This is a genomic window from Celeribacter ethanolicus (genome assembly GCF_001550095.1).
GTDB classification, from domain to species: Bacteria; Pseudomonadota; Alphaproteobacteria; order Rhodobacterales; family Rhodobacteraceae; genus Celeribacter; species Celeribacter ethanolicus.
Genome location: NZ_LRUC01000049.1, coordinates 56,887 through 107,762, shown reverse-complemented (window position 1 = coordinate 107,762; position 50,876 = coordinate 56,887). Strand labels below are relative to the sequence as shown.

Below are 50,876 nucleotides of genomic sequence, written 5' to 3'. Positions count from 1 at the left end.
TGCGCCAAATGCAGCCTCATCAAGGGTGTCGAGATACTCGCGTACGGCACGAGGCGCATCAGCGGGCTCGATGGTTGAAGCATCCCAGTCTTCCTTTGACGTCGAGTTCTGTTTGTTCGCATCTGCCTCAATCAGGCTGGCATCCACCGCCATGCGCTGGCCACTCGCCAGGCCTTCTTCGATGCAGCGCGCCACCGTTGTCTCAAATAGATGGCGCAGCAGCTCGCTCTCGCGGAAACGACCGTGCCGGTTCTTCGAAAACGTCGAATGATCAGGCACCCGGTCGTTCAGATCGAGGCGGCAGAACCAGCGATAGGCGAGGTTCAGATGCACCTCTTCGCAGAGCCGCCGCTCCGACCGGATGCCGAAACAATAGCCGACCAGAAGCATCCGGATCAGCAGCTCGGGGTCAACGGAAGGCCGGCCCGTGCGGCTGTAGAACTCAGCAAGATGAGCACGGATGCTGCCCAAGTCGACGAACCGATCAATCGACCGCAGCAAATGATCCTGAGGGACGTGATCCTCAAGCGAGAACTCGTAAAACAGCGATGCCTGCGCTTCCTGCCTCGGACCCATCATCGGTCAATCCTCCCGTCCGTTGGAAGAATTGAAACAGCAGATCACACACCGATCAAGCACGAGTTTTTCAACAAAATACGCCGATTCTTCCTAACTTTCCACCTGATCCAACACGGCCCGCCAGTTCTGCTTTGCACCCAGCACCCGGATCACCGACAGCTTCGCGTCGTCCGCCACGTATACCACCAAATGCGGCCCAATCGGGTGGATGCGCACGGGCGGGGTGAACTCGTGATATTCCCGCGCCATGGTCGGCATGGCGCAGAGCATATCGAAGCTCTCGGAAATCGTATCGAGATAGCGTTCGGCTTGGGTCTCACTCCACGTTTCAACCGTATAGGCCCAAATCTCTTCGAGGTCAGTTCTGGCTTTTGGCGTCAGATGCAGCGCGAGCGGCTCATCCGTCATGACGGGCCTTGAGGCTGGCTTTGAAACCGGACATCTCAAACGGTTCCGCCGGGCCGCTCTCCAGCCCTTCGGTGATCGCGCCTTGCAGCATCGCAATCGCCGATTGGCGCTCCTGATCTTTGCGGATCAGGTGGCGGACATAATCGCTGGCGTTGGCAAAACTGCCCGTGGTCGATTGGTCTTCAACCCAAGACTTCATGCCGTCCGGCAGGGAAACATTCATTGTGGCCATGGAGGTCTCCTTCATGGGGTTAGTATAGCGCATATTGGCAATCTTTGTCAAAATGAATGGCAAACCTTGTCATGACTCTATGGCCCGCGACTTAACCCGAAAGGGCGGGGCCGATTGTGGGCATGGGTCTTTTGTTCAATTTCAACCTGAAACCGTGAGGTGCGATTGAGGCTGGCAGCAATATCCCGAGCCAACTGACTGCGGCCCCCGCCCAAAGTTCTTTGACGAACTTTCGAATTTCGGCTTCGGTATGCTGCGTTGTGAACGCCGCCGCGCGATCTTTGGGCGTCCTCGCCATGCTCGCTTTTCTTCGTTGCAGCTCCGCGTGGCTCCGGTCCCGTGGTTCCCACGCCTTTGCTCTTACACACCGTTCCTCGGTGGAAGCCAGACCGCAACCTGTCAGAACAAAAAAAAGGGAAACAGACCATGCCTTGGGCGTGTGATCACACATTCTGCATCGCCCGCAGCAGAAACAGTGTCATCCTCCGCCAGCACGACCGACTTGATATAGGCTGCCAGAGACATCGCCCCGGCCTGCGCTTCAAGCCGGGTGCGTTCCTCTTCGGACAGTCGCAATGAAAACGGGCAGTATGGCTCAGCCGCGGAGGATCTTGCTGAGCATATCGGTCTTCCAGAGGTACTGATGCGCCAGCGCCAGAGAGACGTGGATCGGGATCAAGACCCAGAACAGCGGCTGGATCACACGGGTGTGCAGCGTGAGCGCGAAGGGCAGGTGGCCGTAATGCGCCAAGAGGCCGGTGAGCGGCATGGCGAAGAAGAACAGGTAGAAAATCCATTGCCCGGTGCGGGCAAAGACGCGGAAGAACCAGGGCGCGCCTAGGGGTTCGGGCGGCACGCCGAAGCCCAGACGCAGGAACAGGCGCAGCACGGCGAGAAGCAGCACGGCCAGGCCGATGACGATGTGAACGGAGATTGGCTGTTCGAACCCGGGAATGAACAAGTACCACATTTTCTGGGGAAACAGCAGGTTGAGAAGGATTAACCCCACCATCGTCCAGTGCAGGAGGCGCTGGGGCAGGGAGAAGGTGTCTGGAAGGTCGCGCATGTCTTTGCCGGTTCGAATCTTTGGTCAGAAAAGATATATATTTTAAATATGTTTTTGGATTTGATGTGGCGCAAACCGGGGAGCGAAGCGGGGTTGACCGCGTCAGATGTGAACAGGGCAGGGGCGGGGGCGCGGAGGACGGAATCGCCTTGCACGATGGGCTTTGACCGCCTAGAAGGGCGACTGATTTACACGGTCGCCTTTGTTGCGGCCCGACTGGACGTACAAGACGTAAGAAGGACGCCAAGATGCAGGTCACCGAGACCCTGAACGAAGGTCTGAAGCGCGGCTATCAGATCACCATCACCGCCGCCGAGCTGGACGACAAAGTCAATGCCAAGCTGAAAGAGGCGCAGCCGGAAGTCGAAATGAAAGGCTTCCGCAAAGGCAAGGTGCCGCTGGCGCTGCTGAAAAAGCAATTCGGCCCGCGCGTTCTGGGTGAAGCCATGCAGGAAACCGTCGATGCGGCGATGAATGACCATTTCGAAGCCTCTGGCGACAAACCGGCGATGCAGCCCAATGTCACCATGGACGGCGGCGAAGAGTGGAAAGAGGGCGATGACGTCGTGGTCACCATGACCTACGAAGCTCTGCCGCAGATCCCGGAAGCCGATTTGTCCACCGTGACGCTCGAGAAACTCGTGGTGAAAGCCTCCGCCGAAGAAATCGAAGACGCGCTGAAAAACCTCGCGGCCACCGCGCAGAACTTTGAAGACAAAGACGGCGTGGCCGCCGATGGCGATCAGGTCGTGATCGACTTCAAAGGGTTCGTCGATGGCGAAGCCTTTGAAGGCGGCGAAGCGGAAGACTACCCGCTGGTTCTGGGGTCCGGTTCCTTCATCCCGGGCTTCGAAGAGCAGCTCGTCGGTCTGAAAGCTGGCGACGCGAAAAACGTCGAAGTGAAATTCCCGGAAGAGTACGGCGCCGAGAACCTCGCTGGCAAAGACGCCACCTTCGAGTGCACCGTCAAAGCCGTGAAAACCCCGGTTGCCGCCGAGATCGACGACGAGCTGGCGAAGAAATTCGGTGTCGAGGACCTCGTCACGCTGAAAAACCAGATCACCGAGCGTCTCGAAGCCGAATATGCCGGTGCCGCCCGCGCGATCATGAAACGTGGCCTTCTCGATCAACTGGACGATAAAGTGTCCTTCGAGCTGCCGCCGAGCCTCGTCGAAGCCGAAGCCAACCAGATCGCTCACCAGCTCTGGCACGAGGAAAACCCGGACGTGCACGGTCACGATCACCCGGAAATCGAGACCACCGAAGAGCACACCAAACTGGCCGAACGCCGCGTGCGCCTTGGTCTGCTGCTGGCTGACATCGGTCAGAAGCAAGAGATTCAGGTCACCGACGCCGAGTTCACCCAAGCCGTGCTGACCCAAGCCCGTCAGTACCCGGGGCAGGAGCGTCAGTTCTTTGAATTCGTTCAGCAAAACCCGCAGATGCGTCAGCAGATCCAGGCCCCGCTGTTCGAAGACAAAGTGGTCGACTACATCGCCGAGAACGCCCAGGTGACGGAAAAAGAGGTCTCGAAAGAGGACCTCGAGAAAGCCGTCGAAGCGCTCGACGAAGAGTAAGATAAGCCCGAACAGGGCATCTCGCATTGAGCGAGGGACAGAGGGCCGCTTCCGTGAGGAGGCGGCCTTTTCCTATATGATCAGACATTCTGAGAGGCCCCTGTCTTCGAGGCAGAGCACCCCGGCACGGGCTGATGTCGAGAAAGGGGGCGAGAGGGTTTTGGGCAGAGGATGTGACGTGACGCGTCTTCTGAGCCGTGGGGTATGAGTGTCCAGGAATAGAAATTCCCCTGTTTCGCAATGCGGAGAGTGCTACTCCACCGTCAATCTGAACAGGAGAATTTTAGAATGATTAAGAAACTTCTTGCGGAGGGGCTTGGTACCTTCTGGCTTGTTTTCGGAGGGTGTGGCAGTGCGATTTACGCGGCCGGCGTGCCGGATGTCGGGATCGGTTACGCGGGGGGGGCGCTGGCGTTCGGCCTGACCGTTCTGACCATGGCTTTTGCCGTTGGCCATATCTCCGGCGGACATTTCAATCCGGCGGTGACACTGGGACTCGTCGTCGCGGGGCGTCATCCTGTAAAAGATCTGCCGGCCTATTGGGGCGCGCAGATCGTCGGTGCCATTATCGCCGCCGCCGGACTTTACCTTATCGCTTCCGGTATGACCGGGTTCGAAGGGGCGGGCGGTTTCGCCTCCAATGGCTATGGCGAACTGTCGCCGCAGGGCTATTCCATGACCTCCGCTCTGGTGATCGAAATCATCCTGACGGCAGGTTTCCTTTTCGTCATTTTGGGGTCCACCTCCAAAGGCGCACCGGCGGGTTTTGGTCCGATTGCGATCGGCCTTGCCCTGACGTTGATCCATCTGATCTCCATTCCGGTGACCAACACCTCTGTGAACCCGGCGCGTTCGACGGGGGTGGCCTTGTTTGCGGAGACGGCTGCGCTGGGCCAGCTCTGGCTGTTCTGGGTTGCGCCCCTTGCCGGTGCGGTGATTGGCGGGGTGCTCTGGAAGCTGGTGTCGACGACCGAGGATTGATCCTCAAAGGCGATTTGAGACAATAAGAAAAGGCCGCTTCCGCGAGGAGGCGGCCTTTTCCATGGGCAGAGACGCGTGAAAAAAGGGGGCTCTGCCCCCTCGCTCCGCTCACCCCCGGGATATTTCCGGACAAAAGAAACGCTTTAGCTGCGCAGACCGGTTTCGTAGAGCAGGCCCTGTTTCTTGGCCTCGTAGTAATAGCCGCGGGCGTACCAGCCCATGGCGCCGTCGATGTCACCGCCGGAGACGAGATAGGCGCCACGCAGGTATTTGCCCGCGTATTTCAGGTTCACATCGGCATTGAGCAGCTCTTTCGGCTCGCCCTGAAAGCCCATGGTGCGGGCGGTTTGCGGCAGGATTTGCAGGAGGCCCCAGTAGGGACCGTTGCGGGCGGCAGGATTGTGGGTGCTTTCGCGGATAGCCTGACGGTGCACCAGCTCACGCGGAATGTCGTAATAGTCGGCCCATTTGTTGATCTGCGCGCGCAGTTGCGGCGTCTCATTGGGGTAGAGCGGCGGGTTGAAGCCTTTGGCGCGGGACACTTCGGCCTTGTTGCCACAGGCGGCGAGAGCGAGAGCGGACAAAAGGAAGGTCCGACGGGCGACTGCTGTCATGCTTGAGCTCTTGGAAAATTGAACTGGGTTTATTGACCATGTTTGGCTGAACCTGCCAAGTCCGCAGAGTTGGCATCGGCGGAAGCTCGCCGTTTGTAGCGGACGCAAAGAAAAAGCCCCGCCGGTGAGCGGGGCTTTCCAAATTGTGGAGGGGGAGAAGATTACTCTTCTTCGGCCTCGGCAGCCGGAGCGGCGAAATCGTCGTCGTCGGAGGCGGCGCCACCGATGTCGTCGAACAGCTCGGCGATCTCGAATTCAGCCTGAGCTTCAGCTTCGGCGGCAAGTTCCTGAATGGATTTGCCTGCGGATTGCAGTTCGGCTTCTTCCGGGGAGCGGGCGACGTTCAGGATGATCGTCGCATCGACTTCCGGGTGCAGCAGGACGTGCACTTCGTGCAGGCCGAGCTCTTTGATCGGGGCTTTCAGGACGACCTGTTTGCGGTCGACGGAGAAACCACCGGCGGTTGCAGCTTCGGCGGCGTCACGCGGGGTGACGGAGCCGTAGAGCGAACCAGCGTCGGACGCAGAGCGAATCACGACGAACTTCTGACCGTCGAGTTTCTCGGCAGCCGCTTCGGCCTCTTTTTTGGTTTCGAGGTTGCGGGCTTCGAGCTGAGCTTTCTGAGCTTCGAAAGCTTTGATGTTCGCCTCGGAGGCACGCAGTGCTTTTTCCTGCGGCAGCAGGAAGTTGCGGGCGTAGCCGTCTTTGACGGACACGACATCGCCCATCTGGCCAAGCTTGGCCACGCGTTCGAGAAGGATAACTTGCATGTGCTTACTCCTTACTTCACGGCGTAGGGCAGCAGGGCGAGGAAGCGGGCACGTTTGATGGCGCGAGCCAGTTCACGTTGTTTCTTCGCGGAGACTGCGGTGATGCGGGACGGGACGATCTTGCCGCGCTCGGAGATGTAGCGCTGGAGAAGACGGGTGTCCTTGTAGTCGATGGCAGGCGCGTTCTCGCCGGAGAACGGGCACACTTTGCGACGACGGAAAAACGGTTTAGTGGCCATGGGTTAGGTCCTTTCCAAACAAGATTACTGACGACGCGGACGACGCTCTTCGCGGTCGTCGCGTTTCTGCATCTGGACGGAGGGGCCTTCCTCGTGAGCGTCGACCTTGATGGTCAGGACGCGCATCACGTCGTCATGCAGACGCATCAGGCGTTCCATTTCCTGCACGGCGTCCGACGGGGCGTCGGTGCGCAGGAAGGCGTAGTGGCCCTTGCGGTTCTTGTTGATCTTGTAGGCCATCGTTTTGACGCCCCAGTACTCGGATTCGACGATTTTACCGCCGTTGTCCGCAAGCACGGTGCCAAAATGTTCGATGAGACCTTCGGCCTGCGCGTTGGACAGATCCTGACGCGAGATGAAGACATGCTCGTAAAGCGGCATGGAGACTCCAGTTCATTTCAAGCGCATTTCATAGGGCGGGCATTTGGCCTTTTCGCGGCCCGTCCACGAGAGACTGCGCGGTTCATACGTGTCTTGCGAAAAGGATGCGCCTTTATACGCATCCCGCGCTTTGGCGCAAGGGCGAATTCCGGGTGTTTCGCCGCGATATTTTGCAGCGTGTTACGGGGGGGGGGCGGGCTTGTGAGACTGGCTGCAACGACGGCAGAGCGCAATGGCGCGAAATCTCCGTTTGCGGGCCACAATCCCGCCCAGATTAACCATGATGTTGCAACCTCAGGTGGATGAGACAACAATAAAGGAAAGAAGGCATGATCCTTTCTTCCGATCAGGAAAATCAGGGGCGCTCCATGGCGCCGTCCGGGACGCAGGGTGGGTCGGATGGCGGGACGATCGTGCGTCTGGAGCGTGGCTGGGGCTACAGCCTCGTGCGTGAGGACGGGTTGGGACGGATGCGGATGCGCACGGAAATCGTGGTGCGCGTTGGTTCCGTTCTGTGTTTCCTGGGCATGGCGGGACTCTGGCTCCTGCCGGGATCGACGTTTTCGCTGACGGTGCTGGGCATCAAGGCCGGGCTTTCGATTGCGCTCGGGCTTGCGGGGCTGGGACTCGGTCATTTGGCGGAACGCGGGTTGGCACGGGAGGTGCAGGTCGATCTGCAACGCGAACAGCTTCGGCTGGTCTGGCGTAACCGCAAATCGGACACCCGGTTGCAGACGGTGATCGGCTTTGCCGAGATCGGTTCGGTGTTTCTGCGGCGCCTGCCCGGCGCAGGACGGCTGACCCAGCTCAATCTGCGCTATGGGAGGACGGGCGAGGTCTTGACGCTGTTCGTCGGACCCGAACGTCTGATGCGCGAGGTCTGGTACGATCTGAACGGCGATCTGCATCCTGACGCGTCGGAGCCGGTACAGCCGACGCGGGTGGTCGCCGCGTCCAGGCCGGTTGCGGGGACGCCTGTGGCGGGCGTGCGGAGACTGCCGAGGGCCTTGCGCTGATCCGGAGAGCGCAGGCGCGTTTCCCCTGTTTCCGGTCATGTTCCCTCTGTGTCGGCTTGCCGTTGCGGCGCGGGATCGTTAGACCCGTGTGCGACAGAGACAGACATGTGGAGGGGCGGGCATGACGCGCGCATTCGTGTTTCCGGGGCAAGGTGCCCAGACGATCGGCATGGGCAAGGCTTTGGCCGAGGCCTATCCGGCGGCGAAAGCCATTTTCGACGAGGTGGACGAAGCGTTGGGCGAAAAGCTGTCCGCGCTGATCTGGGACGGCGACATCGAAACCCTGACGCTGACGCAGAACGCCCAGCCGGCACTGATGGCGACCTCTCTTGCGGCGATGCGTGCGCTTGAGGTCGAAGGCTTTGCGGTGACCGATGCGGCCTTCGTGGCAGGGCATTCTTTGGGCGAATATTCCGCACTGGCGGCGGCGGGCGCGATCTCCGTGGCCGATACGGCGCGACTTTTGCGCACACGCGGTCAGGCGATGCAGGCGGCCGTGCCTGTGGGCGTGGGCGCAATGGCGGCGCTTCTGGGGCTCGATTTCGCGACCGTGAAAGAGGTGGCGGAAGAGGCGGCGCAAGGACAGGTCTGTCAGGCGGCGAATGACAACGATCCGGGGCAGGTTGTGGTCTCCGGTCACAAAGAGGCCGTGGAACGTGCGGTGGAGATTGCCAAAGCGAAGGGCGCGAAACGCGCGGTTCTTCTGCCGGTGTCCGCACCGTTCCACTGTGCGCTGATGAGCCCGGCGGCGGATGTGATGGCTGAGGCGCTGGACGATGTCGAGATTTCCGAACCGGTCGTGCCGCTGGTGGCGAATGTGCGGGCGAATGCGGTGACCGACCCGGCGCTGATCCGGGCGCTTCTGGTCGAGCAGGTGACAGGATCGGTGCGCTGGCGCGAATCCGTGGCCTATATGGCCGGTGAGGGTGTGACCGAGATCTGGGAAATCGGTGCGGGGAAGGCGCTGTCGGGGATGGTGCGGCGGATCGAGAAATCCATCGCCTGCACGGCGATCGGTGCGCCGGAGGATATTGCGAAGCTCAAGGAATAAGGGCTCTGCCCTCACCTCGCCCAGGGGCGCGGTTCACCCGGGATATTGATGGACAAAAGAAGCGGTAAGCTTCGGAGGAATTGGAAATGTTTGATCTGACTGGTAAAAATGCGCTGATCACGGGCGCGTCCGGCGGCATCGGCGGTGCAATCGCCAAGGCGCTTTATGATGCCGGTGCCACCGTGGCCCTGTCCGGGACGCGCGTGGAGCCTTTGGAGGCGCTGGCTGCCGAATTGGGTGAGCGGGCGCATGTGCTGCCCTGCAATCTTTCGGACAAGGAAAGTGTCGAGGCGCTGCCGAAGCAGGCGGCCGAGGCGATGGGCTCGGTCGATATTCTGGTGAACAACGCGGGCATCACGCGCGACAACCTGTTCATGCGGATGTCGGATGACGAGTGGGACAGTGTGTTGAACGTGAACCTGACCTCGACCTTCCGGCTCTGCAAAGGTGTGCTGCGGGGCATGATGAAGGCGCGTTGGGGACGGATCGTCAACATTTCCTCCATCGTGGGGGCCACCGGCAATCCGGGACAGGGCAACTATGCTGCGTCGAAAGCGGGCATGGTTGGCATGTCGAAATCGCTGGCCTATGAGGTGGCGACGCGGGGCATCACGGTGAACTGTGTGGCGCCAGGGTTCATTGCGACGGCGATGACCGACAAGCTCACGGACGATCAGAAGAGCAAGATCGACGCGCAGATCCCGGCGGGGCGCATGGGCACGCCGGAGGAAATTGCCGCAGCGGTGGTGTATCTTGCGTCGCAGGAGGCGGGTTACACCACCGGGACGACGCTTCATGTCAATGGCGGCATGGCTATGCTCTGAGCGCATAAGTCCCTTCCCGACGTGGCGTCACAAAACATTTGCCACCGGGGTGGATTGTGCTATGAGCAGCGCAGATTGAGCCACGCGGGCAGGTGTTTGCGTGGTGCATGACCCGAGGACGGGGTTGCAAAGACCCGGTTCCGGAGCCATGTAGAGCGAGTGGCCCGAGGGCCGGATCTAAATTGGGCATCGGGCCCGAAATTGTGAGGAAAGAACATGAGCGACATCGCAGATCGCGTGAAAAAGATCGTTGTCGAGCATCTCGACGTGGAAGAAGACAAAGTGACGGAAACCGCGTCCTTCATCGACGATCTGGGTGCTGACAGCCTCGACACCGTCGAGCTGGTCATGGCCTTCGAAGAAGAGTTCGGCATCGAGATCCCGGACGACGCTGCCGAGACCATCCAGACCTTCGGCGACGCGGTGAAGTTCATCACCGAAGCTTCCTGATCGGTTGACCGGTCGGCCTCGCAAGGGGCGGAAATTCAAGACGGCGTGCTCGGACGAGCGCGCCGTTTTTGTTTGCGGTCCGTGGATGTGAAGGCTTCAGGCTGCGAGGTCGGAAGAGGGCGCGCCCTTGGGAGGCGAAGCGGTGGCGCCGCCTCCTGTCGGGGCGGGGGGCGATGCGGAGTCTGAGGTTTCAGGCGAGGGGTCAGCAGGCCGGACCAAGGGGGTGAAGGCCAGAGCGTCTGCGCGTTCCGTGGCGATCTGGGCCGCATGGGGGCCGAGCAGGTCCTTGAGTTCCGTCTCAGTCAGTTGACGGTCGAATTTCAACCCGAGAAAATGGTTGTTGCGCCAGATCACGCGGGCCTTGCGCTCGACCGGGCCGCAGGTCAGTCGCACCTTTTGGCGTTCGTGCAATTCATGGGTGCTTTCGATCTTGCAGCCGACCTGGCTGATGTCCAGAAGCTCGCCGATCACCGGCAAGAGGCCATCGAAAATCACCACGGGCAACGCGCAGGGATAGCGGATGGCGCGGCGCTGCACGATGCCGTAGCGCATCCATATCCACGCCGAGATGGCGGTGATGAAAGTGAACAGGCCGAGCACGAAGGCGACGTTGCCGGAGGGGCTGAGCGGAATGTTCGGGGGCGCGCTGCGCGGTGCATTGTGCCGTGCCGGACGGAATTCATCGAAATTTTTCGGATCGACGGGACTGGGTTCGGCATCCTTGCGGGTGACGGAGGCAGTGATTTCGACGATTTCCTGCATGCCGTCGGCAAGACGGGACATCAGGCTCCCTTTGGCCTCTTCCGTGGCATTGAGGTGATCGGGCGCGGTCGGGTCGCAGGGGGTGCCGGCGAGATAGCGCGAGAGGCTGGCCGACTGCGCGCCAAAACGGGGATCGCCGCCATATCGTTGCGCCATTTCGCTCCAGTTGTCCTGTTGCAGGTCGAGAAGATGGCGACGCGAGGATATGAAATCCATCAGCGGTTTTTCATTGGCGCCGAGATCGGCCGCGCGGATCTGTTTCAAAAGACGATCGCGGTCGTAGCGCTCCATTTCGGTGCGGAACTGGCGTGCGCGCTCATGTTCGTTGGGGGTGCCGAGGGCAGAGACATAGGAATTGGCGCTGTCGTTGAGCGCGGTGAGCCAGTCTTCCAGGCCGCAGGACGGATCGGCCACGGCACCGCGCAGGAACGGACCGCTCAGCAGGAACGCCAGGCAAAGCGGAAGCACAAGCCGGAGCCTGCGCAGGGAAAGGAGGGGGCGAACCTGCCGCATATCGGGGCCATAATTGCGCATCTGCCTATTGATATGCCCGAAACCCTCAATATCTGGTTACCATTCCTCCGCCGATTTGCGGTGCGGGGTCTGTCTCGGTCTTCCATCGGGGGGCGGAGCCGTGTAAGAAAACGCAGACGAAAATTGAGGGGGCACGGATGCGCCGAGTAGTTGTCACTGGACTTGGGATGGTTTCGCCGCTGGCTTGCGGTGTGGAGGAGACCTGGACGCGAATTCTGGCAGGCGAGTCCGCCGCCGGGACGATCCAGCGGTTCGATGCGAGCCATTTGGCGACGGATTACGCCTGCGAGGTGAAATTCGGCGACGGGACGAACGGCACGTTCAACCCGGACGACTGGATGGCCCCGAAAGACCGCAAGAAGGTCGACGATTTCATTCTTTTCGGCATGGCCGCCGCCGAACAGGCGCTGACGGATGCCGGGTGGAAACCCGAGAACGAGGAAGATCGTCTGCGCACCGGCGTGCTGATCGGCTCCGGCATTGGCGGGCTCTCGTCGATTGCGGATGCTGCGATCATCCTCAAGGAAAAGGGCCCGCGGCGGATTTCTCCGTTCTTCATTCCGGGCTCTCTGATCAACCTGATCTCCGGTCAGGTGTCGATCCGCTACGGTTTCAAAGGTCCGAACCACGCTGTGGTGACGGCCTGCTCGACGGGGGCGCATGCCATTGGCGATGCGTCGCGTCTCATCGGCTTCGGCGATGCGGATGTCATGGTTGCGGGCGGCGCGGAAGCGGCGATCTGCGAACTGGGCATCGCGGGCTTCAATGCCTGCAAGGCGCTGTCCACCAAGCGTAAGGACGACCCAAGCCACGCCTCGCGGCCCTATGATGCGGATCGCGATGGTTTCGTGATGGGCGAGGGCGCGGGCATCGTGGTTCTGGAAGAATACGAACACGCCAAGGCGCGCGGTGCGAAGATTTACGCCGAGGTTGTGGGCTATGGCCTGTCGGGCGATGCCTATCACATCACGGCGCCGTCTGCGGATGGCGATGGTGGTTACCGCGCGATGCAGGCGGCTCTGGCCCGTGCCGGTCTTGAGCCGAAGGATGTGGATTACATCAACGCCCACGGCACCTCGACCATGGCGGACACGGTTGAACTGGCGGCCGTTGAGCGGCTTTTGGGCGATGCGGCGGAACATGCCACCATGTCCTCGACGAAATCCTGTATCGGACACCTTTTGGGGGCAGCCGGGGCGGTTGAGGCGATCTTCTGCGTGCTGGCGATCCGCGATCAGGTGGCGCCGCCGACGATCAACCTCGACAATCCGGCGGTCGAAGCACGGCTCGATCTGGCGCCCAACGCCAAGCGGGAACGCAAGATTGACGTGGCGCTGTCGAACTCCTTCGGCTTTGGCGGCACCAACGCCTCTCTGGTTCTGAAGAAGGTGGACGGCTGATATGTGGCGATCCATCGCCTCGAATGCGCTGACTCTGTTCATCGTCGCCCTCGTCGCTCTGGCGGGGGTGATTGCCTGGGGCAAGCGGGAATATGTGGCCGAAGGGCCGCTTGATCAGGCGATCTGTCTGCGGGTGCCTTCGGGCTCCACGATGCGTGGCGTCTCTGAGGATCTGGCCGGGCAGGGGGCGATTTCCAACCCGTCGGTTTTCCGGATCGGGGCGGATTATTCCGAGAAATCGCAACAACTTAAAGCCGGGGCTTTTCTTGTCGATGAAGGGTCTTCGATGCAGGAGATCGTCGACATCATCACCCGTGGCGGGGCGTCGACCTGTGGCACGGAAGTGGTCTATCGGATCGGTGTGAACCGGGCCCTGATGCAGGTGCGCGAGTTGGACCCGACGACCCAGAGCTATGTCGAAACGGCGGAGTTTCAGCCCGGTCCCGAGGGCGAGGAAGGCGAGGCTGTGCCCGAGGTTTACACCAAGATGCGGGCCGATGCGAATACGCGCTACCGGATTTTGGTGGCCGAAGGGACGACGGTCTGGCGCGTGGTCGAAAGCCTGAAAGGCGCGGATTTCCTGACCGGGTCGGTCGAAGCGGATGAGATGCCGTCGGAAGGCATGATTGCGCCCGACAGCTACGAGGTGCGCGAGGGCGCCGATGTGGACGATCTGATCGCCCGCATGGTGGCGCTGCAACAGCAACGCATTGACACGGTCTGGGCGACGCGGGTGGACGGGTTGCCGTTCGACACCCCCGAGGAGATGCTCACCATGGCCTCGATCATCGAGAAGGAAACCGGTGTCGCCGAAGAGCGGCGTCAGGTGGCCTCGGTGTTCGAGAACCGGTTGAAACGCGGCATGAAACTGCAAACAGACCCGACGGTGATCTATGGTGTGACCAATGGGGTCGGTGTCCTGGGGCGTGGCCTGCGGCAGTCTGAACTGCAATCGAACAGCCCGTACAACACCTATGTGATCGAGGGCATGCCGCCGGGACCGATCGCGAACCCGGGGCTTGAGGCGCTGCAGGCGGCGGTCGATCCGGACGAGACGCCGTATCTGTTCTTTGTCGCCGATGGCACAGGCGGGCATGCGTTTGCCGAAACGCTGGCCGAACATAATGCCAATGTCGCCAAGTGGCGGGAGATCGAAGCGCAGCGCGCCAGCCAATAATGACTTGAAACGGTTTGAAAAAGGCGCGGCTCGGGTCGCGCCTTTTGCTTTGGGAGAGCGGTGATGGAAACCATTGCGATTGTCGGTGCGACGGTCTTGATGGCCGGGCTTTTGAGCTGGCCGAAGCTGGCGCGGGCGGAGCTTTGGAAGGCAACCATCACGCCTCTGGCGTCGATCATCGGTTCGGGATTCCTCGTGCTGGGCCCCATTCTGGCGCAGGCGTATGGGGCGTGGACACCGCTGGCCATGGCGCTGTTGTGTGCGCTGGCCTATGCGATCGGGGCGGCGGTGCGGTTCAACATCGCGGCCCTGGCGCATGCTGAGCACGGCCCGCGCACGGCGGGGATGGAACGGATTGCCTCCTGGGCGCTGGCCTTTGCTTATGTGATTTCGGTCGCCTACTACCTCAATCTTCTGGGCGCTTTTGCCGTGAGCCTCACGCCATGGGACACGCAATTTGCCGGACGGATCGTGACCTCTGCGGTGTTCGGGGTGATCCTGATCGTGGGCTGGACGCGCGGGTTCAAAGCGCTGGAGCGGATGGAGCAGGTCTCCGTCGGACTCAAACTCGCGATCATCGCCGGGCTTCTGGTCGGGCTTGGGTGGTTCTTCGCGGGCAAAGCGCAGGGCGACGGCCTGATCGTGACGCCCCCGAGCCTGACGGGGTGGGCGGGGATGAGCCTGTTGTTCGGACTGATCGTGACGGTGCAGGGGTTTGAGACCTCGCGCTATCTCGGCGAGGAATACGATGCGGCCACGCGGGTGCGCTCGATGCGGTTGGCGCAATGGGTCTCGACCGGGATTTACATGATTTACGTGGTGCTTATGGCCTATGTGTTTCGCCCGGATCAGATCGAGACCTCGGAAACCGCGATCATCGACATGATGCGGATTGTGGCCCCGATCCTGCCCGCGATGCTGGTAATCGCGGCTTTGGCGGCGCAGTTCTCGGCGGCGGTGGCGGATACCTCCGGCTCCGGTGGGTTGGTCGAGGAGCTGACCAAGGGCCGGGTGCCGGTGAAGGCGGGCTATGCCGTTTTGGTGGCGCTGGGGCTGGTGCTGACCTGGGCGCTCGATGTGTTTCAGATCATCTCATGGGCGTCCAAGGCCTTTGCGGCGTATTATACAGTGCAGGGGGCGATTGCCGTGGAACTTGCGCGGCGGGACGGCAAAACTCTGTGGCAACAGGTGTTTTTCGCGGCGGTCACGGCGCTTGCGGCCGTGGTCACGCTGTTCGGGACCGCCGTGGAATAGGTCTCCTTTGCTGCGGAAAATACTCCTACCGGAGGCTCACAAAAGCCCTTCGGTCTGGATATGCACCACCGCGCCGCAATGTTTGCAATGGGTCGCATCGGCGTCATGCAGCATCAATCCGCAGCTTTGGCATTCGTAGCGCACCTTGGTGGGGCGAAACAGCACCTGTGCGAGGCGCAGGAAGAGGGTCACACCGAAGAACATCACCGCGATGGAGACCATCCGCCCCGAGGTGCCCGGAAGGGTGATGTCGCCGAAGCCTGTGGTGGTGAGTGTCGTGACGGTGAAATAGAGCGCGTCCGCATAGTTGCGGATCATCGGGTTGTGGCCGTGTTCGAGCGCGTAGATCAGGCCGGTGGTCACGAAGATGAACACCAGAAGGTTGATCGCGGCGACGATGACCTCTTCGTGTTTGCGGAAGAATTTGACGTCCTGCCGGAGCCGGTTCATCAGCTGATAGGTGTGCAAAAGCCGGAGCGTGCGCAGGATGCGCAGGAAGCCGAGACCTTCGCCTGCCAGAGGCGCGAGAAAGGACACCATTGCGGCGATGTCGGCCAGTGTCGAGGGGCGGGAGAGATAGCGCAGCTTGTGTTCGGTGACATAGACCCGCGCGGTGAAGTCCGTGAGGATCAGCACACCGAACACCAGATCGGTGATTTCGACCCAGAGCGGATGGACGAAAAACGAGGTGACGATGACGAAGAGGATCGTCACCAGATCGAAGGCCAAAAGGACATAGCGGAACAGATGCGCGCGGTCGGTATCGCCTTCGTAAAGCTCGCTCAATCTGTCGTGCAGGGCGCTGGCCATGGTGCTGTCTCCTCGTCGGTTCTGAGAAATGCGGGAAAAACCGGGTTCTGACAAGCCCTTGGGTGACGCAGGCAGACGGTGGAAAGTGTTAACGCGCGTGAAGACCCCGCCGCGCGCCGGTTTCAACCAATTTTACGCTCTTTGCGACAATCTCGAAGGTGCTGGAAGACGTGGGCGATGGCCGTTTCGGGACCTGAGGGGGTGTCGGGAACCATCGAAGGGGACTGTTGTGGGGTCCTCGGGAAAGCGCCTGCGTCTCTCGTGTGGAGGTTTGACCAAGCATGAGAGGCGAAGACCATGAAAGTGACTTCATCTGTGGGGGATGAGTTCGAAACGGTGGATCAGATCGAGGCGTCGGTGAAACAGAGCCTGCTTTGGGCGATTTTGGCGCTGGACGATGTGATCGACAGGCTTTTGACGGGCGAAAAGGCGGGTGGGAAAGAGGTGAAACCTCTGATCGCCGACCTGATGCGTGCGAAACTGGCCGCGGTGACGGAAAGGCAGAAACTCGATGACGAAAAACGCAAACGTGGGGAACTCGGCGGCGGAGAGATCGACTTTGACGCCGCGCGATCTGAGATCCTTGATCGGCTGGCTCGCCTCAAGGCCGCAAGCCGAGCAGAGTGAGTTTTTGGAGAGCTTGGGGGAGGGGGCGCTGATGGCGCTCCCTTACCTGTTCGAGGCTTGGGCTTTGGACCATCAATTGCCGCCCGAGGGCGCGTGGCGCACATGGGTGATCATGGGCGGGCGCGGCGCGGGCAAGACGCGGGCGGGGTCCGAATGGGTGCGCGCCATGGTCGAGGGGCCGCGGGCGCGTCAATCGGGGCGCGCGAAACGTGTGGCGCTGATCGGCGAGACCTATGATCAGGCGCGCGAGGTGATGGTGTTCGGTGACAGCGGCATTCTGGCCTGCTCGCCGCCGGATCGGCGCCCGAAATGGTCGGCGACGCGGCGGACGTTGGTTTGGCCCAATGGCGCCGAAGCGACAGTGTTTTCCGGCAATGAGCCGGAGGCTTTGCGGGGGCCGCAATTCGATGTCGCCTGGGTTGATGAGCTGGCGAAATGGCGCAAGCCGCAGGAGGCCTGGGACATGCTGCAATTCGGTCTGCGATTGGGGGATGACCCGCGCGCGGTGGTGACGACGACGCCGCGCAATGTGGGGATTTTAAAATCGCTTCTGGAACGCAGTTCGACCGTCACGACGCACGCGCCCACCGAGGCGAATGCGGCCAATCTGGCGGCGTCTTTCTTGGAAGAGGTCAAGGCGCGTTACGCAGGCACGCGACTGGGTCGGCAGGAATTGGACGGGGTTTTGCTCGATGAGGAAGAGGGGGCTTTGTGGTCTCTGGCACGGATCGAGGCGACACGGGTCAAGGACGTGCCGGAGCTGGACCGGATCGTCGTGGCGGTGGACCCGCCGGTGACGGGACACAAAGGTTCGGACGAATGCGGTATCGTCGTGGTCGGCGCGGTGACCAAGGGACCGCCGCAGGACTGGCGAGCCTATGTGTTGGAGGATGCCTCTGTGTCGGTCTCCTCCCCGACGGTCTGGGCCGAGGCAGCGATCAACGCGCTGGAGCGTTGGGAGGGGTATAAGATCGTGGCGGAGGTGAACCAGGGCGGTGATTTGGTGGAAACGGTGATCCGGCAGATTGACCCGTTGGTGCCCTATAAATCGGTGCGTGCGACACGCGGCAAGGCGGCGCGGGCGGAACCGGTGGCCGCACTTTACGATCAGGGGCGGGTGATCCACACGCGCGGGCTTGGCGATCTGGAGGACCAGATGATCAGGATGACGGCGCAGGGTTATCAGGCGCCGGGGTCGCCGGACCGGCTGGATGCGCTCGTGTGGGCGGTGCATGAGCTGATGATTCTGCCCGCGGCCGGGGCGGGGCGGCCACGGATCAGGACATTGGGATGATGTCAGACCTCGCCTTCGGGCGGGGTTTTTTGTTGTTGTGCGACAGTCCTTAAAGTGCGGTGAAGATAGGCGCGCGCAAGTGCGTATTGCAGGGAAAGGCTCAGGAAACCGCCAATACCGAGGGCGAGCGAAAGAGCTGAGCTGAGTTTGAGCCAGCCGATTTCGGGTTTCATCAGGCTGAAGGGGATGAGTATCACGCCGGCGCTGAGCAGGATCAAGGTAAGACGGATTTGAAAGACGCCCCAAGATGTCCAGCGCAAGCGAAGCCGCGCCTGCGGAGTGATGTGCCCGTCAAGAACGAAAGACATCCAGTTTGCTGCCCTTAAGGAACCGAAAGAGAGTTTTTCGTAGCTGAGGCGCCCTGCCTCGGTTGACGACAGACGCGAGAGCGCAGGATGCCGTCGTTCGAGTGGCGCGTCGATCTCCGTCAGGCGAAGGATCAGAGGCAAAGGCCGTATTGAACCGAAACGCATCGCTGCAAAATTCTTTCTCTGAAGCATTTCAAATCAGTGAAGGCGATTGAGACCCGAGAGGCAAGCGAGAAGGAGAGTTTCCTCATATTTTACATTAAAACAATGCGTTGAAAGGTGTTGCGCATGACGCGCCCCAGCGCACGCCCTGCTCAGAACTTCTTTTACCCTCTCCTTTAGAACTCATTTCACCGAAGGCGCGGATGGCTCTCACGAGGGCGGCGCCTATCGGGAGCGACCCGGGCGGGTGCGGGCTGGACGTGGCGGATGTCTGCGCTGGTCCCCCGTCCGGGAGCAAGGATTTGAGCGATTGGCAGGTCGAGAAATTGGACCGGAAGATGAGGAGAGACACGGATATGGTGTTTGACTTTCTGAAACGGGGCGCAGAGGTGATGCCCGAAACGAAAGCCTCGGCGACCGGACCGGTTGTTGCGGCGGTTTCGGGCGTTGGCCGCGTGGCGTGGAGCCCGCGGGACACGGTGAGCCTCACGCGTGTGGGCTTTACCGGCAACCCGGTCGGGTTTCGTGCGGTCAAGCTGATCGCGGAAGCGGCGGCGGCGCTGCCTCTGGTGTTGCAGAACCGCTCGGAACGGTTTGAAGAGCATCCGCTGTTGAAAGTGATCACCCGTCCGAACCCGGCGCAGGGGCGGGCCGAGTTGTTCGAGGCGCTCTATGCGCATTTCCTCCTCTCCGGTAACGGCTATCTCGAAGCGGTTGGCGAATGGGGGCAGGTGCCTCAGGAGTTGCATGTGCTGCGCTCGGATCGGATGGCTCTGGTGCCCGGCGCGGATGGCTGGCCGGTGGCTTATGAATATTCGGTGAGCGGGCGCAAACACCGGTTCGATGTCATCGAGGGGCATTCGCCGATCTGTCACATCAAGGCGTTTCACCCGACCGACGACCATTACGGTCTCTCTCCCATTCAGGCGGCGGCGACGGCGATTGATGTGCATAATGCGGCGTCGCGCTGGTCGAAATCTTTGCTCGACAATGCCGCGCGGCCCTCTGGCGCGATTGTGTACAAGGGCGCGGATGGCAATGCGTCGATGAGCGCGGATCAGTATGACCGCCTGCTCTCGGAGATGGAAAGCCATCATCAGGGCGCGCGCAATGCCGGGCGGCCGATGCTCCTGGAAGGCGGTCTGGATTGGAAGCCGATGGGGTTCAGCCCGTCGGATATGGAATTCCAGAAAACCAAGGAGGCGGCGGGGCGCGAGATCGCCTTGGCCTTCGGGGTGCCGCCGATGCTTTTGGGCATTCCGGGCGACATGACCTACGCGAATTATCAGGAAGCGAACCGGGCGTTTTACCGGCTGACCGTTCTGCCGCTGGTGCAGAAGGTGACGGCGGCGATCGGGCATTGGCTGTCTGAGATGACGGGCGAGGCGGTCGAACTGAAACCCGATCTGGATCAGGTGCCGGCGCTGTCGACGGAGCGCGATGCGCAATGGAACCGGATCGCGAGCGCGGATTTCCTCACCGATGACGAGAAGCGGGCGATGCTGGGGCTGCCGCCTTTGATGCCCGATCTTCCTGAGCCGGTGTGCGAGGAGCTGCCGGAAGAGGAGCCGTTCGACGCGTTTGAGAACGAGGTCGAGGACGAACCGGAACTGCCGTTTGAGGAGGAAAGCTCCGAGGACGTGCCCGAGGAAGGGAACTGAGATGCAGAAGGATTTCTACAGCGGCCTTGAGCATAAATTCGCCCGTTTGGGCGAAGAGGTGAAGGTTGAAAACGGTGTGAGGATAGAGGGTTACGCCTCTCTCTTCGGGCATCGCGACACTGGCGGCGACATCGTCATGAAGGGTGCTTATGCCAGGTCTCTGGCGGCGCTCAAGGCCAAGGGGCGCTCGGTCAAGATGCTGTGGCAGCACGACCCGGCGCAGCCCATCGGGATCTGGGACGAGGTGCGCGAGGACGCGCGCGGTCTCTATGTCAAAGGACGTTTGCTGACCGATCTGCAAAAGGGTCGCGAGGCGGTGGCGCTGATCGAGGCGGGGGCGATTGACGGTCTGTCGATCGGCTACCGGACGCTGCGTGCCCAGAAGGATCAGAAAGGCGCACGCCTTTTGTCGGAACTGGAGCTTTGGGAGGTCTCTTTGGTGACCTTTCCGATGCTGCAGGAAGCGCGGCTGAATGCGGAGGCGAAAGGCGCGGATGCGCTCATGGCTGAGGCAATGCTGCGCGATCTCGCGGATGCTTTGAACGACGCCCGCAAGCTGCTGGCCGGAGGTGGCTTCAGGGATGACTGAGGCCAGCGCATTCACCCGCGAAACCCAACATCAGGACAAAGGAATGTTTGGATGAGCAACCCCGAAAGAGCGGCCCGACAGTCGGGTCCGGCCCCGGATCTGACCCCAAATCTGACCCGTGAGGTGAAGACCGCGCTGGCCGGTTTCATGAGTGATCTCAACTACTTTCAGACCGAAATCAAATCGAAGCTTCAAAAGCAGGAAGAGCGACTGACTATGCTTGATCGTAAATCTCACACCTACGCCGGTAATCTGACACGTCCGGCCCTGTCTGCCGCGCAAGAGGTGGATATGTCCCACAAATCGGCCTTCACCACCTATGTGCGCAATGGCGATGACGATGCGCTGCGCGGTCTGGCGCTTGAGGGCAAATCCATGTCCACCGCCGTGAATGGCGATGGCGGGTACCTCGTCGATCCGCAGACCTCCGACGCGATCAAATCGGTGCTGAAATCCACCGCGTCGATCCGCTCGATTGCCAATGTCGTCAATGTCGAAGCGACCTCTTATGACGTGCTGATCGACACCACCGATCTGGGCTCCGGCTGGGTCACCGAGACCGGCACCCTGTCCGAGACCGCGACGCCGACCATCGACCGCATCTCGATCCCGCTTTACGAGCTTTCCGCTCTGCCGAAAGCCTCGCAGCGTCTGCTGGACGACAGCGCCTTCGACATCGAGGGCTGGCTCGCGGGTCGCATCGCCGACAAATTCGTCTCTGCCGAAGCCTCCGCCTTTATCAATGGCGACGGTGTCGACAAGCCGACCGGCATTTTGAACCACACTCAAGTGGCCAATGACAGCTGGGCCTGGGGCTCTTTGGGCTATATCGCGACCGGCACCGACGGTGCGTTTGACGGTACCAACCCGGCGGATGCCATCGTTGAACTGGTCTACGCGCTGGGCGCGCAGTACCGCGCCAACGGCACCTTCGTGATGAATTCGAAGACCGCAGGTCAGGTTCGCAAGCTCAAGGATGCGGATGGCCGTTTCCTCTGGTCCGATGGTCTGGCTGCCGGTGAGCCGGCGCGTCTGATGGGCTACCCGGTTCTGATCGCCGAAGATATGCCGGACATCGCGTCTGACGCGGCGGCCATTGCCTTCGGTGACTTTGCCTCCGGCTACACCGTCGCTGAACGCCCGGATGTGCGCATTCTGCGCGATCCGTTCTCCGCGAAACCGCATGTTCTCTTCTATGCGACCAAGCGCGTCGGTGGCGATGTGTCCGACTTTGCGGCGATCAAGCTTTTGAAATTCGGCATCGCCTGAGTTCCCTGAACGACTTGCCTCGGCCTTGGTGGGCCGGGGCGGCGGATGCGCGGTCCATACACCCGTGTTGTCTAGCAGCTCCCCCTCCGTTCGAGCAGCAAGGGGGATCGCGCGTCCGTTTTCGAAAAACAGGGGGCCCGGATACGGAGTTGTACCATGATGTTGATGGAGCAGACCCAGGTGGCCACGGCGGCGCTGCCGGTCGCTGAGTTCAGGGACCATATGAGACTTGGCACCGGGTTTGACGACGACGGGGTTCAGGACGGGGTTCTGGAAAGCTTTCTGCGGGCGGCCATGGCGGCGGTCGAGGCGCGCACCAACAAGGTGCTGATCACCCGCGATTTTCTTTACACGGTCACCGCATGGCGCGATCTGAGCGCGCAGGTTTTGCCGGTGGCGCCCGTCACGGCTGTGGCGAGCTTTGTCATCGTGGACCGGCTTGGGGCCGAGATCACGGTGGACAGCGCGAAATACATGCTGGAACCGGATATGCACCGGCCGCGTGTGGTTTCGACCGGCTTTGTCCTGCCGCAAATCCCGGTGGCGGGTCAGGCGAAATTCACCTTCACCGCCGGGTTTGCCGATACATGGGGCGCTCTGCCCGCCGATCTGGCGCAGGCGGTGTTTCTTCTGGCCGCGCATTACTACGAGCACCGTCACGAGACGGTGGTGGGCGAGGCGACCATGCCGTTCGGTGTCAGCACGCTTTTGGAGCGCTACCGCAACCTGCGTCTCTTCGGAGGGCGGAGCTGATGTCGGCGGTGGTGCATCTCAATCGCAAGCTGGTGCTTGAGGAGGCGCAACGCACCTCTGACGGCGCGGGCGGCTATGTCGAAACATGGGTTCATCTCGGCACGCTCTGGGCGGCGATCCAGGCTGGGACGGGGACCGAGACTTCCGAGGATTTCCTCACCGTCTCGCGGGTTCCGATGAAGATCGTGGTGCGCGGTGCGCCGGTCGGCTCGAAACGGCGTCCGAAGCCGGATCAGCGCTTTGTCGAAGGCGGGCGGGTGTTTCGCATTCTCGCCGTCACAGAGATGGATGCACAGGGACATTACCTGACCTGCAATGCGCGTGAGGAGGTGACGTCATGAGCTACGGAGTGGCGGCGGCCCTTCAGACGGCGGTTTTTCAGGCGCTGGCCGCGGATGCGACGCTCGACGGCTTGGTCGGCGGTGCGATCTATGACGCGGCCCCTGCGGGCACCATCCCGGCGCTTTACGTCAGCCTCGGGCCGGAGGATGTCACCGACGCTTCCGACAAGACCGGGCATGGCGCGCGGCATGAGTTCACCGTGTCGGTCGTGTCCGACAGCGCGGGGTTTCTCGCCTCGAAACAGGTGGCCGCGCGCCTTTCGGACATCCTCGTGGATGCCGATTTGACCCTCTCGCGGGGCACGCTTGTCGGTCTCTGGTTCGTGTCGGCCAAGGCCCGGCGCGTTCAGGACAGCGATGTGCGCAGGATCGACCTGAAATTCCGCGCGCGCGTCGAAGACAACTGATTTTCCAAGACGGAGTAAACGACCATGGCTGCCCAAAACGGCAAAGACCTCCTGATCAAGTTGGACATGAACGGGTCCGGCACGTTTGAAACCATCGCGGGGCTGCGTGCCACGCGGATTTCCTTCAACGCGGAAAGCGTCGATGTCACCTCGCTGGAAAGCTCGGGCGGCTGGCGCGAGCTTCTGGGCGGTGCGGGCGTGAAAAGCGCCACGATCTCCGGCTCGGGCGTGTTCAAGGACGAGAGCACCGACGAGCGCGCGCGCCAGATCTTTTTCGACGGCGAAGTGCCGGAGTTTCAGGTCATCATCCCGGATTTCGGGACGGTGCAGGGCGCGTTCATGATCACCTCGATCGAATACGCGGGCTCGTACAATGGCGAGGCGACCTATGAGCTGGCCATGGCGTCCGCGGGCGCGCTGAGCTTCACGGCGGTGTAAGCCATGGCGAACCCCTTCCAAGGCGAAGTGGCGCTGACGCTGAACGGCGACCGCCATGTTCTCAAACTGACCCTTGGGGCTTTGGCCGAACTGGAGGCCGGGCTCGAAGTCGACACGCTGGTGGCGCTTGTCGAGCGCTACGAGGCGGGACGGTTTTCTTCGGCGGATGTGCTGCGCATCGTCGTGGCGGGGCTCCGGGGCGGCGGCTGGAAGGGCGGCTATGACGACATCCTGACCGCGGAGATCGCGGGCGGCCCGCTGGAGGCGGCCCGCGTGGGCGCAGAGCTGATCGCGCGCGCCTTTACGGTGCCCGCGTAAGGTCCAAGGGAGAACGTCATGGGGATGATTTCGGACAAGGGCGGGTTCGAATGGCCTGCGCTGATGCGGCTCGGGATCAAGGGGCTGGGTCTCAGACCGGCCGAGTTCTGGGCGCTCACCCCGGCCGAGCTTTTGCTCATGCTGGGGGCGGGCAGCGGCACGGCACCGATGGGCCGCGCGCGGCTTGAGGAACTGGCGAAGGCCTTTCCCGACGAAGATGGAATGAAAGGGCAAGATCATGGCTGACGAGTTGAACGGCACGGATATCAACGGCTTGAGCACCTTCGAGGATCGGGTCGAACAGATGGAGAGCGCCATCGGCGGGGCGGAGGCCATGGCGGCAGCGTTCAATCAGGAAATGCTGCGGCTTCAGGCGACGGTGGCGGAGACGCAACGCGAGGTCTCGAAGCTCGAAAGCGGCATTTCGCGCGGTCTCAAGAAGGCGATCGACGGGTTGGTGTTCGATGGCGATACGCTGGCCGAGGCGCTGAAAGGGCTTGGGCAGTCGATGCTGATGGCGGCTTACAACGCTGCCGTGACGCCGGTGACGAGCCATTTCGGGTCCGTACTGGGCTCAGGGCTTGAGGGCATCATCCAGAGCTTTCTGCCCTTCGAGAAGGGCGGGGCCTTTGCGCAGGGCAAGGTCATGCCTTTCGCCAACGGCGGCGTGGTGTCCAGCCCGACCTATTTCCCGATGCGCGGCGCCACGGGGCTGATGGGAGAGGCCGGCGCGGAGGCGATCATGCCGCTCACCCGTGGGGCCAATGGCAAACTTGGCGTGCAGGCCTCGGGATCCTCACGGCCCGTCAATATCACGATGAATGTCACCACGCCCGATGTCGCGGGCTTCCAGCGCAGCCAGTCGCAGGTGGCCGCCCAGTTGAGCCGGGCCCTGGGCCGTGGCTCGCGCAACCAGTAAGCGGCCGAAGGGCCACCAGAGAGACTTCGACGGAGGGTAGACCATGGGTTTTCATGATGTGAGATTTCCGGCCAATCTGAGCTTTGGCTCCGTCGGCGGACCGGAGCGGCGCACCGATGTGGTGACGCTCGCGAACGGGTTCGAAGAGCGCAACACGCCCTGGGCGCATTCGCGCCGCCGCTATGATGCGGGGCTGGGGATGCGTTCGCTCGACGACATCGAAACGCTGATTGCGTTTTTCGAGGCGCGGCAAGGCCAGCTCTATGGGTTTCGCTGGAAGGACTGGTCGGATTACAAGACCTGCAAACCGTCGGTGGTGACCGGTTTCGAGGATCAGGTGATCGGCGAGGGCGATGGCGAGACCACGGTGTTTCAACTTTCGAAAACCTATCGCTCCGGCGCGACCGCCTATGTCCGTCCGATCAAGAAGCCGGTGCTCGGCACGGTTCTGATCGGCGTCGGCGGGCAGCAGGCGTTCGAGGCGGTCGACTGGGAGGTGGACACCACCACCGGCCTGATCACCTTTGGCACGCCGCCGACCGGCGGGGCCGAGATTACCGCAGGGTTCGAATTCGACGTGCCGGTGCGCTTCGACACCTCCAGCATTTCCACCTCGGTCTCTTCGTTTCAGGCGGGTGAAGTGCCCAACGTGCCGGTTGTGGAGGTGCGTGTCTGATGGCCTTTTCGGAAGAGCTTCAAACCCATCTCGCCTCGGGCGTGACGACGCTGTGCCGGGCCTGGGCCTTGGTGCGGCGCGATGGCGAGACCTATGGATTCACCGATCACGACAACGACCTGACGTTCGAGGGTGTGACGTTCAAGGCCGACACAGGCCTGACCGCCAATGCGCTTGAGCAATCCACCGGGCTTTCGGTCGACAACACCGAGGCGCTGGGCGCGCTTTCCGCTGCGGCGGTGACCGAAGAGGACATCCGTGCCGGGCGGTTCGACGGGGCGCATGTGCGCTCCTGGCTGGTGAACTGGGCCGACGTCTCTGAACGTGCGCTGCTGTTTCAGGGCAGCTTTGGCGAGATCACCCGTGTGTCGGGCGGATTTCGAGCCGAGCTGCGCGGCCTGACCGAGGAGTTGAACCAGCCGCAGGGCCGGGTCTATCAGGCCGGGTGCTCCGCCATTCTGGGCGGCACGGGCTGTGGCTTTGACACGTTGCAGCCCGGCTATGTCACCGAAGTGGCGGTCGAGAGTGTCGAGAAGGGTAAGATCTTTGCTTTCGCCGATCTCACCGGCTTTGACGACCGCTGGTTCGAGCGGGGTCGTTTCACGGTGCTAACGGGCGCGGCGGCGGGGCTTGTGGGGCTCGTGAAGAACGATCGTCTCTCCGCCGATGGTCGCAGGGTCGAGCTTTGGGAAGATCTGTGCGCCGAGATTGCCCCGGGCGACACGATCCGCATCGAAGCGGGCTGTGACAAACGCGCGGCGACCTGTCGGCTCAAGTTCGACAACTTCCTGAATTTTCGGGGCTTCCCGCATATTCCGGGGGAGGATTGGCTGGCGTCCTATCCGGTGCGCAGCGGCAAGAACGACGGCAGCAGCCGCTCCGGGGGACTGTTCGACCTGAGTGATTTCGAAAGCCCGTTTTGAGGGAGAGGCAGATGACGGATTTGAGGATTGCGGAGCGCGCCCGGGCCTGGATCGGGACGCCCTACCTGCATCAGGCCTCCAGCAAGGGGGCGGGGACGGATTGTCTTGGGTTGCTGCGCGGCATCTGGCGCGAGGTGTATGGTGCCGAACCCATCGGGATTCCGGCCTATACGGCAGACTGGAGCGAACCGCAGCGGGACGAAAGCCTGTTGCGTGCCGCGCAGTCCATTCTGATCGAGAAACCGCTCGCCGAGATGGTCTCGGGCGATGTGTTGCTGTTCCGGATGCGGCAGGGCGCGGTGGCCAAGCATCTTGGCGTGCTGGGCCGGGTCGGAGACGCGCCGACATTTATCCATGCCTATAGCGGTCATGGCGTTCTTGAGAATGCCCTGAGCGCGCCCTGGCGTCGCCGGATCGTCCGGTGTTTCGCCTTTCCATCCGTTCACGACAGCGAGGGAGATCTCTGATGGCGACGATCGTACTTTCCGCCGCAGGCGCAGCGCTTGGGGCCTCCGTCGGGGGCGGTGTCTTCGGGCTTTCTTCCGTGGTGATCGGCCGGGCGATCGGCGCGACCATCGGTCAGGCCATCGACCAACGCCTGATGGGCGTCGGCAGCCAGACCGTCGAAACCGGACGGGTCGAACGGTTTCGCCTCACCGGTGCCTCCGAAGGTACGGCGGTGGCGCAGGTCTATGGCCGGATGCGGGTTGGCGGTCAGGTGATCTGGGCGACGGAGTTTCAGGAGAACACATCGAAGAGCAAGGTGGGCGGCAAGGGCACCGCGCCCAGCACGACGGTGAAGGAATACAGCTATTCCGTCTCGCTTGCCGTGGCGCTTTGCGAGGGCGAGATCATTCGTGTGGGCCGGGTCTGGGCCGATGGCTCGGAGATCGACAAAAGCACTCTGACCATGCGGGCCTACACCGGCTCCGAGGACCAGTTGCCGGATGCCAAGATCGAGGCAGTCGAGGGCGCGGGGACGGTGCCGGCCTATCGCGGCATCGCCTATGTGGTGCTTGAGGATGTGGATCTGACGCCCTTCGGCAACCGGGTGCCGCAGTTCACTTTCGAGGTGATCCGCGCGGATCAGGCCGAGAAACCGTCCGATCTCACCCATCTGGTGCCCGCCGTGGCGATGATCCCCGGCACCGGCGAATATGCGCTGGCGACCGAACCGGTGTATCTGAAGGACGGGGCGGGCGGTGTACTTGTCTCCAACATGAATTCCGCCTCCGGGCAGAGCGATTTCACCACCTCGCTCGACACCATGGCCGAGGAATTGCCGAACTGTGGTTCGACCTCGCTTGTGGTATCGTGGTTCGGGAACGATCTGCGCTGTGGCACATGTCAGATTCAGCCCAAGGTCGAACAAACGGCACGCGACTCCAGGGATATGGCGTGGAAGGTCTCCGGGCTGACACGCGCCACCGCGACCACGATCCCGCGCGATGCGGAGGATCGGGTGATCTATGGCGGCACGCCGACCGATCAGTCGGTGGTGCAGGCGATCCGGGCGCTGCATGAAGCGGGCCAGGAGGTGATGTTCTATCCGTTCATCCTGATGGATCAGATGGCGGGCAACGGCCTTATTGATCCGTGGACCGGCGCAGAAGAGCAACCGGCTCTGCCTTGGCGCGGGCGGATCACTACAGCGCTGGCACCAGGAGTTTCGGGCACGACGGACGGCACCGCCGCTGCCGAGGCCGAGGTCGCGGCATTTTTCGGCATGGCACAGGTGAGCGATTTCACCCCCCTGAGCCGGACCGTCAGTTATAGCGGGCCTGCGGAGTTTTCCTTTCGCCGGATGATCCTGCATTACGCGCATCTTTGTGCGCTGGCAGGCGGCGTCGAGTCCTTTTGTATCGGTTCCGAGATGCGCGCGCTCACCCGCATTCGCGGCGCCTCCGGGTTTCCGGCCGTGGATCAGTTGATCCAGCTCGCGGCCGATGTGCGGTCGATCCTCGGTTCTGAGTGCAAGATCGGCTATGCTGCCGACTGGTCGGAATATTTCGGCTATCAGGCCGACGGCAATGTCTATTACAACCTCGATCCCTTGTGGGCAGACGCCAATATCGACTTCATCGGCATCGACAATTACATGCCGCTGTCGGACTGGCGCGAGGGTGACGATCACCTCGATGCCGACTGGGGTTCGATCTACAATCTCGACTACCTCAAATCCAATATCGAGGGCGGCGAGGGCTATGACTGGTATTACGCGCATGAGAACCATGACGCGGCCCAGATCCGCACGCCGATCGCTGATGGCGCCTATGGCGAGGATTGGGTGTACCGCTACAAGGACATGCGCGGCTGGTGGCAGAACGACCACCACGAGCGGATCAATGGGGTGCGCAGCGAGACACCGTCGCTTTGGGTGCCGCGATCGAAACCGATCTGGTTCACCGAATTCGGCTGTGCCGCGATCGACAAGGGCACCAACGAGCCGAACAAGTTCCTCGATGCGAAATCCTCGGAAAGCGCGCTTCCGGCCTATTCGAACGGGCGGCGCGACGATTTCATCCAGTTGCAATATGTCCGGGCGATGACCGAATATTGGGGAGATACGGCGCATAACCCGACCTCCGATGTCTATGGCGGTGCGATGATCGACATGAGTCGCGCCCATCTCTGGGCCTGGGATGCGCGGCCTTACCCGACTTTCCCGTCGACCACCTCCGTGTGGTCGGATGGTGACAATTACGCCCGTGGTCATTGGCTCAACGGCCGCTCCACCGCGCGCTCACTGGCCGATGTTGTGACCGAGATCTGCGCCCGCTCCGGGGTAGATGAGATTGACACGTCTGAGCTTTGGGGCGTGCTGCGCGGTTATAGCGTCTCCGACATTTCCGGCGCGCGGTCGGCGCTGCAACCCCTGATGCTGGCCTATGGGTTCGAGGCGATCGAGCGTGAGGGACAGTTGGTGTTCCGGTCGCGGGATGGCAAATCCATGCTCGATCTGAGTGAGGATCAGCTCGCCGACAGTGACGAGCTCGACGGCATTCTGGAACGCGTGCGCGCCCCCGAGGCTGAGGTCGCGGGACGGGTACAACTCACCTTCGTGGATGCCGATGACGACTATGGCGCACGCTCCGAGGAGGCGATTTTTCCGGATGAGGAAACCCGGCTGATCTCGCGCTCCGAATTGCCTCTGGCGCTCAGCCGGGCCGAGGGGCGGCAGATCACCGAGCGCTGGCTGTCCGAATCCCGCGTGGCGCGCGACACGGCGCGGTTCGCCCTGCCGCCTTCGCTGATGGCGGTGGGCGCGGGCGATGTGATCACGCTCAGGAGTGCGGAGGGCAATCTGCGTTATCGCATCGACCATGTCACCCTCGGCGCGCAGCAACAGATCGAGGCGGTCCGCGTCGAACAAGAGATCTATGAGCCCTCCGAGGCGGTCGAGGAGATCGTCGAGACCAAGGCCTTCTCCGCCCCCGTGCCGGTCTATCCGCTGTTTCTCGATCTGCCGCTTCTGACCGGCAGTGAGGTGCCCTATGCGCCGCATATCGCGGTGACGGCGGACCCCTGGCCGGGATCGGCGGCGGTCTATGCCTCGACCTCCGACAGCGGCTATGAGCTCAACACGCTCTTGCCGATCTGGTCCACCATCGGGGTCACATTGAGCGCGTTGGAGCCCGCCACGCCGGGGCTTTGGGATCGCGGCGCTGCGCTTCGGGTCAGGCTCACCAAGGGGGCGCTGTCCTCCGCCGAGATGCTCGATGTGCTCAATGGCGCCAATGTCGCGGTGATCGGCGATGGCACCTCGGCCAATTGGGAAGTGTTCCAGTTCGCCACGGCCGAGCTGGTCGCGCCGCTGACCTACGATCTGACGCTCAGGCTGCGCGGGCAATTGGGCTCGGATGGGCTTGGGACGGGCGGTCTGACGCCCGGCTGGCCCATCGGATCGCGCTTCGTCCTTCTGGACAGCACGCTGCGGCAGATCGACATCGCGCAATCCGCGCGCGGGCTTGCCCGGCATTACCGCATCGGCCCGGCCAGCCGGGGCTATGACGATCCGAGCTACGAGCATTATGTCGAGGCCTTCGACGGCATCGGCCTGCGCCCCTATGCGCCTGCGCATCTTCGCGCCAGCGTGACGAGTGGCGGCAGCACAGAGGTGAGCTGGGTCCGGCGCACGCGGATCGACGGCGACAGTTGGCAATCCTACGAGGTGCCGCTGGGCGAGGCTGCGGAACTGTATCTTGTGCGTGTGGTGCAAGGCGGGGCTGTCCTGCGCGAAATCACCGTCACCAGCCCGGCCTGGACCTACACGGCCGGACAGAAATCGAGCGACGGCGTGACCGGCGCTTATGACATCCACGTTGCCCAAATCTCCGAAAGCTTCGGGGTGGGCCTCTTCCGGGAGATCGAGATCCATGACTGACACCCCCCGCTTCGCCCTGCCGCTGCTTGAGGCCTCTCAGGCGCAGAAACATGTCACCATGAACGAAGCCTTGGCGCGTCTCGACGGGTTGATGCAGCTCACGCTGATCTCTGTGAGCGAGACAACGCCGCCCACGACCCCGCAGGAGGGCGAGGCATACGGTGTGCCGGCCTCTGCGGTCAATGACTGGGCCGGTCAGGACGGAAGCATCGCGCTTTATGTTAACGGCGGCTGGGCCTTCGTGCCCGCCACGCTCGGCATGCGCGCTTATGTCGCCGATCAGAACGGCTGGGCCGGGTTCGATGGCAGTGACTGGGTGCTGGGCCTCATCACGCTTTCGGCTCATGGGGCGGGCATGGTGCAAAAGGTGATCGAGGTGGATCACACGCTCACCGCGGGCACCACTTCCGCCGTGAGCTATGCCATCCCCGGCCAGTCGGTGGTCTACGGCGTCACCGGGCGGGTTCTTTCGGACATCACCGGCACCGGACTGACCGGGTTTTCCCTTGGTGTGGCCGCCTCGTCGAACCGCTACGGGTCCGGTCTGTCGCTGACTCAGGGAAGCTGGCTGCGCGGGCTGACCGGCAATCCGCTGACCTACTATGGTTCCGAGGATCTGATCCTCACCGGCGAGGGCGGCGATTTCGATGCGGGCGGGGTGATCCGTCTGGCCCTCCATTGCGTGCAGTTCTCGCTGCCGTCGGAGTGAGGGCCAAAGGCCCCTGAAACGGCCCCGTGCAGAATTGCGCGGGGCTTTTTTCTGTCTTGTGCACTTGCGCTTTGGAAACCGGACCTATCTATAGTAAGCTCCTGACAAAGAGGAAAAGCGCATGGCCAAGATCCGCACAACTCTCAAAGAACTCGATCCCGTCTGGAGCCGCATCGTTTCCGAGGCGCGCGAAGCTGTGGATGCCGAGCCGCTACTGGGCGGGTTGGTGCATGCCTGCATCCTGCATCATGCGACGCTCGAAGATGCGTTGGCCTATCGGATCGCGCAGAAACTCGCCTCCGGCGACATGTCCGAACAGCTCATTCGCGAGATTGCCGATCAGGCCTATGTCTCCGATCCCTCGCTCGCTGAGGCCGCGCGCGCCGACATCTGCGCCGTCTATGACCGCGATCCGGCCTGCCACCGCTACATTCAGCCCTTGCTCTATTTCAAAGGCTTTCAGGCGACCCAGGCGCATCGCGTCTCCAACTGGCTCTGGCGCGAAGGCCGTCGCGATCTGGCCTATTTCTTCCAGATGCGCATGTCCGAGCAATTTTCCGTCGACATCCATCCGGCCTGCCGGATCGGCAAGGGGCTGTTCCTCGATCATGCCCATGCGCTGGTCTTCGGGGAGACCGCAGTCATTGGTGACAATGTCTCGATCCTGCATGACGTGACGCTCGGCGGCACCGGCAAGGAGGATGAGGACCGTCATCCGAAGATCGGTGATGGCGTGCTGATCGGTGCGGGAGCCAAGGTTCTGGGCAATATCCGCATCGGCTGCTGCTCGCGCATCGCAGCGGGGTCCGTCGTGCTGAACGAAGTGCCGCCCGCCACCACCGTTGCGGGTGTGCCCGCCAAGGTCGTGGGCGAAGCGGGCTGTTCGCAGCCGTCGATCTCGATGAACCAGCTCATCGGTGCGCGCACCGGCGATCAGGGCTGAGACGCAGACGGACGACGTCACGATGGATGTGAAATCTTTGTTCGCATCGGGCTATCGACGGGTTTTCGCAAAGCCGCACCGGCCCGATCCCGCGCCGTTGATCGTGGTGATGATCCCGCTGGTCGGCAAGGCGCGGGCGCAGGACTGGCAGAGGGTGTGCGACATTCTCGAGGGCACACTGGCCTCGCTCCGGGCGCAGTCGTACCAGAATTTCGAAGTGATCCTGTGCTCGCAGGACCGACCGGGGAATTTCCCCGATCAGGACGGCTACCATTTCCTGCCCGCGCCACCCCACACTGGCGCGGCGAATATCTCGGATCAGCGGGTGAAGGCCCGGCTGATGGCCGAATATGCGGCGCGCCGCTTCGATCGGTTCAGCTATGTCATGCATCTCGACGCCGACGATCTGCTGCATCCGGATCTGTTCCGCTATGTGGCGGAGGACAACAACGGGCGCGGCTATCTGATCGAACAGGGCTATATGGTGGATGCGCCGAGCGGACGCATCGCGCCGATGGGCCGGGCGATCGGCGGGGAGCATGATCTTTGGGAACATTGTGGCTCCTGCGCGTTTTTCGCGGTGGACTGGGGCAAACAGGCCTTTCCGGTGTTCTACATGCGCATGCTTGGCAAGGGGCATATGAACTACGCGAAAAGGTCCGAACGCCTCGGCTATCCATTGGCTCCGGTTCCGTTCCCGGCGGTGCTCTACATGGTGAACCATGGGGACAACATGCAGCTTCGCAAAGGCCACGACAAGCTGCTCTACCTCACCCATCTCGAAATCACCGACCCCGAACGCATCGCCGCCATTCGCAAAGACTTTGCGCTCTCCGAGGAGACCACGGGGAGCGCATGAGCATCGGGGCGAGCCGATCCCTCAGGCCTTCAGTGCGTCATAGGCCTCCAACGCCTTGATCCCGTACATGAAGGACGGGCCGCCACCCATCAGAATCGCGACGCCGACCGTTTCCGCGATTTCCTCGCGTGTGGCGCCCGCGTCGATCGAGGCCTTGACGTGAAAACCGATGCAGTTGATGCATTGCTTGGTGATGCCGATGGCGAGGGCCTGAAGCTCCTTATGTTTCACCGGGATCGCCCCTTCGGCGGTCGCTGCATGGTGCAGGGCGTTGAAGCCTTCCCCGACCGCAGGCGATCCTTGCCCGAACGCCATCATGGCGTTTTGCACACCTTCGAGTTCCTTTGACCAGTCCATAATGGGCCTCCTTTGTGACGGCCTGCCACGAGAACCTTGCCGCTCAGAGGTCAGGCCACTTTCCAAGGGCACTCTAACAGGGCGGAAGGGAGGGGGATTTGAGACGGATCATGTTGGAATAATATTTTCCCCGTCGACAAACCTGTTAGGCAAGGGGAGAAAGCGCTCGAGCTTCGGCAAAAATCTTTTCGAAATCATCGCCCGACAAGGTGAGGTCAAAACTACCGAAACCATATTCCCTGCACCCAAGGCTGCGCGCATGGTTGTACAGTTTTTCAGCAGTGATGGTTCGCGTTTGATTGCTTTTGTCCACCAAGTTGACCTCTAACTCTCCAAAGTTCATCGGCGCAGGTGTCAGTGTACGTGTCTCTTCCGTCACTGTGAAAAAATGTCGATCAGGCGGTGCATCTTGCTGAGGTCTGCCTTTGAGGCGATCCAAAAGACGCCGCTTTGGCGCCTTGAAGATCATGGTGAACATTTGCGCGGGATATATATCTTCGACGTCGTCGATCTGTTGAAGGGCAATGCCTTCCAGCATGAGCCTGTCGATTTCGCTCAGGCGGTCTTGTGCACTGAGTGCCTTTGATGTTGGGAGGGCGAAAGGGCGTTTGTAACCGAAGACGGTCGAATATTGATCTGTGATCTGACTGCCAGATTGCGCCATGAGCAGTTGCGCTTCGTTTTCTCGTGCGGCGATCCAATCCTCACCGCCATACTCCGCAAGGCGTTCCGCCGGTATCGCGTGCTCATCGTCCTCTGCGTAAACTTCGGCTTGCGTTCTCTTGGCGATGACCGATGCGATCTCCCGAGCCAGATACGCGTCAATGCGGGGTGTGAACGCGTTCAGACCGATGTCATAGCCATCATTCGTTTCATAAAGGATCACCCCGCGCAGGGATTGCCCCGGGTGATAAAAGACCGTCCTGGCGTCTGTTTGTAGGGCGGCGACATCGCTCTTGGTGAGCGCGCTGAGAATATCGTCCGTTGTGATCTTACTTTGGGTTTTCAATGCAAAATAGAAGCTCAAACCAGAAACCTTTGAAAAGGATGATGTTTATTATTTCCCGATGTTATCCAATGTTAATGTGGAAACAATAAAAAAGCCCCGCTTTGGCGGGGCTTTTTTGCGATTTACGTTGTGGTACGATTTACGCCAGCATCGCCACCGGATTTTCCAGGTTCTCGACGATGGCTTTCAAAAGCTCCGCGCCCAAAGCCCCGTCGATCACGCGGTGGTCCACCGACATGGTGACAGACATCACGGTCGCAACCTTGATCTCGCCATCCGCGCCGACCACCGGTTTCTTCACCCCGGAGCCGACGGCCAGAATACCGGCATGCGGCGGGTTCACGATGGCGTCGAAATTGTCGATGCCGAACATGCCGAGGTTCGAGATCGCGAAGGACCCGCCCTGATACTCCTGCGGCGCAAGTTTGCGGTCGCGCGCACGGGTGGCCAGATCTTTCATCTCTTTCGACAAGGCCGAGAGCGATTTCATGTCGGCGTCTTTCAATACCGGCGTAAACAGCCCGCCTTCGACCGCCACAGCGACAGCCACGTCAGAGGCTTTCATCTGCAACACCCGGTCACCGGCCCAAACAGCATTGGCGGTCGGCACTTCTTGCAGCGCATTCGCCACCGCCTTGATGATGAAATCATTGACCGAAAGCTTCACGCCCTTGCCTTCGAGCTGCTTGTTCAGCTCGCCCCGGAATTTCATCAGCGCATCGAGCTGAATGTCGCGGCGCAGGTAGAAATGCGGGATGGTCTGCTTGGCTTCCGTGAGACGCGCGGCGATGGTTTTGCGCATGCCGTCGAGTTTGATTTCCTCGTACGCGCGACCTTCGTACATCTTCGCGATCATATCCGCAGAGGGACCAGCGGATGCCGCCGCTGCAGCAGCCGGGGCAGGCGCCGCGGCTTTCGGAGCTTCGGCTTTCGGCGCGGCTGTGGCATTCTCCACATCCGCTTTCACGATACGGCCTTTCGGACCGGAACCCGCAATCGCAGACAGATCGAGACCTTTCTGAGCCGCGATACGACGCGCCAGCGGCGAGGCAAAGATGCGCTCGCCAGAGGCCGCTTTGGGCGCTGCCGGGGCAGGGGCCGCAGCAGCGGACGGAGCCGGAGCCGCCGCTTCGGCTTTCGTGGCTTCTTCCGCCGCCGGAGCGGGCGCAGAGGAGCCGACAGTCTCAGCGGCAGAGGCGTCTTCGCCCTCTTCCAAAAGCAGGGCGATGGGGGCGTTCACTTTCACGCCCTCAGTGCCTTCCGCCACGAGGATTTTCCCCATGACGCCTTCGTCCACGGCTTCGAATTCCATCGTCGCCTTGTCGGTCTCGATCTCTGCGATCACGTCGCCGGAGGAGATGGTATCCCCCTCCTTCACGAGCCATTTCGCCAGCGTGCCTTCCTCCATCGTCGGAGACAGCGCGGGCATCAAAAGTTCAATAGCCATAACGGGTTCTCCTTAGCGGTAGGTGACTTCTTTGCAGGCAGCCACGACGTCGTCGGTGGTCACAAGCGCGAGTTTTTCGAGGTTGGCAGCGTAGGGCATCGGCACATCTTTACCGGCGCAGTTGATCACCGGCGCGTCGAGATAATCGAAGGCACGCTGCATGATCGTGGCGGAGATGTGGTTGCCGATGGAGCCGACCGGCCAGCCTTCTTCGACGGTCACACAGCGGTTGGTCTTCATCACGGAGGCCAGCACGGTGTCATAGTCGATAGGGCGCAGGGTGCGCAGGTCGATGACCTCGGCGGAAATGCCCTCTTCGGCCAGCTTGTCGGCGGCCTCCAAAGCGTAGGTCATGCCGATCCCGAAGGAGACGATGGTCACATCCGTGCCTTCACGCCAAATGCGGGCCTTGCCGAAGGGAATGGTGAAATCTTCAAGATCCGGCACCTCGAAGGATTTGCCGTAGAGAATTTCGTTCTCAAGGAAGATCACCGGGTTCGGATCGCGGATCGCGGTTTTCATCAGGCCTTTGTAGTCGGCTGCCGAGTAGGGCATCACGACTTTCAGGCCCGGAATTTGCGCATACCAAGCGGCGTAATCCTGCGAGTGCTGCGCGCCCACGCGAGCGGCGGCCCCGTTCGGACCTCGGAACACCATCGGTGCGCCCATCTGACCGCCGGACATGTAAAGCGTCTTGGCGGCGGAGTTGATCAGGTGGTCGATGGCCTGCATCGCGAAGTTGAAGGTCATGAATTCGACAATCGGTTTCAGCCCGCCAAAGGCCGCACCGGTGGCGATGCCCGCAAAGCCGTGCTCGGTGATCGGCGTGTCGATCACGCGTTTCGAGCCGAATTCGTCCAGCATACCTTGGGAAATCTTGTACGCCCCCTGATACTCGGCAACCTCTTCCCCCATGAGGAAGACGTTTTCATCCCGGCGCATCTCTTCGGACATGGCGTCGCGCAGCGCTTCGCGCACGGTCTGGGTCTTCATCTTCGTGCCTTCCGGGAAATCCGGGGAGGCTTTGGAGACGACTGCGACGGGCGCTGCGGCTTTCGCCGGGGTGCTTGCCGGCGCCTCTGCGGCCGCAGGAGCCGCGGCGGCCGGGGCAGGGGCCGCCACATCGTCGGCGCTTTCGCCCTCTTCCACGAGGATCGCGATCACCTCATTGACCTTCACACCTTCGGTGCCTTCGGCCACAAGAATCTTGCCGACGATGCCCTCGTCGACTGCCTCGAATTCCATCGTGGCCTTGTCGGTTTCAATTTCTGCGATGATGTCGCCGGCGGAGACGGTGTCGCCTTCCTTGACGAGCCATTTCGCGAGCGTGCCTTCTTCCATGGTCGGAGAGAGGGCGGGCATCAGAAGTTCGGTTGCCATTGTCGTATCTCCTCCGGATCAGGCGCTGTGCGGCGGAATTTCATCCGCGTAAATGTCGGTCCAAAGCTCTTCGAGCGCCGGTTCCGGGCTGGTTTTCGCGAATTCCGCAGATTCGTTGACCACGGCCTTGATGTCCTTGTCGATGGCCTTGAGGTCTTCCTCAGACGCATGGCCGCCGGTCAGAAGAATAGACCGCACGGCTTCGATCGGATCGCGTTCCTCGCGCATTTTCTGCACTTCCTCGCGGGTCCGGTATTTCGCCGGGTCGGACATGGAGTGACCGCGGTAGCGATAGGTTTTGACCTCAAGAATGTACGGCCCTTTGCCCGCGCGGCAATGCGCGACGGCGCGCTCACCGGCCTCTTTCACGGCCAGAACGTCCATGCCGTCGACTTCCTCGCCTTCGATCCCGTAGGCCGCGCCGCGTTCCCAGTAAGACGGGGATTTCGTCGAACGCTGGGTCGAGGTGCCCATGGCGTATTGGTTGTTTTCAATGACGAAAATGACCGGAAGGTCCCAGATTTCCGCCATGTTGTAGGTCTCGGCGACCTGGCCCTGGTTGGCCGCGCCATCGCCGAAATAGGCGAAGGTGACGTTGTCATTGCCTTTGTACTTGTCGGAGAAGGCAAGTCCTGCGCCAATCGGAACCTGAGCGCCGACGATGCCGTGGCCGCCGTAGAAATGCTTCTCTTTCGAGAACATGTGCATCGAGCCGCCCTTGCCCTTGGAATAGCCGCCCTCGCGCCCCGTTAGCTCGGCCATCACGCCGTTCGGGTCCATGCCGCAAGCGAGCATATGGCCGTGGTCGCGATAGGAGGTCACGCGCTTGTCGCCCTCTTTCGCGGCGGCTTCAAGCCCGACCACGACGGCTTCCTGACCGATATAAAGGTGGCAGAACCCGCCGATGAGGCCCATGCCGTAAAGCTGGCCGGCCTTTTCCTCGAAACGACGGATAAGAAGCATGTCTTTATAATAGGCGAGCAGCTCGTCTTTCGACACATTGGCCGTGCTCGCCGGTTTGGATGCTGTTTTACGGGGTGCCATCAGGCCTCCTCCTCCAAGATCACGGCTGATAGTTTAGTGTTAAACTATACGATAAAGGAGGCGGGGCTTGAATGCACGAATTTTCTGTTATGCGCCGTGGGAGGCAGCTATGCGTTTAGGGAATGGCGAGTTGTTATGATGCCTTGTTTCCCGAGGGGGGAAGGGGCGTAAATATATCTGAGATGGATAGGAGACGTTCAGAATGATTGGGCGAAATGCATATGAAAAAATGATTTCAAGAAATGAGCGCGACAATCTTGAGCTCGTCTTAGGTATGGGAGGAGGGTATGTGCTCGACTTCTCAGATAGAACATTTAACGATTTTTTCTACGAGACACTTGGTATTGACCCTCAAGAGCAAACGAGTTTTTTCAATGGGAGGGGAACTTCTAAAGCTAAGCGCCTTCGGTCTTTCATTGAGCGAGCTAGTCCCAGTCTTGTTGCAAAGCTTTTGCGTGAGATGTGGGAGTATAGGGAAGGTCTGCCATATGTGACCCCGTTGCCGGATGAGGAGAGGGCACGAGAGCTTTTCTTTTCCACCGTTGCGCGTATTGAAGGGCGTACTGATGCAATCGATACGTCGGCAATCGAGGCATTTGAGCCGAATGAAACTCTTGAAGAGCTAGTTGCTTCTATTCGACGCGACTTGGATGCAAATAAGCCTCAAGCTGGAATTGATCGTCTGCATACATATTGTATGAAACGCTTCGCGTCTTTGGTGAAGAAGCACGGAGGGGGAGAGTGTGGAAGAGACGATCCGCTTCATTCACGTGTCGGAAAATATGTAAAGCTTCTGCAGAGGCAGCGAGATATTACACCTTTGTCCGAGAGGATTATTAAAAGCTCAATTAGCATTTTTGATGCGATGAGCCCAGTTCGCAATGATCGCTCTCTTGCTCATGACAATCCAGAACTCGTAGAGCTGGAAGAGGCTCGCTTCATTTTTGATAGCGTGGCTGCTTTTCTTCGATATGCAAAAGCGATTGATGGACGCTATTTTGAGGATTGAGAGGGCGCAGTTGTAATCGTTGTACACGTTCTTAATTAGAGTGTCTCACCCGCGACAATACCCCAACTGCGCCTCATACCGCGCCGCTCGTGCAGCCACGCCATCCGCCGTGTTCAAAAGCCATGTCTTGCCGTTGTGCGAGCCGCGGGCGTAGCCGGTGCGGCCTTCGTGATAGGCCAGATAGCTGTTGCGGGCGTCGGTGTTGGCGATCCCCAAGGCGGCGTTGTTGGTCGAGACATACCAGCCGATGAAATCGGTGGCGTCGCGGATGTTGCTGCGGCTGGCACCGGCGCGGCCCGGGCCGTTGCGGTAATCGTCCCATGTGCCGTCGAGCGCCTGAGCATAGCCCCGCGCCGAGCTGGCCCGGCCTTTCGGGATGATGAACAGCACATAGCGTTTCGGCGGGCGGGCGGTCGCGCGGAAGGTGGATTCCTGATAGATCAGCGCCATTTGCACATGCACCGGCACACCCCATTTGCGTTCTGAGGCCTCAAGCGCCCTTTGGTAATGGGGGCGCTCGCGGAAGATCGCACAGGCGTCTTCCGGGTTTGCAGGTGCGCCGCCGTAGCCGCCGCCACAGGCGGACAGTGTCAACAGGCCAGCCCCGCCGAGGATCATGCGGCGGCGGGTGAGGAGGAGGGCAAATTCTCTGTCTCTCTGTGTCATCTTTTGCCTTTCGGGGCAGGGGATGTCAGCGAATGACGATCTCGTCGGTGCGCAGATACCCGAGGATGTCGCGCGCCTGTTCGTCCAGCAAATCGAGATCGAGGTAGGTGTCAGACATGCGCAGGGTCTTGTTGCGCATCACCGCAAGCTCATCGTCGAGCTTGCCGCTCACCGTTTGCAGTTGAGACAATTCTGCCTCGATCTGCAAACGGCGAAACAGCCCGTATTCCCCCTGCACGGCGGCAAAGGTGAAATAGCCACCGAGGGTGACCATGACGCCACTGTACAACAGCACAGTCAGCGACGGGCGTTTGCGCGGATGAGCCATGATAGGCTTCTTACCTTTGTATGAAAGGTGCCTGACCACGATGGGTAAGTCACCTGCTCTGCCTCACGGGGCTTTCTCTTTGGCGGATCGCCTCCGTAACCTGTTTATGACACAGGCGATTCTCTCTGTGAATCCCAAAAACGAATCATCTGCAAAAAAATGCTGAAACGAAAAAGGCGCCCCCTGAGGGACGCCTGATTTTCCGATTAGCCTGTGATCCCGGGCGCGGCGGTTCAGCCTGCGATGGAGGCCTTGTAGATACCGTCCACGGCGGCGGCGAGCATGTCGTTGAACTCCGCGTCGCTCTGTTTGGCGTTCAGCCCTTCGGACAGCGCGCGGGAGAAGGATGCGATCATGCCGGTGTTTTTCGACAGGATCTCGTTGGCTTCGTCACGGGCATAGCCTCCGGACAGCGCTACGACTTTCAGAACGCGCGGGTGGTCGACCAGCGGTTTGTAGAAATTCGCCTCGGTCGGCAGGGAGAGTTTCAGCATCACCTGTTTGTCTTCCGGCATGGCGTCGAGATGTTTGAGGATCTCTTCGCGCAGGATCGCTTCGGCCTCGGCCTTGTCGGCAATCGTGATGGTCACTTCCGGCTCGAGGATTGGCATCAGACCAGCGGCGATAACCTGATCGCCCACAGCGAATTGCTGATCCACCACGGCTTTGATGCCTTCCGGGTTGGCGGCGTTGATCACGGAGCGCTCTTTGGTGCCGAACACGCCGAGTTTGAACGCGCGGGCCAGAAGATCGTCGAGACCCGGCATCGGTTTCATGAGCTGCACGCCGTTTTCTTCGGCTTCCAGACCTTTGTCGATTTTGAGGAACGGCACAACGCCCTTCACATCCCAGAGATAGGAGGGGGTCGGCTTGCCCTCGACCATGCGGTCCATGGTCATTTCGAACAGGATCGCACCGATCACCTTCTCGCCAGTAAAGGCCGGGGAGGTCATGATGCGGGAGCGCATCTCGTGGATCAGGTCGAACATCTGCTCTTCGCCGGAATATTCGTTTTCCTCGATGCCGTAGAGTTTCAGCGCTTTCGGGGTGGACCCGCCCGACTGGTCGAGTGCTGCGATGAAGCCCTGGCCTTCGCCGATTTTCGCGGTCATTTCCTGAATGGACATGTGTTTCCTCTTTTGGCTCAAATCTGTCCCGTGTGCGGGAATTCTGGAGTTCCTTACCGGGTTAACCCGCCCGGCATTCGGTCGCAATCGTGGTGGCGCTAACGCCTTGGAATTGTCACGTTTTTCTTTCCTTGGTGGCGCTAGCGGGCGATTCCGCCCGGAAGCTAGCCCCTTTTGCGGGCATTCGGCATGATCTGACGCAACCCTCTTTGGCATAGCCGCCATGTCGCCGGATCAGGGTATGAAAAAGCCCGCGCGCGGCGGGCTTTTCAAACTTATCCAAGGGCGACGACGCCAGGAAGTTCCTTGCCTTCCATCCACTCGAGGAAGGCGCCGCCCGCCGTCGAGATATAGGTGAAGTCGTCGGCGGCCCCCGCCTTGTTGAGCGCCGCGACCGTGTCGCCGCCGCCTGCGACCGACACCAGCTTGCCGGCTTTCGACAGCTCGGCGGCCTTTTGCGCCGCCGCATTGGTCGCCATGTCGAAGGGCTCGATCTCGAAGGCGCCGAGCGGGCCGTTCCAGATCAGCGTCTTCGCGCCTTCAAGGATTTCGGCGATCTTCTCGACCGATTTCGGTCCGGCATCGAGAATCATCGCATCCGCCGGGCATTCGGTGACCGGCACGGTCTCGTTTTCGGCCCCGGCCTTGAATTCGCGTGCCACGACCACATCGACCGGCAGGACAATCTCGCAGCCCGCTTCGCCGGCCTTCTTGGTGATCTCGCGCGCGGTTTCGGCCAGATCGTGTTCGCAGAGCGATTTGCCCACGTCGACGCCCTCGGCGGCGAGGAAAGTGTTCGCCATGCCGCCGCCGATCACCAGATAGTCTACCTTGCGCACCAGATTGCCCAGCAGATCGAGCTTGGTCGAGACTTTCGCCCCGCCCACGACCGCGACCACCGGACGCTCCGGCGTGGAAAGTGCGCTTTCGAGTGCGGAAAGCTCCGCCTGCATCAGGCGTCCGGCGCAGGAGGGCAGGAGTTTCGCCACGCCCTCGGTCGACCCATGCGCGCGGTGCGCGGCGGAGAAGGCGTCGTTGACATAGACGTCGCCAAGCGCCGCGAGGGAGGCGGCGAACTGGCCGTCATTGTCGGTCTCGCCCTTGTGAAATCGGGTGTTTTCCAGAAGGAGCACTTCGCCCTCGCCAAGCGCCGCAACGGCCTCCTTGGCCGGGCCGCCGATGCAGTCGGTGGCGAATTTCACCGGTACGCCCAGAACCTCGGCGACCGCATCCTTGATCAGACCGAGGCTCATCTCCGGCATCACCTCGCCTTTCGGGCGTCCGAAATGCGCCAGCAGAACCGGTTTGCCGCCCTTGTCGAGAATGTCGTCGATGGTGGGTTTGATCCGCTCGATCCGGGTGGCGTCGGTCACCTTGCCGTCCTTGACGGGCACGTTGATGTCGACGCGCGTCAGCACCACCTTGCCGGAGAGATCCATGTCGTCGAGGGTTTTCCAAGCCATGTCGAAAAGTCCTTGTTAAGAAGGTTGGGCATCTGTCGACACCTGTTTGACGGCTCCTCACCGCTTCGTCAACCGCGCGTGAGGCGCATGCGGGCACATCGCGCAGATCGGTCTTTCCCTTGACGCGCCCAGACACTAAACTGCGCTAAATTTTGACCCATTTCCACCCGGAGGAGGCATTCATGGCCGAGATCAAGGACCCCGAAAACACCATCATCATCACGCTCGACGGCGGCGAGGTGGTCATCGAGCTGCTGCCCGATATCGCGCCCAAGCATTGCGAGCGGATGAAGGAACTCGCGCGCGCCGGTGCCTATGACGGCGTGGTGTTCCACCGCGTGATCGACGGTTTCATGGCGCAGACCGGTGACGTGAAATTCGGCAACCAGACCAAAAAGTTCGAACTGCGCCGCGCAGGCACGGGCGGCTCCGACCTGCCGGACCTTCCGGCCGAGTTCTCCGGTATTCCGCACGATCGCGGCACCATCGGGGCGGCGCGGGCGCAGAACCCGAACTCCGCCAACTCGCAATTCTTCATCAACTTCAACGACAACCACTTCCTCAACCGCCAGTACACGGTCTATGGCCGCGTGATCTCCGGCATGGAGGCTGTCGACAAGATCACCCGTGGCGAGCCGCCGATGGTTCCGGATGCAATGATCTCCGTGAAGGTGGCCGCCGATGCTTAAATCTCTCACCCTGATTGCCGCTCTGGCGGCGGGTCCGGCCTTTGCCACCGGGCTCGACATCACCGTCGCGGGCGAGGCCAATGGCGTGGTTCACATCGACCTGTTCGAGGATGTGGCCCCGGATCATGTCGAGCAGATCACCAAGCTCGCCGCCGAAGGTGCCTATGACAATGTCGTGTTTCATCGCGTGATCGACGGCTTCATGGCGCAGACCGGCGATGTGCAATACGGCAAGATGGGCGCGCCGGAGTTCTCCATGCAGATGGCCGGACGCGGCGGGTCGAAATATCCGGACCTCAAAGCCGAGTTTTCCGATCTGTCCTTTGACGAGGGTGTCGTCGGCATGGCGCGCAGCCAGAACCCGAACTCCGCCAATGCGCAGTTCTTCATCATGTTCGCGCCCGCACCGCATCTGAACGGTCAATACACGGTGGTGGGCAAGGTGACCTCCGGCATGGAAATCGTTCACGCGATCAAGAAGGGCAGCGGTCCGAACGGTGCCGTGATCGGTCAGCCGGATGTGATGACCTCGGTGAAGGTCACGGACTGACGGCGAAAGCTGAGCTGAGAGATGAGAAAGGGCGCCACCGAGCGCCCTTTTTTAAAACTCGAAGCGGATCGCCGCATTGGCCAGCCCGTCGCCATCGCCATAGCCGCCGGAGAGATCGAGCGAGGTGGCGCCCCGCAGGTAGATATTCGCGCCCAGAAGCGCGACACCGTTCTCCGGGGCTTCAAAAGGAACGGAGACCAATTCGGTCAGGGCAACACGATCGTTCAAGCTGTGCCGATAGGCCAGTTCCATCGCGGTTGGGGCATCGTTCGCCTCGTTATAGGACAGTGTGCCGGTGAAGGCGCCCGGACCCAGCGCCCGGCTGCCCTGCAATTTGGCATTGGCGTCGCTGTCGTCGCCATCGACATATTCCAGCGCTGTCTCGATCCGCCACGCCCCCGCATTCCAGCCGCCGCCGAGGCCCAGAACGGTGGTGTCATGATCGTCGACGTAATGCAGCGAAACGGCCATATCGGTGTTCGCATAGCGCAGCCCGTAAGGCAGGAACTTGTCCTCGGTGATTGCGCCATCGGTCAACCGGCTGAACCCGGTATCGGTGCGCGCGAGCGCCTCCGGCAGCATTACATCGGAGATCAGAGGACGCGCAAAACTGTCGTAGGCGGGGCGGGGATTGCCAGCCTCGATGCGCGCGGAGCCGAAACTATAGCTCAGCGCGCCATAGGTTTCATGGGTGCGCCCGACCGTGCCGAAGGCCCCAAAACTGAGGCCTAGCCCGTCCCATGTGGTCGTCCATGTGCCATCGCCGCCGAGCCAGAGATCCTGATCCTCGACGGTCGAGGCGCCAAGCCCGATCCAGCCGTCGCCGGTCAGCCAAGATTGAGCCTGCGCGGTGCCCGTGAGGCAGGTGAGGATCAGAGGGAGGGCGGTGAGTGTTTTCATGCGGTCATTCTGTACCTGAAAATGGAAAAAAATCCATGAAGATCAAAGGTCATTACATCACAAAACTGCGCGCGGATCGCTCCGTGCGCGGTTTGCAACAGATCTGACCGTGGTTTCAGCCCTTGAGCACCACCAGCGCGTGGCGTTTCTTACCCGCCGAAAGCTTCATCGGCTCCTTGAGCATGTCCGTCGTAACCATCAGGCCCGCGTCCTTATGGTCGATGTCATTCACCTTGGCGCCATTCTCGGAGAACAGGCGTTTGGCCGCCTTGCCGCTGTCGGCGAGGCCGGTTTTGACGAAGAGCTGGACGATGGAAATGCCGTTGCCGATCTCGCTCGCGCTCAGTTCCACGGTGGGAAGGTCATCGCCCACGCCGCCTTTCTCGAAGACCTCGCGCGCGGTGGCCTCGGCAGCCTGCGCCGCCTCGGCGCCGTGCAGGAGCGTCGTGACCTCATTGGCGAGGATGATCTTGGCTGCGTTGATCTCAGAGCCTTCGAGCGCGCCCAAGCGCTCGCACTCTTCAACCGGCAGATCGGTGTAGAGCTTGAGGAACCGGCCCGTGTCCGCGTCCGTGGTGTTGCGCCAGAACTGCCAGAATTCGTAGGGCGAGAGCATCTCGGCGTTGAGCCAGACGGCACCGCCTTGCGATTTGCCCATTTTGCGCCCGTCGGAGGTGGTCAGAAGCGGGGTGGTGAGGCCGTAAATCTCATTGTCCAGCACCCGGCGGGTCAGGTCGATGCCGTTGACGATATTGCCCCACTGATCCGAGCCGCCCATCTGCAACAGACAGCCATAGCGGCGGTTCAGCTCCAAAAAGTCATAGGCCTGCAAAATCATGTAGTTGAATTCGAGGAAGGACAGCGATTGCTCGCGATCCAGCCGTGATTTCACGCTTTCGAAGGACAGCATTCGGTTGACGGAGAAATGCCGCCCGATGTCGCGCAGGAAATCGAGGTAGTTGAGGTCATCCAGCCATTCGGCATTGTTGCGCATCAGCGCGCCGTTGCCGGGCTGGGTTTCGTCCTCGGCATAATCGAGGTAACGGGCAAAGACCTTTTGCATGCCGTCGATATTGGCGTCGATCTGCGCGGGAGACAGCAGCGGGCGTTCGTCGGAGCGGAAGGACGGGTCGCCCACCTTCGTCGTGCCGCCGCCCATGAGCGTGATCGGTTTGTTGCCGGTCTTCTGGAACCAGCGCAGCAACATGATGTTCAACAGATGCCCGACATGCAGCGACGCGGCGGTCGCGTCATAACCGATATAGGCGGTCACCATCCCGTTGCTCAGGGCTTCGTCCAGCTCTTGCAAATTGGTGCAATCGGCAAGAAATCCGCGCTCGATGATCACGCGCAGGAATTCCGATTTGGGATGGTAGGTCATCTCTCACATTTTCCATTCAATGGTCGGTCGCGGCCTGATATATCGGGGCACGCACCAAAGGGAAAGAGTGTGATGAGCGGTAAGAGCAAAGCGGTGCCTCTGTGGGGCGCAGGCTGTATGTCGGGAACGTCGCTCGACGGGGTCGATGTGGCGCTGTTGAAGACCGACGGGGTGACGATCTTCGAGTTTGGCGGGACGGTCTTCCGGCCCTATGACCCGGCGGAGCAGGAGATGTTCCGCGCCGAACTTGGCACATGGCAGGCCTCCGAGGCCCTGACCGAATTGATCGAAACCGCCCATGCCGAAGCGCTTTCTCAACTCGAAGGCTTCGATCTCATCGGCTTTCACGGCCAAACCCTCAATCACGCCCCGGACGAAGGCCGCACCTATCAGGCGGGCGACGGGGCCATTTTGGCAGAAGTCACAGGCGCGCCCGTCATATGGGATTTCCGCACCGCGGATGTGGAGATGGGCGGGCAGGGCGCGCCGCTTGCCCCCTTTTATCACCACGCTCTGGCGCGCTACATCGGCGCGACCGAACCGGTGGCATTCCTCAATCTTGGCGGTGTCGGCAACCTGACGTGGATCGACCCGACCGTGGCAGACCCGTCCGCTCCGGGGGCGCTTCTGGCCTTCGACACCGGCCCGGCGAACGCCCCCGTCAACGACCTGATGCGGACGAGACGGGGAGAAACCCATGATGCGGGCGGTGCGCTGGCCGCAGCCGGTCAGCCGGATATGGAGGTCGTCGCCCAAGGCCTTGAGCATCCCTATTTCTACAAGATGCCGCCCAAATCTCTGGACCGGAACGATTTTCATGGCGTGCTCGACGCGGTATCCCTCCTGTCCGATGCCGATGCCGCCGCCACGCTTACCGCTTTTGCCGCTGCCTCGGTCGCCCGCGCGATGGAGCATTGCCCGACGCCCCCTGCGGCGCTCTACGTCACCGGTGGCGGGCGGCACAACACGACGCTCATGCGGATGATCGCGGCAGGGGTGGATTGTCCGGTCCTGCCGGTCGAAGAGGTCGGGCTCGATGGCGATATGCTGGAGGCGCAGGCCTTTGCCTATCTCGCGGTGCGCGTGCTGCGTGGCCTGCCGACCTCTGCGCCCTCGACCACCGGCGTGCGTGCGGCCATCGGCGGTGGACGCGTGTCGCGTCCGAATGAGCCGGTCTGAGCATTGCGCGCGATACGGCGCCTTCGTCAAATGGATGGAAACGGGCGACTGGCAGGTTCGAACGGGACAAGCCCGATTCTTGGCCTGCCAGTGCCTCAAATACTCGGAACACTGGGAAAACGAGCGGTCACAGGTTCCACCCGACACTTGTTAACGTGCTTAGGTTAACGTAACGTCATCTTTTTGCGAGTGCGGAAAACCTTACCATTCGCGGAAATCCGCGGGGAAATATGCGTGGGTTTTCCCCGCAAGCGCATAAAGCCGGCTGACATGACCTCTCTTGACCGGTTGTTGTGTTGCAGCTATCTCCGGGCTTGCCGGAAAATGTCAGGGCGGTTGGTTATCCCGCCCCTCGGAGACCCCGAGAGTTTGTCGCAAGATCCCACGGCATCCATATCCTGCGGGAGACGGGTGCCTTTTTCATGCACGCCTCCCGCCTCATAACCGATGAGGGGTGCATGATGCTGGACGACCGGCAACGCAAGAAAGACAAGATGACCATTCTCTTGGCGCAGGGGTTTATTTCCTGTTTCATGGCATTTCTGATGACCCTGATCATGAGCGAGTTGATCCCCGGACTGCGCGAGGGGTTTCGCCCCGGCTGGGTGCGCGACTGGCTGGGTCATTACATCACGGCATGGCCGATCGCTTTTTTACTGTCGATGGGGGTGGGGCCTTTGGCCTTTTTCCTGTCCGCGCAACTGGTCGGGCGGGTGTATCGCAGCTGATCAGCGCGCAATGTCAAAGCCCGGGGCGGCCAGTTCGAAACCCTCAAATCGAAATCCCGGTGAGACGGTGCAGCCGACGAGAGTCCAGGCGCCGGTCGTGCGCGCGGCCTGCCAATGCGCTTCAGGCACGATGAGTTGTGGCGTCTCTCCGGCCCCAAGCTCCGCGCCGAGCATCAGGTCCCGTGCCGGACCGGCCTCTGTCTCAGCTAGGGACAGGATCAGGGGCGCGCCCGCGTAATAATGCCAGATCTCGGTGGCATCGACCCGATGCCAATGGCTGTGCTCTCCGGCCTTGAGCAGGAAATAGATGCAGGTGCCCGTGGGGCGGTTTCCCGCATCGGCGTTGGCGATCCATGTCTGGCGGTAATGCCCGCCCTCGGGATGCGGGGCGAGGTTCAGATGTGCGATGATCTCGTCGGCTTGCATGATCTTGGAGGCTTTCCCGTGTCGCAGAAGAAAAACGGGAACCGAATGCCGCCCGAGGCGTTGTCCCCTCAGAGATAAAGACAACGGGAGACCTCCATGTCCAAGAAAATTCTTCTGGCGCTGGCCTTCGCCGCGCCGACGCTTGCCGCCTGTACCACCATGAGCACCACCGACACCAGCACCGCCTTCGGTGCGGCCGCCGGGGCCGGGCTCGGCTATCTGACCGCGGATGCGCTCGGGTCGAATGATGAGTGGAAAGTGCTGGCCACGCTGGGTGGTGCCGCTGCCGGGTCGATGGTCGCCAAGAACACCAATTCCGCGACCTGTGCCTATTCCAATGGCGACGGTACCTATTACACGGCGCCTTGCCCGTAAGGTCTGCGAGGGTTTTTCACAAGTGAACCGGTACGAAAAAGGCCCCTTATGGGGCCTTTTTTCCGTCATCCGCACCGTTGAATCGCGTCACGAGACCCATGGCAAAAAGCGCGCCCGCCGCGTTGAACACCAGATCGAGCGCGGTGTTGATATAGCCGCCGACATTGGTGTCGGGCACCATCAGCACGGCGCTGAACTCGATGATCTCATTGACCGCGCCAAGCCCCATCGCGCCAAGCGCGGGCAGGGCGAAGGCGGTTTTCGTGCCCTTGAGCACCGGGAATGTGTGGGTCATGATCTGCCACAACAGCCAGGCGGTCACGCCGAAGCCGTAGAAATGCACCACTTGGTCGTATTTCAGGATGGTCATCTCTCCATCGCTGACGAAGGGAATGAGTTCGAGCGTATAGAGCACCGATCCGTTCACCGGCACGCCACCGCCCGCCATATGCAAAAGCCCCCAGAGTGTGAGTGCCCAGAGCAGCTTTGGCGGATACTCGACCTTGCGCAAGCTGGTTGCGACGAGGCCGATGAGGATCAGCATGGTCACGACATAGATGACGAATTCGAAATTCCCGATGGCAAAGAACCAGAGCGTGAAGCCGATGACATAAAGGGCGGTGAACAGGCCGACCTGTTTTTCCGCACGGGTGACGGGGCCCATGGCAATCTCCTCTTTTTGCCGATCATCCCTGCGATGTGGCGGAAAGAAAAGGGGAATTAAATGCGCGGAATCTGCGGCGCGGCGGTTTCGGACAGCGGCCCATTCATGCGCGGATCGTCCATCACCTCAATGGCGCGACCATAGGGGACAAAACCCGAGCGGATGTAGAACCCCACGGCCTGCGGGCTGTCGAGGGTGCAGGTGTGGACGAAGAACCGTTTGATCGGGCGGGTGAAGGCCTTGTCCAAAGCGTGCTCCATGAGCCACCGCCCGGTGCCGCCGCCAATGAGACTGGTGTCGAGGCCGAAAAACGCCAGTTCGGTGTTGTCCGGGTCGCGGAAATCAAGCTCCAGAAGGCCGAGGTCAACACCATCCTTGCGCGCGGAATAGACCTCAACATCCGGGTCGGTCAGGATCGCGGAGAGCTTGGCGTCCTGCATATACATCCG

Annotated in this window: 59 protein-coding genes (1 of these 59 running past the window's edge); 34 read left to right on the top strand and 25 right to left on the bottom strand. The window is 61.3% G+C overall.

Annotation, left to right across the window (positions count from 1 at the left end; genetic code table 11):
• From NH195_RS18975 to NH195_RS18955, 4 genes are all read right to left on the bottom strand, one after another.
• The coding region (locus NH195_RS18975) for an IS1182 family transposase (RefSeq protein WP_066703577.1) at window positions 1–579 on the bottom strand (579 nt) is incomplete at its 3' end.
• 90 nt (window positions 580–669) lie between these two features.
• Window positions 670–987 carry a type II toxin-antitoxin system RelE/ParE family toxin gene (locus NH195_RS18970; protein WP_066710810.1) on the bottom strand — a complete coding sequence of 106 codons (318 nt, stop codon included), beginning with the start codon at window positions 985–987 and terminating at the stop codon, window positions 670–672.
• Window positions 977–1,219: a type II toxin-antitoxin system ParD family antitoxin gene (locus tag NH195_RS18965; RefSeq protein ID WP_066710806.1), complete on the bottom strand. Its 243-nt coding sequence runs from the start codon at window positions 1,217–1,219 to the stop codon at window positions 977–979. Before NH195_RS18965 ends, NH195_RS18970 begins: the two co-directional genes overlap by 11 nt.
• 595 nt (window positions 1,220–1,814) lie before the next feature.
• Entirely contained in the window at window positions 1,815–2,285 is a 471-nt protein-coding gene (locus tag NH195_RS18955) for a cytochrome b (RefSeq protein ID WP_066710800.1), read from the bottom strand.
• 248 nt (window positions 2,286–2,533) lie between these two features.
• On the opposite strand from NH195_RS18955, the gene tig reads away from it, so the two are divergent.
• Window positions 2,534–3,862 (top strand): trigger factor, encoded by a 1,329-nt coding sequence (gene tig / locus NH195_RS18950; protein WP_066710797.1) that lies wholly within the window; start codon window positions 2,534–2,536, stop codon window positions 3,860–3,862.
• A 288-nt stretch (window positions 3,863–4,150) separates the two neighbouring features.
• The gene (gene aqpZ / locus NH195_RS18945; RefSeq protein WP_066710793.1) at window positions 4,151–4,843 is read left to right on the top strand and encodes an aquaporin Z; all 693 of its coding nucleotides are present in this window, start codon (window positions 4,151–4,153) and stop codon (window positions 4,841–4,843) included.
• Between the two features lie 143 nt (window positions 4,844–4,986).
• On the opposite strand, the gene NH195_RS18940 is transcribed toward aqpZ, so the two are convergent.
• From NH195_RS18940 to rpsF, 4 genes are all read right to left on the bottom strand, one after another.
• On the bottom strand, window positions 4,987–5,457 hold the full coding sequence (locus NH195_RS18940) for a transglycosylase SLT domain-containing protein (protein ID WP_066710792.1): 471 nt from the start codon (window positions 5,455–5,457) through the stop codon (window positions 4,987–4,989).
• A 161-nt stretch (window positions 5,458–5,618) separates the two neighbouring features.
• Complete coding sequence (gene rplI / locus NH195_RS18935; RefSeq protein ID WP_066710789.1) at window positions 5,619–6,227, bottom strand: 50S ribosomal protein L9; 609 nt, start codon at window positions 6,225–6,227, stop codon at window positions 5,619–5,621.
• Window positions 6,228–6,238: 11 nt separating this feature from the next.
• Entirely contained in the window at window positions 6,239–6,466 is a 228-nt protein-coding gene (gene rpsR, locus NH195_RS18930; RefSeq protein WP_036700444.1) for a 30S ribosomal protein S18, read from the bottom strand.
• Between the two features lie 24 nt (window positions 6,467–6,490).
• Window positions 6,491–6,847: a 30S ribosomal protein S6 gene (rpsF, locus tag NH195_RS18925; RefSeq protein ID WP_066710786.1), complete on the bottom strand. Its 357-nt coding sequence runs from the start codon at window positions 6,845–6,847 to the stop codon at window positions 6,491–6,493.
• Between the two features lie 329 nt (window positions 6,848–7,176).
• On the opposite strand from rpsF, the gene NH195_RS18920 reads away from it, so the two are divergent.
• From NH195_RS18920 to NH195_RS18905, 4 genes are all read left to right on the top strand, one after another.
• A complete protein-coding gene (locus NH195_RS18920) occupies window positions 7,177–7,863 on the top strand; it encodes a hypothetical protein (RefSeq protein WP_066710783.1) in 687 nt (228 codons plus the stop codon).
• A 121-nt stretch (window positions 7,864–7,984) separates the two neighbouring features.
• Complete coding sequence (gene fabD / locus NH195_RS18915; protein ID WP_066710780.1) at window positions 7,985–8,914, top strand: ACP S-malonyltransferase; 930 nt, start codon at window positions 7,985–7,987, stop codon at window positions 8,912–8,914.
• A gap of 86 nt (window positions 8,915–9,000) precedes the next feature.
• Window positions 9,001–9,738 (top strand): 3-oxoacyl-ACP reductase FabG, encoded by a 738-nt coding sequence (gene fabG / locus NH195_RS18910; protein WP_066710777.1) that lies wholly within the window; start codon window positions 9,001–9,003, stop codon window positions 9,736–9,738.
• A gap of 216 nt (window positions 9,739–9,954) precedes the next feature.
• A complete protein-coding gene (locus tag NH195_RS18905) occupies window positions 9,955–10,188 on the top strand; it encodes an acyl carrier protein (RefSeq protein ID WP_009571390.1) in 234 nt (77 codons plus the stop codon).
• Window positions 10,189–10,284: 96 nt separating this feature from the next.
• Here NH195_RS18905 and NH195_RS18900 read toward each other — a convergent pair whose 3' ends face one another.
• Window positions 10,285–11,463, bottom strand: coding sequence for a PilZ domain-containing protein (locus tag NH195_RS18900; RefSeq protein WP_162265898.1), 1,179 nt, complete (start codon window positions 11,461–11,463; stop codon window positions 10,285–10,287).
• 158 nt (window positions 11,464–11,621) lie between these two features.
• Here NH195_RS18900 and fabF point away from each other — a divergent pair, with 158 nt between their 5' ends.
• The 3 genes from fabF to NH195_RS18885 all read left to right on the top strand — a co-directional run bounded on the left by fabF (window position 11,622) and on the right by NH195_RS18885 (window position 15,315).
• On the top strand, window positions 11,622–12,884 hold the full coding sequence (gene fabF, locus NH195_RS18895; RefSeq protein WP_066710772.1) for a beta-ketoacyl-ACP synthase II: 1,263 nt from the start codon (window positions 11,622–11,624) through the stop codon (window positions 12,882–12,884).
• Between the two features lies 1 nt (window position 12,885).
• Window positions 12,886–14,061, top strand: coding sequence for an endolytic transglycosylase MltG (gene mltG / locus NH195_RS18890; protein ID WP_066710769.1), 1,176 nt, complete (start codon window positions 12,886–12,888; stop codon window positions 14,059–14,061).
• Between the two features lie 63 nt (window positions 14,062–14,124).
• Window positions 14,125–15,315, top strand: coding sequence for an APC family permease (locus NH195_RS18885; RefSeq protein WP_066710766.1), 1,191 nt, complete (start codon window positions 14,125–14,127; stop codon window positions 15,313–15,315).
• A 36-nt stretch (window positions 15,316–15,351) separates the two neighbouring features.
• On the opposite strand, the gene NH195_RS18880 is transcribed toward NH195_RS18885, so the two are convergent.
• A complete protein-coding gene (locus tag NH195_RS18880) occupies window positions 15,352–16,125 on the bottom strand; it encodes a potassium channel family protein (protein ID WP_198403512.1) in 774 nt (257 codons plus the stop codon).
• Between the two features lie 297 nt (window positions 16,126–16,422).
• On the opposite strand from NH195_RS18880, the gene NH195_RS21345 reads away from it, so the two are divergent.
• Both NH195_RS21345 and NH195_RS18870 read left to right on the top strand, forming a co-directional pair.
• A complete protein-coding gene (locus NH195_RS21345) occupies window positions 16,423–16,752 on the top strand; it encodes a hypothetical protein (RefSeq protein ID WP_066710763.1) in 330 nt (109 codons plus the stop codon).
• A gap of 31 nt (window positions 16,753–16,783) precedes the next feature.
• Window positions 16,784–18,046, top strand: a complete 1,263-nt coding sequence (locus tag NH195_RS18870) for a DNA-packaging protein (RefSeq protein WP_238379809.1) — start codon at window positions 16,784–16,786, stop codon at window positions 18,044–18,046.
• 2 nt (window positions 18,047–18,048) lie between these two features.
• Here the strand turns inward: NH195_RS18870 and NH195_RS18865 are convergent, their stop codons facing one another.
• Window positions 18,049–18,519, bottom strand: coding sequence for a hypothetical protein (locus NH195_RS18865; protein ID WP_066710761.1), 471 nt, complete (start codon window positions 18,517–18,519; stop codon window positions 18,049–18,051).
• 353 nt (window positions 18,520–18,872) lie between these two features.
• On the opposite strand from NH195_RS18865, the gene NH195_RS18860 reads away from it, so the two are divergent.
• The 17 genes from NH195_RS18860 (at window position 18,873) to NH195_RS18780 (ending at window position 33,705) form a co-directional block, all read left to right on the top strand.
• Window positions 18,873–20,177, top strand: coding sequence for a phage portal protein (locus tag NH195_RS18860; protein WP_081424027.1), 1,305 nt, complete (start codon window positions 18,873–18,875; stop codon window positions 20,175–20,177).
• A 1-nt stretch (window position 20,178) separates the two neighbouring features.
• Entirely contained in the window at window positions 20,179–20,766 is a 588-nt protein-coding gene (locus NH195_RS18855; protein ID WP_066710757.1) for an HK97 family phage prohead protease, read from the top strand.
• A 51-nt stretch (window positions 20,767–20,817) separates the two neighbouring features.
• Window positions 20,818–22,035, top strand: a complete 1,218-nt coding sequence (locus NH195_RS18850) for a phage major capsid protein (protein ID WP_066710755.1) — start codon at window positions 20,818–20,820, stop codon at window positions 22,033–22,035.
• A gap of 156 nt (window positions 22,036–22,191) precedes the next feature.
• The gene (locus tag NH195_RS18845) at window positions 22,192–22,788 is read left to right on the top strand and encodes a head-tail connector protein (protein ID WP_066710753.1); all 597 of its coding nucleotides are present in this window, start codon (window positions 22,192–22,194) and stop codon (window positions 22,786–22,788) included.
• On the top strand, window positions 22,788–23,129 hold the full coding sequence (locus NH195_RS18840; protein ID WP_066710751.1) for a head-tail adaptor protein: 342 nt from the start codon (window positions 22,788–22,790) through the stop codon (window positions 23,127–23,129). Before NH195_RS18845 ends, NH195_RS18840 begins: the two co-directional genes overlap by 1 nt.
• A complete protein-coding gene (locus NH195_RS18835) occupies window positions 23,126–23,536 on the top strand; it encodes a DUF3168 domain-containing protein (RefSeq protein ID WP_066710748.1) in 411 nt (136 codons plus the stop codon). The genes NH195_RS18840 and NH195_RS18835 overlap by 4 nt, the downstream gene beginning before the upstream one ends.
• A 24-nt stretch (window positions 23,537–23,560) precedes the next feature.
• On the top strand, window positions 23,561–23,974 hold the full coding sequence (locus NH195_RS18830; RefSeq protein WP_066710745.1) for a phage major tail protein, TP901-1 family: 414 nt from the start codon (window positions 23,561–23,563) through the stop codon (window positions 23,972–23,974).
• A 3-nt stretch (window positions 23,975–23,977) separates the two neighbouring features.
• On the top strand, window positions 23,978–24,292 hold the full coding sequence (locus NH195_RS18825; protein WP_066710742.1) for a gene transfer agent family protein: 315 nt from the start codon (window positions 23,978–23,980) through the stop codon (window positions 24,290–24,292).
• 18 nt (window positions 24,293–24,310) lie between these two features.
• Window positions 24,311–24,538: a rcc01693 family protein gene (locus NH195_RS18820; RefSeq protein WP_066710741.1), complete on the top strand. Its 228-nt coding sequence runs from the start codon at window positions 24,311–24,313 to the stop codon at window positions 24,536–24,538.
• Entirely contained in the window at window positions 24,531–25,211 is a 681-nt protein-coding gene (locus NH195_RS18815) for a phage tail tape measure protein (RefSeq protein WP_066710739.1), read from the top strand. The genes NH195_RS18820 and NH195_RS18815 overlap by 8 nt, the downstream gene beginning before the upstream one ends.
• Before the next feature lie 43 nt (window positions 25,212–25,254).
• Window positions 25,255–25,887, top strand: coding sequence for a DUF2460 domain-containing protein (locus tag NH195_RS18810; protein ID WP_066710737.1), 633 nt, complete (start codon window positions 25,255–25,257; stop codon window positions 25,885–25,887).
• Window positions 25,887–26,810 carry a DUF2163 domain-containing protein gene (locus NH195_RS18805; RefSeq protein ID WP_066710734.1) on the top strand — a complete coding sequence of 308 codons (924 nt, stop codon included), beginning with the start codon at window positions 25,887–25,889 and terminating at the stop codon, window positions 26,808–26,810. Before NH195_RS18810 ends, NH195_RS18805 begins: the two co-directional genes overlap by 1 nt.
• An 11-nt stretch (window positions 26,811–26,821) precedes the next feature.
• The gene (locus tag NH195_RS18800; RefSeq protein WP_066710730.1) at window positions 26,822–27,277 is read left to right on the top strand and encodes an NlpC/P60 family protein; all 456 of its coding nucleotides are present in this window, start codon (window positions 26,822–26,824) and stop codon (window positions 27,275–27,277) included.
• The gene (locus tag NH195_RS18795) at window positions 27,277–31,194 is read left to right on the top strand and encodes a baseplate multidomain protein megatron (RefSeq protein WP_066710729.1); all 3,918 of its coding nucleotides are present in this window, start codon (window positions 27,277–27,279) and stop codon (window positions 31,192–31,194) included. The genes NH195_RS18800 and NH195_RS18795 overlap by 1 nt, the downstream gene beginning before the upstream one ends.
• Window positions 31,187–31,903 carry a DUF2793 domain-containing protein gene (locus NH195_RS18790; RefSeq protein ID WP_066710726.1) on the top strand — a complete coding sequence of 239 codons (717 nt, stop codon included), beginning with the start codon at window positions 31,187–31,189 and terminating at the stop codon, window positions 31,901–31,903. The genes NH195_RS18795 and NH195_RS18790 overlap by 8 nt, the downstream gene beginning before the upstream one ends.
• Window positions 31,904–32,024: 121 nt before the next feature.
• Window positions 32,025–32,846, top strand: coding sequence for a serine O-acetyltransferase (gene cysE / locus NH195_RS18785; protein ID WP_066710723.1), 822 nt, complete (start codon window positions 32,025–32,027; stop codon window positions 32,844–32,846).
• Between the two features lie 22 nt (window positions 32,847–32,868).
• Entirely contained in the window at window positions 32,869–33,705 is an 837-nt protein-coding gene (locus tag NH195_RS18780) for a glycosyltransferase family A protein (RefSeq protein WP_066710720.1), read from the top strand.
• 21 nt (window positions 33,706–33,726) lie between these two features.
• Here the strand turns inward: NH195_RS18780 and NH195_RS18775 are convergent, their stop codons facing one another.
• From NH195_RS18775 to pdhA, 5 genes are all read right to left on the bottom strand, one after another.
• Entirely contained in the window at window positions 33,727–34,062 is a 336-nt protein-coding gene (locus NH195_RS18775; RefSeq protein WP_066710717.1) for a carboxymuconolactone decarboxylase family protein, read from the bottom strand.
• A 145-nt stretch (window positions 34,063–34,207) separates the two neighbouring features.
• Window positions 34,208–35,089 carry a hypothetical protein gene (locus NH195_RS18770; protein ID WP_066710714.1) on the bottom strand — a complete coding sequence of 294 codons (882 nt, stop codon included), beginning with the start codon at window positions 35,087–35,089 and terminating at the stop codon, window positions 34,208–34,210.
• Between the two features lie 121 nt (window positions 35,090–35,210).
• Complete coding sequence (locus tag NH195_RS18765; protein WP_066710711.1) at window positions 35,211–36,518, bottom strand: pyruvate dehydrogenase complex dihydrolipoamide acetyltransferase; 1,308 nt, start codon at window positions 36,516–36,518, stop codon at window positions 35,211–35,213.
• Window positions 36,519–36,530: 12 nt separating this feature from the next.
• Window positions 36,531–37,898 (bottom strand): pyruvate dehydrogenase complex E1 component subunit beta, encoded by a 1,368-nt coding sequence (locus tag NH195_RS18760; RefSeq protein WP_066710708.1) that lies wholly within the window; start codon window positions 37,896–37,898, stop codon window positions 36,531–36,533.
• An 18-nt stretch (window positions 37,899–37,916) separates the two neighbouring features.
• A complete protein-coding gene (gene pdhA / locus NH195_RS18755; RefSeq protein WP_066710705.1) occupies window positions 37,917–38,942 on the bottom strand; it encodes a pyruvate dehydrogenase (acetyl-transferring) E1 component subunit alpha in 1,026 nt (341 codons plus the stop codon).
• Between the two features lie 202 nt (window positions 38,943–39,144).
• On the opposite strand from pdhA, the gene NH195_RS18750 reads away from it, so the two are divergent.
• Complete coding sequence (locus NH195_RS18750; RefSeq protein WP_238379808.1) at window positions 39,145–39,951, top strand: abortive infection family protein; 807 nt, start codon at window positions 39,145–39,147, stop codon at window positions 39,949–39,951.
• A 45-nt stretch (window positions 39,952–39,996) separates the two neighbouring features.
• On the opposite strand, the gene NH195_RS18745 is transcribed toward NH195_RS18750, so the two are convergent.
• From NH195_RS18745 to NH195_RS18730, 4 genes are all read right to left on the bottom strand, one after another.
• Window positions 39,997–40,569 (bottom strand): transglycosylase SLT domain-containing protein, encoded by a 573-nt coding sequence (locus tag NH195_RS18745; protein WP_066710827.1) that lies wholly within the window; start codon window positions 40,567–40,569, stop codon window positions 39,997–39,999.
• 73 nt (window positions 40,570–40,642) lie between these two features.
• Window positions 40,643–40,945 (bottom strand): FtsB family cell division protein, encoded by a 303-nt coding sequence (locus NH195_RS18740; RefSeq protein ID WP_066710702.1) that lies wholly within the window; start codon window positions 40,943–40,945, stop codon window positions 40,643–40,645.
• A gap of 233 nt (window positions 40,946–41,178) precedes the next feature.
• On the bottom strand, window positions 41,179–42,072 hold the full coding sequence (locus tag NH195_RS18735) for a fructose bisphosphate aldolase (RefSeq protein ID WP_066710699.1): 894 nt from the start codon (window positions 42,070–42,072) through the stop codon (window positions 41,179–41,181).
• Between the two features lie 275 nt (window positions 42,073–42,347).
• Window positions 42,348–43,535 carry a phosphoglycerate kinase gene (locus NH195_RS18730; protein WP_066710696.1) on the bottom strand — a complete coding sequence of 396 codons (1,188 nt, stop codon included), beginning with the start codon at window positions 43,533–43,535 and terminating at the stop codon, window positions 42,348–42,350.
• Window positions 43,536–43,717: 182 nt separating this feature from the next.
• Between NH195_RS18730 and NH195_RS18725 the strand changes: the two genes are divergently transcribed.
• Window positions 43,718–44,224, top strand: a complete 507-nt coding sequence (locus NH195_RS18725) for a peptidylprolyl isomerase (protein WP_066710693.1) — start codon at window positions 43,718–43,720, stop codon at window positions 44,222–44,224.
• Window positions 44,217–44,774 carry a peptidylprolyl isomerase gene (locus tag NH195_RS18720; protein WP_066710690.1) on the top strand — a complete coding sequence of 186 codons (558 nt, stop codon included), beginning with the start codon at window positions 44,217–44,219 and terminating at the stop codon, window positions 44,772–44,774. The genes NH195_RS18725 and NH195_RS18720 overlap by 8 nt, the downstream gene beginning before the upstream one ends.
• A gap of 51 nt (window positions 44,775–44,825) precedes the next feature.
• Here the strand turns inward: NH195_RS18720 and NH195_RS18715 are convergent, their stop codons facing one another.
• Together NH195_RS18715 and tyrS are read right to left on the bottom strand one after the other, a co-directional pair.
• Window positions 44,826–45,674, bottom strand: a complete 849-nt coding sequence (locus tag NH195_RS18715) for a hypothetical protein (RefSeq protein ID WP_066710687.1) — start codon at window positions 45,672–45,674, stop codon at window positions 44,826–44,828.
• A gap of 115 nt (window positions 45,675–45,789) precedes the next feature.
• A complete protein-coding gene (tyrS, locus tag NH195_RS18710; RefSeq protein WP_066710685.1) occupies window positions 45,790–47,055 on the bottom strand; it encodes a tyrosine--tRNA ligase in 1,266 nt (421 codons plus the stop codon).
• A gap of 72 nt (window positions 47,056–47,127) precedes the next feature.
• Here tyrS and NH195_RS18705 point away from each other — a divergent pair, with 72 nt between their 5' ends.
• Together NH195_RS18705 and NH195_RS18700 are read left to right on the top strand one after the other, a co-directional pair.
• Complete coding sequence (locus tag NH195_RS18705) at window positions 47,128–48,234, top strand: anhydro-N-acetylmuramic acid kinase (RefSeq protein ID WP_066710683.1); 1,107 nt, start codon at window positions 47,128–47,130, stop codon at window positions 48,232–48,234.
• A gap of 458 nt (window positions 48,235–48,692) precedes the next feature.
• A complete protein-coding gene (locus NH195_RS18700; RefSeq protein WP_238379807.1) occupies window positions 48,693–48,962 on the top strand; it encodes a DUF2798 domain-containing protein in 270 nt (89 codons plus the stop codon).
• On the opposite strand, the gene NH195_RS18695 is transcribed toward NH195_RS18700, so the two are convergent.
• Window positions 48,963–49,388 carry a cupin domain-containing protein gene (locus tag NH195_RS18695; RefSeq protein ID WP_066710680.1) on the bottom strand — a complete coding sequence of 142 codons (426 nt, stop codon included), beginning with the start codon at window positions 49,386–49,388 and terminating at the stop codon, window positions 48,963–48,965.
• 96 nt (window positions 49,389–49,484) lie between these two features.
• Between NH195_RS18695 and NH195_RS18690 the strand changes: the two genes are divergently transcribed.
• Window positions 49,485–49,763: a glycine zipper 2TM domain-containing protein gene (locus NH195_RS18690; RefSeq protein ID WP_066710677.1), complete on the top strand. Its 279-nt coding sequence runs from the start codon at window positions 49,485–49,487 to the stop codon at window positions 49,761–49,763.
• Between the two features lie 46 nt (window positions 49,764–49,809).
• Here the strand turns inward: NH195_RS18690 and NH195_RS18685 are convergent, their stop codons facing one another.
• Both NH195_RS18685 and NH195_RS18680 read right to left on the bottom strand, forming a co-directional pair.
• Window positions 49,810–50,427: a DUF2238 domain-containing protein gene (locus NH195_RS18685; RefSeq protein ID WP_066710674.1), complete on the bottom strand. Its 618-nt coding sequence runs from the start codon at window positions 50,425–50,427 to the stop codon at window positions 49,810–49,812.
• A 56-nt stretch (window positions 50,428–50,483) separates the two neighbouring features.
• A protein-coding gene (locus NH195_RS18680) for a GNAT family N-acetyltransferase (protein WP_066710671.1) crosses the window boundary here: on the bottom strand, window positions 50,484–50,876 show its 3' portion. It continues 228 nt past the right edge of the window; only the last 393 of its 621 coding nucleotides appear in the window; its start codon lies beyond the right edge, outside the window; it ends in the stop codon at window positions 50,484–50,486.

What these genes read in the sequence shown, in the direction of transcription:
- NH195_RS18760 (WP_066710708.1), bottom strand. Translation starts at nt 37,898, where the DNA reads ATGGCAACCGAACTTCTGATGCCCGCCCTCTCTCCGACCATGGAAGAA.
- rpsR (WP_036700444.1), bottom strand. Translation starts at nt 6,466, where the DNA reads ATGGCCACTAAACCGTTTTTCCGTCGTCGCAAAGTGTGCCCGTTCTCC.
- NH195_RS18845 (WP_066710753.1), top strand. Translation starts at nt 22,192, where the DNA reads ATGATGTTGATGGAGCAGACCCAGGTGGCCACGGCGGCGCTGCCGGTC.
- NH195_RS18830 (WP_066710745.1), top strand. Translation starts at nt 23,561, where the DNA reads ATGGCTGCCCAAAACGGCAAAGACCTCCTGATCAAGTTGGACATGAAC.
- rpsF (WP_066710786.1), bottom strand. Translation starts at nt 6,847, where the DNA reads ATGCCGCTTTACGAGCATGTCTTCATCTCGCGTCAGGATCTGTCCAAC.
- NH195_RS18690 (WP_066710677.1), top strand. Translation starts at nt 49,485, where the DNA reads ATGTCCAAGAAAATTCTTCTGGCGCTGGCCTTCGCCGCGCCGACGCTT.
- tig (WP_066710797.1), top strand. Translation starts at nt 2,534, where the DNA reads ATGCAGGTCACCGAGACCCTGAACGAAGGTCTGAAGCGCGGCTATCAG.
- NH195_RS18870 (WP_238379809.1), top strand. Translation starts at nt 16,784, where the DNA reads ATGGCGCTCCCTTACCTGTTCGAGGCTTGGGCTTTGGACCATCAATTG.
- NH195_RS18780 (WP_066710720.1), top strand. Translation starts at nt 32,869, where the DNA reads ATGGATGTGAAATCTTTGTTCGCATCGGGCTATCGACGGGTTTTCGCA.
- NH195_RS18860 (WP_081424027.1), top strand. Translation starts at nt 18,873, where the DNA reads ATGGTGTTTGACTTTCTGAAACGGGGCGCAGAGGTGATGCCCGAAACG.
- NH195_RS18765 (WP_066710711.1), bottom strand. Translation starts at nt 36,518, where the DNA reads ATGGCTATTGAACTTTTGATGCCCGCGCTGTCTCCGACGATGGAGGAA.
- NH195_RS18805 (WP_066710734.1), top strand. Translation starts at nt 25,887, where the DNA reads ATGGCCTTTTCGGAAGAGCTTCAAACCCATCTCGCCTCGGGCGTGACG.
- tyrS (WP_066710685.1), bottom strand. Translation starts at nt 47,055, where the DNA reads ATGACCTACCATCCCAAATCGGAATTCCTGCGCGTGATCATCGAGCGC.
- cysE (WP_066710723.1), top strand. Translation starts at nt 32,025, where the DNA reads ATGGCCAAGATCCGCACAACTCTCAAAGAACTCGATCCCGTCTGGAGC.
- pdhA (WP_066710705.1), bottom strand. Translation starts at nt 38,942, where the DNA reads ATGGCACCCCGTAAAACAGCATCCAAACCGGCGAGCACGGCCAATGTG.
- NH195_RS18965 (WP_066710806.1), bottom strand. Translation starts at nt 1,219, where the DNA reads ATGGCCACAATGAATGTTTCCCTGCCGGACGGCATGAAGTCTTGGGTT.
- aqpZ (WP_066710793.1), top strand. Translation starts at nt 4,151, where the DNA reads ATGATTAAGAAACTTCTTGCGGAGGGGCTTGGTACCTTCTGGCTTGTT.
- NH195_RS18810 (WP_066710737.1), top strand. Translation starts at nt 25,255, where the DNA reads ATGGGTTTTCATGATGTGAGATTTCCGGCCAATCTGAGCTTTGGCTCC.
- NH195_RS18940 (WP_066710792.1), bottom strand. Translation starts at nt 5,457, where the DNA reads ATGACAGCAGTCGCCCGTCGGACCTTCCTTTTGTCCGCTCTCGCTCTC.
- NH195_RS18725 (WP_066710693.1), top strand. Translation starts at nt 43,718, where the DNA reads ATGGCCGAGATCAAGGACCCCGAAAACACCATCATCATCACGCTCGAC.
- NH195_RS18745 (WP_066710827.1), bottom strand. Translation starts at nt 40,569, where the DNA reads ATGATCCTCGGCGGGGCTGGCCTGTTGACACTGTCCGCCTGTGGCGGC.
- NH195_RS18720 (WP_066710690.1), top strand. Translation starts at nt 44,217, where the DNA reads ATGCTTAAATCTCTCACCCTGATTGCCGCTCTGGCGGCGGGTCCGGCC.
- NH195_RS18905 (WP_009571390.1), top strand. Translation starts at nt 9,955, where the DNA reads ATGAGCGACATCGCAGATCGCGTGAAAAAGATCGTTGTCGAGCATCTC.
- NH195_RS18920 (WP_066710783.1), top strand. Translation starts at nt 7,177, where the DNA reads ATGATCCTTTCTTCCGATCAGGAAAATCAGGGGCGCTCCATGGCGCCG.
- NH195_RS18715 (WP_066710687.1), bottom strand. Translation starts at nt 45,674, where the DNA reads ATGAAAACACTCACCGCCCTCCCTCTGATCCTCACCTGCCTCACGGGC.
- NH195_RS18825 (WP_066710742.1), top strand. Translation starts at nt 23,978, where the DNA reads ATGGCGAACCCCTTCCAAGGCGAAGTGGCGCTGACGCTGAACGGCGAC.
- NH195_RS18840 (WP_066710751.1), top strand. Translation starts at nt 22,788, where the DNA reads ATGTCGGCGGTGGTGCATCTCAATCGCAAGCTGGTGCTTGAGGAGGCG.
- NH195_RS18730 (WP_066710696.1), bottom strand. Translation starts at nt 43,535, where the DNA reads ATGGCTTGGAAAACCCTCGACGACATGGATCTCTCCGGCAAGGTGGTG.
- rplI (WP_066710789.1), bottom strand. Translation starts at nt 6,227, where the DNA reads ATGCAAGTTATCCTTCTCGAACGCGTGGCCAAGCTTGGCCAGATGGGC.
- NH195_RS18790 (WP_066710726.1), top strand. Translation starts at nt 31,187, where the DNA reads ATGACTGACACCCCCCGCTTCGCCCTGCCGCTGCTTGAGGCCTCTCAG.
- fabF (WP_066710772.1), top strand. Translation starts at nt 11,622, where the DNA reads ATGCGCCGAGTAGTTGTCACTGGACTTGGGATGGTTTCGCCGCTGGCT.
- NH195_RS18970 (WP_066710810.1), bottom strand. Translation starts at nt 987, where the DNA reads ATGACGGATGAGCCGCTCGCGCTGCATCTGACGCCAAAAGCCAGAACT.
- fabD (WP_066710780.1), top strand. Translation starts at nt 7,985, where the DNA reads ATGACGCGCGCATTCGTGTTTCCGGGGCAAGGTGCCCAGACGATCGGC.
- NH195_RS18695 (WP_066710680.1), bottom strand. Translation starts at nt 49,388, where the DNA reads ATGCAAGCCGACGAGATCATCGCACATCTGAACCTCGCCCCGCATCCC.
- NH195_RS18705 (WP_066710683.1), top strand. Translation starts at nt 47,128, where the DNA reads ATGAGCGGTAAGAGCAAAGCGGTGCCTCTGTGGGGCGCAGGCTGTATG.
- NH195_RS18820 (WP_066710741.1), top strand. Translation starts at nt 24,311, where the DNA reads ATGGGGATGATTTCGGACAAGGGCGGGTTCGAATGGCCTGCGCTGATG.
- NH195_RS18685 (WP_066710674.1), bottom strand. Translation starts at nt 50,427, where the DNA reads ATGGGCCCCGTCACCCGTGCGGAAAAACAGGTCGGCCTGTTCACCGCC.
- NH195_RS18835 (WP_066710748.1), top strand. Translation starts at nt 23,126, where the DNA reads ATGAGCTACGGAGTGGCGGCGGCCCTTCAGACGGCGGTTTTTCAGGCG.
- fabG (WP_066710777.1), top strand. Translation starts at nt 9,001, where the DNA reads ATGTTTGATCTGACTGGTAAAAATGCGCTGATCACGGGCGCGTCCGGC.
- NH195_RS18795 (WP_066710729.1), top strand. Translation starts at nt 27,277, where the DNA reads ATGGCGACGATCGTACTTTCCGCCGCAGGCGCAGCGCTTGGGGCCTCC.
- mltG (WP_066710769.1), top strand. Translation starts at nt 12,886, where the DNA reads ATGTGGCGATCCATCGCCTCGAATGCGCTGACTCTGTTCATCGTCGCC.
- NH195_RS18880 (WP_198403512.1), bottom strand. Translation starts at nt 16,125, where the DNA reads ATGGCCAGCGCCCTGCACGACAGATTGAGCGAGCTTTACGAAGGCGAT.
- NH195_RS18815 (WP_066710739.1), top strand. Translation starts at nt 24,531, where the DNA reads ATGGCTGACGAGTTGAACGGCACGGATATCAACGGCTTGAGCACCTTC.
- NH195_RS18740 (WP_066710702.1), bottom strand. Translation starts at nt 40,945, where the DNA reads ATGGCTCATCCGCGCAAACGCCCGTCGCTGACTGTGCTGTTGTACAGT.
- NH195_RS18800 (WP_066710730.1), top strand. Translation starts at nt 26,822, where the DNA reads ATGACGGATTTGAGGATTGCGGAGCGCGCCCGGGCCTGGATCGGGACG.
- NH195_RS18700 (WP_238379807.1), top strand. Translation starts at nt 48,693, where the DNA reads ATGATGCTGGACGACCGGCAACGCAAGAAAGACAAGATGACCATTCTC.
- NH195_RS21345 (WP_066710763.1), top strand. Translation starts at nt 16,423, where the DNA reads ATGAAAGTGACTTCATCTGTGGGGGATGAGTTCGAAACGGTGGATCAG.
- NH195_RS18735 (WP_066710699.1), bottom strand. Translation starts at nt 42,072, where the DNA reads ATGTCCATTCAGGAAATGACCGCGAAAATCGGCGAAGGCCAGGGCTTC.
- NH195_RS18775 (WP_066710717.1), bottom strand. Translation starts at nt 34,062, where the DNA reads ATGGACTGGTCAAAGGAACTCGAAGGTGTGCAAAACGCCATGATGGCG.
- NH195_RS18885 (WP_066710766.1), top strand. Translation starts at nt 14,125, where the DNA reads ATGGAAACCATTGCGATTGTCGGTGCGACGGTCTTGATGGCCGGGCTT.
- NH195_RS18955 (WP_066710800.1), bottom strand. Translation starts at nt 2,285, where the DNA reads ATGCGCGACCTTCCAGACACCTTCTCCCTGCCCCAGCGCCTCCTGCAC.
- NH195_RS18850 (WP_066710755.1), top strand. Translation starts at nt 20,818, where the DNA reads ATGAGCAACCCCGAAAGAGCGGCCCGACAGTCGGGTCCGGCCCCGGAT.
- NH195_RS18900 (WP_162265898.1), bottom strand. Translation starts at nt 11,463, where the DNA reads ATGCGGCAGGTTCGCCCCCTCCTTTCCCTGCGCAGGCTCCGGCTTGTG.
- NH195_RS18750 (WP_238379808.1), top strand. Translation starts at nt 39,145, where the DNA reads ATGATTGGGCGAAATGCATATGAAAAAATGATTTCAAGAAATGAGCGC.
- NH195_RS18865 (WP_066710761.1), bottom strand. Translation starts at nt 18,519, where the DNA reads ATGCGTTTCGGTTCAATACGGCCTTTGCCTCTGATCCTTCGCCTGACG.
- NH195_RS18855 (WP_066710757.1), top strand. Translation starts at nt 20,179, where the DNA reads ATGCAGAAGGATTTCTACAGCGGCCTTGAGCATAAATTCGCCCGTTTG.